This window comes from Pseudomonas sp. CG7, assembly GCF_023701885.1.
In the GTDB taxonomy this organism is placed as follows: Bacteria; Pseudomonadota; Gammaproteobacteria; order Pseudomonadales; family Pseudomonadaceae; genus Aquipseudomonas; species Aquipseudomonas zanjanensis.
Genome location: NZ_JABAEE010000025.1, coordinates 1 through 57,671 on the forward strand (window position 1 = coordinate 1; position 57,671 = coordinate 57,671).

Annotated in this window: 46 protein-coding genes and 3 pseudogenes (1 of these 49 running past the window's edge); 23 read left to right on the forward strand and 26 right to left on the reverse strand. The window is 62.1% G+C overall.

Annotated elements, in window-relative coordinates; translation table 11 throughout:
• A pseudogene (locus HGO40_RS12565) lies at window positions 1-179 on the reverse strand (carbon starvation CstA family protein); the annotation flags it as partial.
• Window positions 180-337: 158 nt separating this feature from the next.
• Here HGO40_RS12565 and HGO40_RS12570 point away from each other — a divergent pair.
• The gene (locus tag HGO40_RS12570) at window positions 338-694 is read left to right on the forward strand and encodes a PilZ domain-containing protein (RefSeq protein ID WP_250963267.1); all 357 of its coding nucleotides are present in this window, start codon (window positions 338-340) and stop codon (window positions 692-694) included.
• Between the two features lie 207 nt (window positions 695-901).
• Here HGO40_RS12570 and radA read toward each other — a convergent pair.
• The 3 genes and pseudogenes from radA to katB all read right to left on the reverse strand — a co-directional run bounded on the left by radA (window position 902) and on the right by katB (window position 4,520).
• A pseudogene (gene radA, locus HGO40_RS12575) lies at window positions 902-2,269 on the reverse strand (DNA repair protein RadA).
• 41 nt (window positions 2,270-2,310) lie between these two features.
• Window positions 2,311-2,838, reverse strand: a complete 528-nt coding sequence (locus HGO40_RS12580; RefSeq protein ID WP_502943280.1) for an ankyrin repeat domain-containing protein — start codon at window positions 2,836-2,838, stop codon at window positions 2,311-2,313.
• A gap of 140 nt (window positions 2,839-2,978) precedes the next feature.
• Window positions 2,979-4,520 carry a catalase KatB gene (gene katB / locus HGO40_RS12585; protein WP_250963268.1) on the reverse strand — a complete coding sequence of 514 codons (1,542 nt, stop codon included), beginning with the start codon at window positions 4,518-4,520 and terminating at the stop codon, window positions 2,979-2,981.
• 281 nt (window positions 4,521-4,801) lie between these two features.
• Between katB and mscL the strand changes: the two genes are divergently transcribed.
• Window positions 4,802-5,215, forward strand: a complete 414-nt coding sequence (gene mscL / locus HGO40_RS12590; protein WP_003205779.1) for a large-conductance mechanosensitive channel protein MscL — start codon at window positions 4,802-4,804, stop codon at window positions 5,213-5,215.
• Window positions 5,216-5,269: 54 nt separating this feature from the next.
• Here mscL and HGO40_RS12595 read toward each other — a convergent pair whose 3' ends face one another.
• Window positions 5,270-6,046, reverse strand: a complete 777-nt coding sequence (locus HGO40_RS12595; protein WP_250963269.1) for a ferredoxin--NADP reductase — start codon at window positions 6,044-6,046, stop codon at window positions 5,270-5,272.
• Window positions 6,047-6,328: 282 nt separating this feature from the next.
• Here HGO40_RS12595 and HGO40_RS12600 point away from each other — a divergent pair, with 282 nt between their 5' ends.
• Both HGO40_RS12600 and HGO40_RS12605 read left to right on the forward strand, forming a co-directional pair.
• Entirely contained in the window at window positions 6,329-7,042 is a 714-nt protein-coding gene (locus tag HGO40_RS12600; protein WP_250963270.1) for an autoinducer binding domain-containing protein, read from the forward strand.
• A gap of 182 nt (window positions 7,043-7,224) precedes the next feature.
• Window positions 7,225-8,364, forward strand: a complete 1,140-nt coding sequence (locus HGO40_RS12605; RefSeq protein ID WP_250963271.1) for a methyltransferase — start codon at window positions 7,225-7,227, stop codon at window positions 8,362-8,364.
• 40 nt (window positions 8,365-8,404) lie between these two features.
• Here the strand turns inward: HGO40_RS12605 and HGO40_RS12610 are convergent, their stop codons facing one another.
• The 3 genes from HGO40_RS12610 to HGO40_RS12620 are packed head-to-tail and all read right to left on the reverse strand — an operon-like array spanning window position 8,405 to window position 11,027.
• Window positions 8,405-8,569 (reverse strand): DUF2474 domain-containing protein, encoded by a 165-nt coding sequence (locus HGO40_RS12610; RefSeq protein ID WP_003205785.1) that lies wholly within the window; start codon window positions 8,567-8,569, stop codon window positions 8,405-8,407.
• Window positions 8,570-8,579: 10 nt separating this feature from the next.
• Complete coding sequence (cydB, locus tag HGO40_RS12615; RefSeq protein WP_053125566.1) at window positions 8,580-9,587, reverse strand: cytochrome d ubiquinol oxidase subunit II; 1,008 nt, start codon at window positions 9,585-9,587, stop codon at window positions 8,580-8,582.
• Between the two features lie 3 nt (window positions 9,588-9,590).
• Window positions 9,591-11,027, reverse strand: coding sequence for a cytochrome ubiquinol oxidase subunit I (locus tag HGO40_RS12620; protein ID WP_250963272.1), 1,437 nt, complete (start codon window positions 11,025-11,027; stop codon window positions 9,591-9,593).
• 517 nt (window positions 11,028-11,544) lie between these two features.
• Here HGO40_RS12620 and HGO40_RS12625 point away from each other — a divergent pair.
• Window positions 11,545-12,783: an MFS transporter gene (locus HGO40_RS12625; protein ID WP_250963273.1), complete on the forward strand. Its 1,239-nt coding sequence runs from the start codon at window positions 11,545-11,547 to the stop codon at window positions 12,781-12,783.
• 156 nt (window positions 12,784-12,939) lie between these two features.
• Here the strand turns inward: HGO40_RS12625 and HGO40_RS12630 are convergent, their stop codons facing one another.
• The 3 genes from HGO40_RS12630 to HGO40_RS12640 are packed head-to-tail and all read right to left on the reverse strand — an operon-like array spanning window position 12,940 to window position 16,666.
• Window positions 12,940-15,141 (reverse strand): xanthine dehydrogenase family protein molybdopterin-binding subunit, encoded by a 2,202-nt coding sequence (locus HGO40_RS12630; protein WP_250963274.1) that lies wholly within the window; start codon window positions 15,139-15,141, stop codon window positions 12,940-12,942.
• On the reverse strand, window positions 15,141-16,142 hold the full coding sequence (locus HGO40_RS12635) for an FAD binding domain-containing protein (RefSeq protein WP_250963275.1): 1,002 nt from the start codon (window positions 16,140-16,142) through the stop codon (window positions 15,141-15,143). Before HGO40_RS12635 ends, HGO40_RS12630 begins: the two co-directional genes overlap by 1 nt.
• Window positions 16,139-16,666, reverse strand: coding sequence for a (2Fe-2S)-binding protein (locus HGO40_RS12640; protein ID WP_250963276.1), 528 nt, complete (start codon window positions 16,664-16,666; stop codon window positions 16,139-16,141). Before HGO40_RS12640 ends, HGO40_RS12635 begins: the two co-directional genes overlap by 4 nt.
• Window positions 16,667-16,858: 192 nt before the next feature.
• On the opposite strand from HGO40_RS12640, the gene HGO40_RS12645 reads away from it, so the two are divergent.
• On the forward strand, window positions 16,859-17,137 hold the full coding sequence (locus HGO40_RS12645) for a type II toxin-antitoxin system RelE/ParE family toxin (RefSeq protein ID WP_250963277.1): 279 nt from the start codon (window positions 16,859-16,861) through the stop codon (window positions 17,135-17,137).
• Between the two features lie 15 nt (window positions 17,138-17,152).
• Complete coding sequence (locus tag HGO40_RS12650; RefSeq protein ID WP_186730615.1) at window positions 17,153-17,440, forward strand: HigA family addiction module antitoxin; 288 nt, start codon at window positions 17,153-17,155, stop codon at window positions 17,438-17,440.
• Between the two features lie 6 nt (window positions 17,441-17,446).
• Here the strand turns inward: HGO40_RS12650 and HGO40_RS12655 are convergent, their stop codons facing one another.
• Window positions 17,447-18,013 (reverse strand): DJ-1 family glyoxalase III, encoded by a 567-nt coding sequence (locus HGO40_RS12655; RefSeq protein WP_250963278.1) that lies wholly within the window; start codon window positions 18,011-18,013, stop codon window positions 17,447-17,449.
• Window positions 18,014-18,174: 161 nt separating this feature from the next.
• Window positions 18,175-18,630, reverse strand: a complete 456-nt coding sequence (locus HGO40_RS12660) for a DUF4879 domain-containing protein (RefSeq protein ID WP_250963279.1) — start codon at window positions 18,628-18,630, stop codon at window positions 18,175-18,177.
• A gap of 204 nt (window positions 18,631-18,834) precedes the next feature.
• On the opposite strand from HGO40_RS12660, the gene HGO40_RS12665 reads away from it, so the two are divergent.
• The 4 genes from HGO40_RS12665 to HGO40_RS12680 all read left to right on the forward strand — a co-directional run bounded on the left by HGO40_RS12665 (window position 18,835) and on the right by HGO40_RS12680 (window position 22,801).
• Window positions 18,835-20,130, forward strand: a complete 1,296-nt coding sequence (locus HGO40_RS12665) for an NCS2 family permease (protein WP_250963280.1) — start codon at window positions 18,835-18,837, stop codon at window positions 20,128-20,130.
• Window positions 20,127-21,206 (forward strand): tRNA (uridine(54)-C5)-methyltransferase TrmA, encoded by a 1,080-nt coding sequence (trmA, locus tag HGO40_RS12670; protein WP_250963281.1) that lies wholly within the window; start codon window positions 20,127-20,129, stop codon window positions 21,204-21,206. The genes HGO40_RS12665 and trmA overlap by 4 nt, the downstream gene beginning before the upstream one ends.
• 297 nt (window positions 21,207-21,503) lie before the next feature.
• On the forward strand, window positions 21,504-21,944 hold the full coding sequence (gene aroQ / locus HGO40_RS12675) for a type II 3-dehydroquinate dehydratase (RefSeq protein ID WP_186706530.1): 441 nt from the start codon (window positions 21,504-21,506) through the stop codon (window positions 21,942-21,944).
• 5 nt (window positions 21,945-21,949) lie between these two features.
• Window positions 21,950-22,801, forward strand: a complete 852-nt coding sequence (locus HGO40_RS12680) for a shikimate dehydrogenase (protein ID WP_250963282.1) — start codon at window positions 21,950-21,952, stop codon at window positions 22,799-22,801.
• A gap of 149 nt (window positions 22,802-22,950) precedes the next feature.
• Here the strand turns inward: HGO40_RS12680 and HGO40_RS12685 are convergent, their stop codons facing one another.
• Together HGO40_RS12685 and quiC are read right to left on the reverse strand one after the other, a co-directional pair.
• Window positions 22,951-23,628: a TetR/AcrR family transcriptional regulator gene (locus tag HGO40_RS12685; protein ID WP_250963283.1), complete on the reverse strand. Its 678-nt coding sequence runs from the start codon at window positions 23,626-23,628 to the stop codon at window positions 22,951-22,953.
• 102 nt (window positions 23,629-23,730) lie between these two features.
• Window positions 23,731-25,632, reverse strand: a complete 1,902-nt coding sequence (gene quiC, locus HGO40_RS12690) for a 3-dehydroshikimate dehydratase QuiC (protein WP_250963284.1) — start codon at window positions 25,630-25,632, stop codon at window positions 23,731-23,733.
• Between the two features lie 269 nt (window positions 25,633-25,901).
• Between quiC and HGO40_RS12695 the strand changes: the two genes are divergently transcribed.
• Complete coding sequence (locus HGO40_RS12695) at window positions 25,902-27,245, forward strand: MFS transporter (RefSeq protein ID WP_250963285.1); 1,344 nt, start codon at window positions 25,902-25,904, stop codon at window positions 27,243-27,245.
• Window positions 27,246-27,455: 210 nt separating this feature from the next.
• Here the strand turns inward: HGO40_RS12695 and HGO40_RS12700 are convergent, their stop codons facing one another.
• Window positions 27,456-28,334, reverse strand: coding sequence for a DMT family transporter (locus HGO40_RS12700; RefSeq protein ID WP_186730609.1), 879 nt, complete (start codon window positions 28,332-28,334; stop codon window positions 27,456-27,458).
• 252 nt (window positions 28,335-28,586) lie between these two features.
• Here HGO40_RS12700 and ypfJ point away from each other — a divergent pair.
• Together ypfJ and HGO40_RS12710 are read left to right on the forward strand one after the other, a co-directional pair.
• A pseudogene (gene ypfJ / locus HGO40_RS12705) lies at window positions 28,587-29,471 on the forward strand (KPN_02809 family neutral zinc metallopeptidase).
• A complete protein-coding gene (locus tag HGO40_RS12710) occupies window positions 29,472-30,419 on the forward strand; it encodes an alpha/beta fold hydrolase (RefSeq protein WP_250963286.1) in 948 nt (315 codons plus the stop codon).
• A gap of 126 nt (window positions 30,420-30,545) precedes the next feature.
• On the opposite strand, the gene HGO40_RS12715 is transcribed toward HGO40_RS12710, so the two are convergent.
• The 3 genes from HGO40_RS12715 to HGO40_RS12725 all read right to left on the reverse strand — a co-directional run bounded on the left by HGO40_RS12715 (window position 30,546) and on the right by HGO40_RS12725 (window position 32,678).
• Window positions 30,546-31,139, reverse strand: coding sequence for an HAD family hydrolase (locus tag HGO40_RS12715; protein ID WP_250963287.1), 594 nt, complete (start codon window positions 31,137-31,139; stop codon window positions 30,546-30,548).
• Complete coding sequence (tesB, locus tag HGO40_RS12720; RefSeq protein WP_250963288.1) at window positions 31,136-32,005, reverse strand: acyl-CoA thioesterase II; 870 nt, start codon at window positions 32,003-32,005, stop codon at window positions 31,136-31,138. Before tesB ends, HGO40_RS12715 begins: the two co-directional genes overlap by 4 nt.
• Before the next feature lie 103 nt (window positions 32,006-32,108).
• Window positions 32,109-32,678, reverse strand: coding sequence for a GNAT family N-acetyltransferase (locus HGO40_RS12725; RefSeq protein ID WP_207967007.1), 570 nt, complete (start codon window positions 32,676-32,678; stop codon window positions 32,109-32,111).
• 73 nt (window positions 32,679-32,751) lie between these two features.
• On the opposite strand from HGO40_RS12725, the gene HGO40_RS12730 reads away from it, so the two are divergent.
• Entirely contained in the window at window positions 32,752-33,672 is a 921-nt protein-coding gene (locus tag HGO40_RS12730; RefSeq protein ID WP_250963289.1) for a histone deacetylase family protein, read from the forward strand.
• Window positions 33,673-33,950: 278 nt separating this feature from the next.
• On the forward strand, window positions 33,951-35,192 hold the full coding sequence (locus HGO40_RS12735; RefSeq protein ID WP_250963290.1) for a TIGR03862 family flavoprotein: 1,242 nt from the start codon (window positions 33,951-33,953) through the stop codon (window positions 35,190-35,192).
• Window positions 35,193-35,327: 135 nt separating this feature from the next.
• Here the strand turns inward: HGO40_RS12735 and rhlE1 are convergent, their stop codons facing one another.
• Both rhlE1 and yedA read right to left on the reverse strand, forming a co-directional pair.
• The gene (rhlE1, locus tag HGO40_RS12740; RefSeq protein WP_250963291.1) at window positions 35,328-36,665 is read right to left on the reverse strand and encodes an RNA helicase RhlE1; all 1,338 of its coding nucleotides are present in this window, start codon (window positions 36,663-36,665) and stop codon (window positions 35,328-35,330) included.
• Window positions 36,666-36,723: 58 nt separating this feature from the next.
• Window positions 36,724-37,626: a drug/metabolite exporter YedA gene (gene yedA, locus HGO40_RS12745; RefSeq protein WP_250963292.1), complete on the reverse strand. Its 903-nt coding sequence runs from the start codon at window positions 37,624-37,626 to the stop codon at window positions 36,724-36,726.
• 161 nt (window positions 37,627-37,787) lie between these two features.
• Here yedA and HGO40_RS12750 point away from each other — a divergent pair, with 161 nt between their 5' ends.
• The gene (locus tag HGO40_RS12750) at window positions 37,788-38,240 is read left to right on the forward strand and encodes an Lrp/AsnC family transcriptional regulator (RefSeq protein ID WP_053125600.1); all 453 of its coding nucleotides are present in this window, start codon (window positions 37,788-37,790) and stop codon (window positions 38,238-38,240) included.
• Between the two features lie 128 nt (window positions 38,241-38,368).
• Here the strand turns inward: HGO40_RS12750 and HGO40_RS12755 are convergent, their stop codons facing one another.
• The 3 genes from HGO40_RS12755 to HGO40_RS12765 all read right to left on the reverse strand — a co-directional run bounded on the left by HGO40_RS12755 (window position 38,369) and on the right by HGO40_RS12765 (window position 40,359).
• Window positions 38,369-38,980 (reverse strand): 3'-5' exonuclease, encoded by a 612-nt coding sequence (locus tag HGO40_RS12755; RefSeq protein WP_250963293.1) that lies wholly within the window; start codon window positions 38,978-38,980, stop codon window positions 38,369-38,371.
• A 21-nt stretch (window positions 38,981-39,001) separates the two neighbouring features.
• Window positions 39,002-39,481 carry a LabA-like NYN domain-containing protein gene (locus tag HGO40_RS12760; RefSeq protein WP_053125603.1) on the reverse strand — a complete coding sequence of 160 codons (480 nt, stop codon included), beginning with the start codon at window positions 39,479-39,481 and terminating at the stop codon, window positions 39,002-39,004.
• Window positions 39,482-39,609: 128 nt separating this feature from the next.
• Entirely contained in the window at window positions 39,610-40,359 is a 750-nt protein-coding gene (locus HGO40_RS12765; protein ID WP_250963294.1) for a DUF2076 domain-containing protein, read from the reverse strand.
• Window positions 40,360-40,535: 176 nt separating this feature from the next.
• On the opposite strand from HGO40_RS12765, the gene HGO40_RS12770 reads away from it, so the two are divergent.
• Window positions 40,536-41,195 (forward strand): YciC family protein, encoded by a 660-nt coding sequence (locus HGO40_RS12770; RefSeq protein WP_250963295.1) that lies wholly within the window; start codon window positions 40,536-40,538, stop codon window positions 41,193-41,195.
• Entirely contained in the window at window positions 41,192-42,271 is a 1,080-nt protein-coding gene (locus tag HGO40_RS12775; protein ID WP_250963296.1) for an endonuclease/exonuclease/phosphatase family protein, read from the forward strand. The genes HGO40_RS12770 and HGO40_RS12775 overlap by 4 nt, the downstream gene beginning before the upstream one ends.
• Before the next feature lie 136 nt (window positions 42,272-42,407).
• On the opposite strand, the gene hrpB is transcribed toward HGO40_RS12775, so the two are convergent.
• Complete coding sequence (gene hrpB / locus HGO40_RS12780) at window positions 42,408-44,924, reverse strand: ATP-dependent helicase HrpB (protein ID WP_250963297.1); 2,517 nt, start codon at window positions 44,922-44,924, stop codon at window positions 42,408-42,410.
• 95 nt (window positions 44,925-45,019) lie between these two features.
• On the opposite strand from hrpB, the gene pmcY reads away from it, so the two are divergent.
• Both pmcY and HGO40_RS12790 read left to right on the forward strand, forming a co-directional pair.
• Window positions 45,020-45,439, forward strand: a complete 420-nt coding sequence (pmcY, locus tag HGO40_RS12785) for a periplasmic Zn2+ metallochaperone PmcY (RefSeq protein ID WP_250963298.1) — start codon at window positions 45,020-45,022, stop codon at window positions 45,437-45,439.
• A gap of 28 nt (window positions 45,440-45,467) precedes the next feature.
• Window positions 45,468-46,361 (forward strand): cation diffusion facilitator family transporter, encoded by an 894-nt coding sequence (locus HGO40_RS12790; RefSeq protein WP_250963299.1) that lies wholly within the window; start codon window positions 45,468-45,470, stop codon window positions 46,359-46,361.
• 187 nt (window positions 46,362-46,548) lie between these two features.
• Here the strand turns inward: HGO40_RS12790 and HGO40_RS12795 are convergent, their stop codons facing one another.
• Window positions 46,549-47,559 (reverse strand): DUF6515 family protein, encoded by a 1,011-nt coding sequence (locus HGO40_RS12795; RefSeq protein WP_250963300.1) that lies wholly within the window; start codon window positions 47,557-47,559, stop codon window positions 46,549-46,551.
• A 341-nt stretch (window positions 47,560-47,900) separates the two neighbouring features.
• Here HGO40_RS12795 and HGO40_RS12800 point away from each other — a divergent pair, with 341 nt between their 5' ends.
• Window positions 47,901-49,592: a ShlB/FhaC/HecB family hemolysin secretion/activation protein gene (locus tag HGO40_RS12800; RefSeq protein ID WP_250963301.1), complete on the forward strand. Its 1,692-nt coding sequence runs from the start codon at window positions 47,901-47,903 to the stop codon at window positions 49,590-49,592.
• Window positions 49,593-49,628: 36 nt separating this feature from the next.
• Window positions 49,629-57,671, forward strand: the 5' portion of a protein-coding gene (locus HGO40_RS12805) for a hemagglutinin repeat-containing protein (protein WP_250963302.1). 1,596 nt of this gene lie beyond the right edge of the window; 8,043 of the gene's 9,639 nt are visible here — the first part of the coding sequence; its start codon is at window positions 49,629-49,631; the stop codon falls past the right edge of the window.

Consider the following 57,671-nt stretch of genomic DNA (forward strand, 5'->3'; position numbering starts at 1 on the left):
GCGATGAAGAGGCTGTAGTAGCGGTAGGCGACCTGGTAGATGGCCACGGCGGCGACGACGATCCAGAGGGCGTTGATCGCCTCGCCTCGACGCAAGGCCACGACGCCCAGGGCGCTCGCACCTATGACGGCCAGCAGTAGCCAGGGCAGATGGCGTAGCAGGCTATTATTGTTTTTCATTTTTATATTCCAGCCAGGGTGGACAAGAAAGATAGCCACTGGAGTTTAGCGCTAACCTGGGCAAAGGCCATACCCGACTTTCGTCTGTCTGTTGCCGAACGGTGACGATGCGCTCCCAGTTCGGTCTATAGTCAGTGAATCTCCAGAGGGAATGCGTAATGAGCGAACGTCGCCGCTTCGTACGAGGTGAATTCCATGCCAGGACCGAACTGAGCCAGGGCCCGTTTATCTGGCCGGTGGAGTTATTGGAGTTATCCCTCAAGGGGCTGCTGATCACCACACCCGAACCCTGGCTTGGCGCCCCCGACCAACCCTTCATGGCGGATATCCATTTGAGCCCTGACGCGGAGATCAAAATGGAAGTTCGGTTGGCCCATGATGACCATGGTCACCTGGGCTTCGTCTGCGAACATATCGACCTGGCTTCCATCGCACACCTACGCCGATTGATAGAGCTGAACCTGGGCGACCCTAAGGAGCTGGAGCGGGAGTTGAAGGCTTTGATCCATATTTGAAAAGCCCCGCCGCAGCCCCCGTGTGCACAGTCCCCGCCCTGGGCACGATCCCCTGTGGCGAGGGAGCTTGCTCCCGCTGGGCTGCGTAGCAGCCCCAAGAGCAGCAACTCCACCAACCTGACACACCGCGATGCATATTTGAGGGGCTGCTGCGCACCCCAGCGGGAGCAAGCTCCCTCGCCACGGAGGCCTGCATCCGCCTCGGCATTATTCGAACAACGCATCCAACGCCTGTTCCAGGCGTGTCACCGCAATGATCTGCAACCCCGCCGGCGCTTCCTTCGGCGCGTTCCCCTTGGGCACGATGGCGCGTTTGAAGCCGTGCTTGGCGGCTTCCTTGAGCCGCTCCTGCCCGCTGGGCACCGGTCGCACCTCCCCCGACAGCCCGACTTCACCAAACACCACCAGATCATGGGGCAGCGGCCGGTTGCGCAGGCTGGACATGACCGCCGCCATCAACGCGAGGTCGGATGCGGTCTCCAGTACCTTGACCCCACCCACGACATTGAGGAACCCGTCCTGGTCATGTGTCGGGATCCCACCGTGGCGATGCAATACCGCCAGCAGCATGGCCAGCCGGTTCTGATCCAGGCCCAGGGTGACCCGTCGTGGGTTCGCCAAGTGACTGTCGTCCACCAGCGCCTGCACCTCGACCAACATCGGCCGGGGCCCTTCCCACGTTGCCATGACCACGCTACCGGGGACTTCTTCCTGGGCACGTGTCAGAAAGATCGCCGACGGGTTCGAGACTTCTTTCAGGCCCCTGTCGGTCATGCCGAACACCCCCAGTTCATTGACCGCGCCAAAGCGATTCTTCACCGCCCGTAGCAAACGCAGGCGCCCATCGGATTCGCCTTCGAAATACAACACGGTGTCGACCATGTGCTCCAACACCCGCGGTCCTGCCACCGCACCTTCCTTGGTGACATGGCCCACCAGGAAAATCGCCGTGCCGCTCTGCTTGGCGTAGCGCACCAGCAACGCCGCGCTTTCACGCACTTGGGACACGCCGCCCGGGGCCGACTGCAGTTGTTCGGTGAAAATGGTCTGGATCGAGTCGATGACCATCACCTTGGGCTTTTCCAGGCGCGCCGTGGCAATGATGGTTTCGATGCAGGTCTCGGTCATGACCCGCAGCTGGTCCTGGGGCAAGCCCAGGCGCCGGGCGCGCATGGCGACCTGTTGCTGGGACTCTTCGCCTGTGACCTACAACGCCGGCATGCGCGTGGCGAGGTTGCACAAGGTTTGCAACAGGATGGTGGATTTACCGATGCCCGGATCGCCACCGATCAGCACCACCGAGCCGTCCACCAAGCCGCCCCCCAGCACCCGATCCAATTCACCGGACGCGGTGGAGAAACGCGGGATTTCTTCGACGCTGACTTCGGCCAGGGTCTTGATCTGCGCCTGTTGGCCGGCCCAGCCCGTGCGCCCGGTAGGGGCCGCCGCGCCGCCGCTTTCCACCATGGTTTCGGTCAGGGTGTTCCAGGCTCCGCATTCACTGCATTGTCCGGCCCACTTGGGGAAGGTCGAGCCGCACTCGGTGCAGCCGTACATGCGCTTTGCCTTGGCCATCTCAACTCCGGGGTAAAAACCGCGATGATAGCAGGCGGGCTTTATTGCGGGGCCGGCAATCTGATTTCACCGTTGGCCAGATTCGTCGCGGTATTGCCCAACGGATCCCTGGCCTCCAGGTCGGCGCCCTTGGCCTTCAAGGCATCGAGCAACTCGCCACGCTTGAACAGGCCGGCATACATCGCGGCGGTCTGCCCCGCGCCATTGCGTTGGTCCGGGCTGCAGTCGGTGGACAATAAACGACGCGCAATCTGCACTTCGCCTTTAAAAATGGCGCCCATCAGTGCGGTGTTGCCACGCTTGTCCTGGGCACAGGCATCGGCCCCCGCGGCCAGCAACCGCTCCACCGCCGGCCCGTGGCCGTGATAGGCCGCCAGAATCAGCGCGGTGTAGCCCTTCTCATCCCGGGTATCCAACGAGTAGCCGGCCTCGATAAACGTATCGAGCATCGGCACGTCGCCCCGACGCGCGGCGTCGAAATAATAACTTTGCAGTTGCTCCTGCACCGCCGCCGGTTCGGTGGCTATTGGTTGATCGGCCAGTGCATTCACTGACCAGGCCACAAGCATCGATAAAAGCAATTTACCCATCATGACGTCTCCTCATTCCTCAAAGACTGTGGGAGCGAGCTTGCTCGCGATGCAGACACTGCGGTGCACAGCCAGACCGAGTTGCCTGCATCGCGAGCAAGCTCGCTCTCACAGATGGATCAGTCGCTCAGTTTTTCCGCCAGCGCCTTGACCCGGGCCAGGTCGCCTTTGGCAACACGGGCCACGCCAGTGCCGTATTCAGGATCGGCCTTGTAGAGGAACGACAGGATGATGTGCTTGCTCTCGTCATCGGTGGTCGCCAGGGAGCCACCAAAGCTTTCGATCAAGTCATCACGCTCTTTCTTGCTGAACGAACGATACAGATCACCGGCCTGCTTGAAGTTCTGCTCGCGCTGGATCTTCGCCTGCTGGGTGCTGCCGCTCAGCGCGGCCTGGCTGTAGCGTGCCGCTTGCGGTTCTTCGCGAGGCATCAGGCGGCTCGGTTGGTAATTCACGCCGGTGCTGGTGCTGCCCGGGTTCATCGCGCCGTCCTGGTTGCCGTTGTTCACCGCCACCTTGGGGGCGTTGATCGGCAACTGCAGGGCATTGGCGCCTATCCGGTACATTTGCGTATCGGCGTAGGAAAACACCCGTCCCTGGAGCAAACGGTCCTCGGAAGGCTCGATGCCCGGCACCAGGTTGGCCGGCGCCATGGCCACCTGCTCGGTTTCTTGGAAGACATTCGCCGGATTACGGTTCAAGACCATTTGCCCGACCTTGCGCTCAGCCACACCCGGCCAGATCTTGGTCGCGTCCAATGGATCGAAATCAAACTTGGCCAGGTCCTGTGGATTCAACACTTGGACGTACAAGTCCCACTTCGGGAAGTCGCCCTTATTGATATGACTGACCAAGTCATTGGTCATATGGCTGTAATCTTGACCCTGAACTTTCACAACTTCTTTCGGATCGAGATTTTTCAAACCCTGCAAACTTTTCCAATGAAACTTCACATAATGAACTTCACCCTTAGCGTTAACCAATTTGTAGGCATGCACACCATTACCGTCCATTTCACGATAACTGGCGGGCGTGCCGGCGTTGGAATACAACTCGGTCAGGGTGCGGGTCGATTCTGGAACATGGGAGAAGAAGTCGAACCGGCGCGAATCATCGTCCAGGTTGGTCCGCGGGTCGGGTTTGAAGGCATGAACCATGTCTGGAAACTTGATGGCATCACGAATGAAAAAGGTCGGGAAGTTGTTGCCCACCAAGTCCCAGTTACCGTCGGCGGTGTAGAACTTCGTGGCGAAGCCTCGGGGGTCGCGCAGGGTTTCCGGTGAATGATTACCGTGCACCACGGCCGAAAACCGCACGAACACCGGGGTCACCTGGCCTGCGGCGAACACCTTGGCCTTGGTCAAGTCGCTGAGGTCGTCGGACACCGTGAAGGTGCCGTGGGCACCGGTACCGCGGGCATGCACCACGCGCTCGGGGATGCGTTCACGGTCGAAGCGTTGGAGCTTCTGGATCAACTGCACGTCTTGCAACAGGGTCGGACCGTTGGGACCTGCCGTTTGCGAATTCTGGTTATCGCCGACCGCCGCACCGTTGTCCCGGGTCAGGGTGGCCGCATTGACAGACAAGGATAGAAGGCTCGCGGTCAGCACAAAAAAAGCGCGGCGATGGGAATAAGCCCCGTGGCCAAGGGAAGTGTTCATAGCATGTTCCTCTGATGTTATAGAGCGCATCCATGTGCGCCATCCAGAGGCTAGTGCCGGAAAAAAGAAAACCTAAATAGAAATGCCATACCGTGCCGATAGAAAAAACGTTATAGGGCCCGGGCCTGAAACCGCGTATCGCGCGCGATTGATGGCACTTTGTAAACTTTTCCTCCCCGCTCAGGTCGATAACGGAAGCTTTGTAAGCAAGCGTTTCGAGCAAGACCCGTTGGGCTGACTTACACTGCCACTCATCTTTCATCTGTCACAAGGAATAACTCATGGGCGTGCTAAGCGAGTTCAAGGCCTTCGCGGTCAAAGGCAATGTCGTCGACATGGCCGTCGGGATCATCATCGGGGCCGCTTTTGGCAAAATCGTTTCGTCATTCGTTGGCGACGTGGTCATGCCGCCAATTGGCCTGTTGATCGGTGGCGTGGACTTCAGTGACCTGGCCATCACCCTCAAGGCCGCCCAGGGTGATGCGCCTGCGGTGGTACTGGCCTACGGTAAATTCATCCAGAGCACCATTGATTTCATCATCGTCGCGTTCGCCATCTTCATGGGCGTCAAGGCCATCAACCGCCTTAAGCGTGAAGAGGCCGTGGCTCCCAGCGCCCCGCCGGTCCCGACCAAGGAAGAGCTGCTGCTGAGTGAGATTCGCGATCTGCTCAAGGCTCAGAACGAGCGGCCCTGAGCCGTTTAATCACTGACACTTCTGTGGCGAGGAGCCAATCCTCCACACCACAACCTACCAGTAGTTTTCCACCGCCACCTGGCCCGGACGACGGGTCAGGCTCAGTTGCAGGCCCCTGGCCTTGAGCAGCTTGCGCGTGTCGTCGATCATTTGCGGGTTGCCGCATAGCATCACCCGCGAATGCTCCGGTGTCAGCGCTACGCCGGCCGCGCGCTCCAACTCGCCATTGTCGATCAGCGTAGTAATCCGCCCGTTGAGCGCTCCCAGATGCTGCTCACGGGTGATGGTCGCAATGAAACGAAACTTGTGAGCGTACTCGGCCAGGTAGTCACGCTGGGGCAGTTCCTTGATGAGCTCCTGATAGGCCAGCTCCCGTGCCTCGCGCACGCTGTAGACCAAGATGATCCGCTCGAATTTTTCCCAGACCTCGAAATCCTGGAGGATCGAAAGAAACGGCGCCACGCCCGTCCCCGTGGACAGCAACCACAGATCCCGACCGTCGACGAAGCGGTCCAGCGTCAGGTAGCCAAAAGCCTGGCGATCCACCAACAGTTCGTCACCCGGCTGCAAGCGGCTGAGTTCGCTGGTGAATTCGCCATCGGGAACCACGATGGAAAAAAATTCGAGGAATTCGTCGAATGGCGACGACACCATGGAGTACGCCCGCCAGACGGTGGCGCCGTCCGCCTTGGCGACGCCCAGCCGGGCAAACTGGCCCGCCCGGAAGCGAAAACCGCGATCCCGGGTCGTGCGCAAGGTAAATAAATGAGGCGTCAACGGCTGGACATCGAGCAGGGTCTGGCGGGTGAACTTCTCTGCGCTGTCGGTCATGGGCCACTCCTATGAGACAAGACGTGCAGTGTCCCGCAAAGTGAACCCTTTCACCACCGACGAGCGAGCAATAGCACTTTAGCTGGACTCATTCCACGCATAACTTTTACCAAAACTGTACAAAGTTATAAACGCTGCAAAAGAAATCAACCTACAGAAAAATTACATTACAGTTTTGTAAGCTAGTTAAAAAATCTCATACAAAGTTAGGAATAGTCCTACACTAAAAAATGCGCATCATGGATTGGATCCATATAGACGGATCAAACTCAGGAGAAAGCGATGGACAGGTGGAAGGATTTACAGCTGAGGAAATTATCCTGTGAAAAAGACCTGCAGACGGCCTATCGTCTGGTACTGAATTTCTTTAACAATCAAGGATTTGAATATTGTGCATTTTCAGCCTATCTCGGAAGCCCCCACAAACACACCAGTAAGGTGGACCTGAACAACTACCCTTATGGATGGGACCGGTTTTATGAACAAAACGGTTATGCAGCGAATGACCCAGTAGTAGCACATTGCAATCAATCAACGCTCCCGATCCTGTGGGAGGAGAGTGTTTTCGCTAAAGCCCCCAAGTTATGGCGGGAACTTAATCGACTGGGACTCAAGTACGGCTGGACCCAGGCCGTTCATGACGAACAAGACGCGCAATGCAGCCTGTTCAGCCTCGCACGGACTCATTGCCCCATCGATATCGAGGAGCACTATGGAAATCTCGGCTACGCCATCTATGCCAGTCAAAAACTGCATGCCCTGGCCAGCAAAAAACTGGCAGACGCCATCACAGCCCAACCCAAATGTCACTTGTCGCCAAGAGAAATCGAAGTGTTGAGGTGGTCAGCCGAAGGCAAGACGGCGTCGGAAGTGGGCAGGATTCTCTGTCTTTCCGAACGAACCGTGAATTTTCATGTGTGCAGTTGCATGCGAAAGCTAAACGTCAGCAATAAGATTTCAGCAGTGGCCAAAGCCGCCCAGATCCATGTGATCTAACCCTTGGCCCGGCGTTGCCGAGCTGAAAAACCCGCGAGTAATGTGCAACAAAAAAACGTACCATTTGCGGTTCCTCTTGAATGATGCCGCTGCTAGCACGCGACGCCGTTCATTCAGGTGGTCCCGCACAGACACCTACCTCCAGGCAGCGGGACATTCGTTGATCTCCAGAGTCCCCAGCCATGCCCCTGCTTGACAGCCCTTTCGCTCAACTTGACCTGATCCGCCAACCCGAACAGCAGAACGAACCGCTGCAAGCCTTCGATGCGGCCGACGAATACCTGCTCGCGTACCTGGCCGAACAACAACCGGTCGCGCAGACTCGGGTCCTGGTGCTCAATGACGGCTTCGGCGCCCTGGCGGCCAGCCTGGCCGGTACCGTCCTGGTGACCAGCAGCGGTGATTCCTTCCTGGCTTTGCAGGCCCTGGAGAAACACCTGGTGCGCAATGGCCGGCCCTTCGATGCGGTGCCCACGTTGCCCGCCAGCGAGCCGTTGACCGGCCCGTTCGATCGCGTCCTGATCAAAGTACCGAAAACCCTGGCCCTGCTGGAGGAACAACTGATTCGCCTGCAAGGCCAACTGGCGCCGGGCGCCCAAGTGATTGCCGGGGCCATGGTCAAGCACTTGCCCCGGGCCGCCGGCGATTTGCTGGAGCGTTACATCGGCCCGGTGCAGGCCTCACTGGCGGTGAAAAAAGCGCGGCTATTGATCGCCACGCCGCCAGCTGCCTCTTCGCCGGGCAATGTGCCGGCCGTATCGCCCTATCCCACGCGCTACTGGCTGGACGAGCCGAAGATCGAACTGCTCAACCACGCCAACGTGTTCTGCCGCGAAGGCCTGGACATCGGTACCCGTGCGTTCCTGCCCCATCTGCCAAAAAATCTCGGGACGGCCCGGGTCGCCGACCTGGGCTGTGGCAATGGCGTGCTGGCCATCGCCAGTGCCCTGCAAAACCCCGAGGCCCACTACACCTTGGTGGACGAGTCGTACATGGCCGTGCAATCGGCTGCCGAGAACTGGCGCGCGGCCTTGGGCGAACGCGAAGTGACCGTCCGGGCCGGTGATGGCCTGGCCGGGCAAGAAGCGCAGTCATTGGATGTGGTGCTGTGCAACCCGCCCTTTCACCAGCAGCAAGTGGTGGGCGATTTCCTCGCCTGGCGGATGTTCCAGCAGGCTCGCGAAGCGTTGGTGGTAGGCGGTGCGCTGTACATCGTCGGCAACCGGCACCTGGGCTACCACAGCAAACTGGCGCGGCTGTTCCGAGGCGTCGAGCAAGTGGCCGCCACGCCGAAATTCGTGATCCTCAAGGCCCGCAAATAATGATTGCCCTGTGGGAGCAAAGCTTGCCCCCACAGAGGAATCAGTGGGTGGTCAGCCCGGCGGCATTCATGAACATCCGCATCAAACTGGCGACGATGAACAACGCCAGCACGCTGCCAGCCCAGATCAGCGCCAGCCAGCCGAGCCGCTGCCAGAGTGGCTTGCGTTCGGCGGCCTCGATGTCTTTCAAGTCAGGTTTGGCCATGCTCACGCCCTCAATGGTAGCCGTCGTCATGGGTCACCTTGCCGCGGAACACGTAGTAGCTCCAGAAGGTGTACACCAGGATCAACGGAATGATGAACAGCGTGCCCACCAGCATGAAGCCTTGGCTCTGGGGCGGTGACGAGGCGTCCCAGATCGAGATGGACGGCGGTACGATGTTCGGCCACAGGCTGATGCCCAGGCCGCTGTAGCCGAGGAAAATCAGCACCAGGGTCAGGATGAAAGGCGTGTAGTTGGCATTGCGGGCCACCGCGCGGAACAACCCGTACATGGTCACCAATACCAGGATCGGCACCGGCAGGAACCAGAACAGGTTCGGCAACGTGAACCAGCGGGCCGCAATGTCGGCGTGGGCCAGCGGCGTCCAAATGCTGACGATACCGATCACGGCCAGCACCACGAACGCCAGCGGCCGGGCCAGGTCATGCATCTGCTCTTGCAGCTTGCCCTCGGTCTTCATGATCAGCCACGTGCAGCCGAGCAACGCGTACGCCGCGATCAACGCCAGGCCACAGAACACCGTGAACGGCGTGAACCAGTCCAGGGAGCCTCCGGCGAACTGGCGATTGACCACCTCGAAACCGTCGATGAACGCCCCCAGCGCCACACCCTGGAAGAAGGTGGCCGTCAGCGAACCGCCAATGAACGCTTTGTCCCAGAGGTGGCGCTTTTCAGCCTTGGCCTTGAAACGGAATTCAAAAGCCACGCCGCGGAAGATCAGGCCGATGAGCATCAAGATCAACGGCAGGTACAGGGCCGAAAGCACCACCGAATAGGCCAGCGGAAACGCCCCGAACAATCCGGCACCACCCAGCACCAGCCAGGTTTCGTTACCGTCCCAGACCGGCGCCACGGTGTTCATCATCACGTCGCGGTCGCGCTCGCCCTTGACGAAGGGGAAGAGGATGCCAATCCCCAGGTCGAAGCCGTCCATGATTACGTACATCATGATGCCGAAGATGATGACCACGGCCCAGATCAGCGGAAGATCAATACCCATGACTCAATTCCCCTTGTTCGAGCGGTCGTTGTGGTCCACGTCGTCGCCTTCGTTGGCGGCCGACAATGGCCGGGCCGGGGTGCGTTTCTGGCCCGGGCCGCCATCGCTCGGTTCGGCTTCGTGGGCCACCGGCCCTTTGCGCACTAGGCGCATCATGTAGCTCAGGCCGGCACCGAACAGCGCGAAATACACCACGACGAACAGCACCAGGGTGATGCTCATCTGGGCGAAGCTGTGGCCGGACGAAGCATCGGCCGTGCGCATCAAGCCGTAGACCACCCAAGGCTGGCGGCCGATCTCCGTGGTAAACCAGCCGGCCAGGATCGCAACCAGCCCGGACGGCCCCATCCACAGCACCATGTAGAGGAACGGTCGGGATTGATAGATCCGATCGTTGCGGCGCAGCCACAGGCTGCACAGGCCGGTAAAAATCATCAGCAACCCAAGGCCGACCATGACCCGGAACGACCAGAACACGATGGTCGAGTTGGGTCGATCTTCAGGCGGAAACTCCTTGAGGGCCGGCACCTGCTCGGTCAACGAATGCGTCAGGATCAGGCTGCCCAGGTAGGGAATTTCCACGGCGTATTTGGTTTTTTCCGCTTGCATGTCGGGCCAGCCGAACAGGATCAGCGGGGTCGGTTCATTGCCGCCGTTTTCCCAGTGGCCCTCGATGGCGGCGATCTTCGCCGGTTGATGCTTGAGGGTGTTCAGGCCATGGAAGTCGCCGATGACCGCTTGTATCGGCGCCACCAGCAACGCCATCCACATCGCCATCGACAGCATCCGGCGGATGGCTGGGTTGTCGCGACCGCGTAGCAAATGCCAAGCCGCCGATGAGCCGACGAAGAACGCCGTGGCCACGAACGCCGCGGTGGACATGTGCAACAAGCGATAAGGAAACGAGGGGTTGAACACCACCGCCAGCCAGTCCACCGGGATCACCCGGCCGTCGATGATTTCGTAGCCCTGGGGGGTCTGCATCCAGCTGTTGGACGACAGGATCCAGAAGGTCGAGATCAGCGTGCCGATCGCCACCATGACCGTGGAAAAGAAATGCAGGCCACGGCCGACGCGGTTCCAGCCAAACAGCATCACGCCGAGGAAACCCGCCTCGAGGAAGAACGCCGTGAGCACCTCGTAGGTCAGCAGGGGCCCGGTCACCGCACCGGCGAAGTCTGAAAAGCGGCTCCAGTTGGTCCCGAACTGATAGCCCATGACCAACCCGGACACCACCCCCCTGCCGAAGTTGACGGAAAAGATCTTCGACCAGAAGGGATACAGGTCACGGTAGGTGTCATCGCGGGTCTTGACCCACAAGCCCTCGAGCACCGCCAGGTAACTCGCCAGGCCGATGGTGATGGCCGGGAACAGGATATGGAACGAGATGGTGAACGCGAATTGGATTCGGGCGAGATCGAGCGCCTCCAAACCGAACATAAGTCTTCCTCTGTCAGGTAAAACCGGCTGCGGGTGGGGCTTGCACCAACCCCCAGGGATATGGAGTGCAGTGCTTTTCAAATCGTTCTTTTTTTAACCGTCACAACGCAGGACGCAGGCCGGATGGCCACCAGTGCAACGCCCCGAAGGGCATTGATCTGGATCAAGCAATGCTCAAAGAGTAGTCGCATTATTGCCGATGGACGGCGTGGTCTTTTGTCGCGTGACAGGTTGTCTCAGTGTCGTAATCCTGCTTCAAGCTGTGATTTCCAAACCCACACGGCCCCCGTGGCGAGGGAGCTTGCTCCCGCTCGGTTGCGCAGCGACCGCAAAATCCAGGGGCCGCTGCGCAGCCCAGCGGGAGCAAGCTCCCTCGCCACAGAGGCCCGCATGTTCCCGGGAACAACCGCTTCTGCCAGTAAAAGTAGATGTTTGGCTAACTATTTTTCCCGCTACCGCAACTTCCTGTTACAGCTCGATGATAATCTCGTAGCCTTCATCACCGGACCCGTCATAGATGCCCAGCCAAGCACCGCTGCTGCTCCGTCACCATCGTCCCTTCATCGCCTTCTGGCTGGCCCGGATCTTCACTGCCAGCGGCTTCCAGATGCTCACCGTGGCCATCGGCTGGAACCTCTATCAACTGACCGGCAACGTTCTCGACTTGGGCCTGGTGGGCCTGGTGGAATTTGCCCCGCGCGTGCTGTTCATGCTCCACACCGGGCATGTGGCGGACCGCTACGATCGGCGCAAGGTCGCAGCCATTTGCCAGTCGTTGCAGGCGATGATTGCCCTGGCGCTGGCGATCGGCAGCGCCACCGACCATGTCACCCGGGAAATGATCTTCATCCTTGCCTTCCTGCTGGGTGCCGCCCGCTCCTTCGAAATGCCGACCACCCAGGCGTTGTTGCCCAGCATCGTGCCGGCCGGCCTGTTTCCCCGCGCCGTGGCCGCCGCGCAATCGGCCCAGCAATCAGCCACCATCGTCGCTCCGGCACTGGGCGGCTTGCTCTACGCCGTCGGTAGCGTCTGGGTCTATGGGCCCACCGTGGTGCTTTACCTCATTGCCTGCTGCCTGATGCTCAACCTGCCCGCCCGGCAGACGCCGCTGAACAAAGGCAAGGCGACCCTGGATTCGTTGCTGGCCGGGGTTCGCTTCATTCGCAGCCGCCCGGACATCCTCGGGGCGATCTCCCTGGACCTGTTCGCCGTGCTGCTCGGCGGCGCGACGGCGCTGCTGCCGGTGTTCGCCAAGGACATCCTGCTCACCGGCCCCTGGGGCCTGGGCCTGCTGCGTTCGGCGCCAGCGGTCGGGGCCTTGCTGATGTCGCTGTGGCTGGCGCGGTTTGCCGTGGAGCGCAAGGTTGGCCGGGTGATGTTCACCGCAGTGGGCGTGTTCGGCGTCGCCACCATTGCCTTCGGCCTTTCCACCTCGTTCTGGTTTTCCTTGGCAGTGCTGGTGGTGCTGGGCGCGGCAGACATGATCAGCATGGTGATCCGCGCCTCGTTCGTGCAACTGGAAACCCCGGATGAATTGCGCGGCCGGGTCAGCGCGGTGAACGGGCTGTTCATCGGCGCTTCGAACCAGTTGGGCGAATTCGAATCCGGCCTCACCGCCCACTGGTTCGGCACGGGGCCGGCGGTGGTCATGGGCGGTGTGGGCACGCTGCTGGTGACCGGGACCTGGATCAAGCTGTTCCCGACCCTGGCCAACCGCGACCGGATGCACGAACCGGTGGACGAAGCGAAGGCCTAGTGGCCTGTACGGTTAATTCGAGTACTCAAATTCGAGTGCCAGGGCTTGCCAGGCAAGGCGCCATGACGAGTCGTAGCCCGCTACGGCGAGGAATGGCAACGCAGCCTGGCAAGTTCTGGCGCCGAAGTTGAGTGCACGAATTAGCCACACAGGCCACTAGATTAATTTGTCGAGGGTGATTGGGAAGTCCCGCACCCGCTTGCCAGTGGCATGGTAGATCGCATTGGCCACCGCCGCGGCCACCCCGACGATGCCGATCTCACCGACGCCCTTGGACCCGAGCGCATTGACGATATCGTCCTGTTCCTCGACGAAAATCACCTCGATGTCACCGATGTCGGCACTGACCGGCACGTGATACTCGGCCAGGTTGTGGTTCATGTGGCGTCCGAGGGCGTGGTCGGTCAGGGTTTCTTCGTGCAGGGCCATGCCGACGCCCCACACCACGCCCCCGAGAATCTGGCTGCGGGCGGTTTTCGGGTTGACGACCCGGCCGGCGGCGATGGCACTGACCACTCGGTTGACCTTCACCGTCCCCAAATCCTCGTCCCCCCACACTTCGACAAACACCGCCGAGTGAGTGGCCGTGGCGTAGGCCTGGCGTTTTTTGTCCGGCTCGGCGGTGACCTGGGCCTGCAGCGGTGTCTCGCCGCTTTTCTGCGCCAGCTCTGCCAATGCCACACTCGCTTCGCCCAGCCGCAGCTGGCCATCGGCAAACGTCACCTGCTCAAGGGTCGCGCCGCTGAAGGCCGGACACGCCTGGCGGGCCACGGCCAGGAGTTTTTCCTTCAGCGCCTCACAGGCCTGCTGCACGGCGGTGCCCACCGACGAGACGGTGAACGAACCGCCCTGCAACGGCGCGGTGGGCAGCGATGAATCGCCCAGGACAAACGTGACGTTCTCAAGGGAAACGCCTGACGCCTCGGCGGCGATCTGGGTCATGACCGTGTAGGTCCCGGTGCCGATGTCCGTGGTGGCGCTGCTGACGGTCAGCTTGCCATTCGTATCCAGCGAGGCCCGGGCACTGGCCTTCTGCTGCATGGCCTCCCACACGCCACCGGCCATGCCCCAGCCGACCAGTTGCCGGCCTTCACGCATGCTGCGCGGTTCCGGATTGCGCTTGTCCCAGCCGAAACGACGGGCACCTTGGGCATAACATTCACGCAGTTCCTTGCTGGAATAGGGCTTGCCTTCGTTCTCGTTGCGTTCGGCGTAGTTGATCAACCGCAGTTGCACCGGATCGATCGCCAGGGCACAGGCCAGTTCATCCATGGCGCATTCCAGGCCGATCAGCCCCAGGGCCGCGCCGGGCGCACGCATGTCCAGGGGCGTGTAGACGTCCAGCGGCACCAACTTATAGGTCAATGTCACGTTGTCGCAGTGATAGAGCATGCCGCTCCACTCCACCACGTGCTCGGTGAAGTCTTCGAAACGCGAGGTCTGGCCGACAGCGGTGTGCGCCACGGCCAGCAAGCGACCATTGGCCGCCGCCCCCAGCTGCACGCGCTGGAACGTGCGCGGCCGATAGCCAAAGGTGAACATCTGCTGGCGCGTCAGGCTGACCCGCACCGAACGCTTGAGGGCCAGTGCCGCCATCACCGCCAACGGCAATTGATATTGCGGACGCAGTCCGGAACCGAAGGCGCCGCCGACAAACGCGGCAAACACGCGCACCTGCTCTTTCTCAAGGCCGAAGACCTTCTGCACATAGGCTTGGCAATTTTGCGTGCCTTGGGTCTTGTCGTGGATGTGTAGGCTGCCGTCAGGCTGATACAGCACGGTGGAGGCGTGTGGTTCCATCGGGTTGTGGTGTTCCACCGGCGTGCTGTAGGACACATCCACGCTGAGCGCGGAACTGGCGTACTCGCCCTGAAAATTCCCACGAGGCTTGGGCAATTCAGCGGGTGCCGGTTGGGCCTCGTTTTGCAGGATTTTCAGATCGGTCTGGTGATCCTCGGCCGCGTATTCGATATCAACCAGTGAGCCGGCATACCGCGCCAGCTCGAGATTTTCCGCCACCACCAGGGCCAGTGGCTGGCCACTGTAGAGTATCTGGTCGTTGTACAACGGCCGGAACGGCGAGCCATCCGCCGCATCGGCATCCTGGTAGGGCTCATCGTAGCTGGCGATTCTCGGCCGGTTGGTGTGGTCGATGACTGCGACTACGCCGGGCAGCGCCAAGGCTCTGGACGCATCGATGCGCAGCACACGGCCACGGGCGACCGTACCGGACACAACGCTGCCGTGCAGCAGGCCGTCCTCGGGATATTCACCGGCGTAACGCGCCTGGCCCGTCACCTTGAGCAAGCCATCGACCCGGTCGAGTGGCTGCCCTATGGATTTGCTCGAAGCGTTCATCAGGCGTGTCCTCCCTGCGGTGCGCTACCCAACGCGGCATTGCTCAAGGCGCGGACGATCGCCCGCCGCGCCAACCTGACCTTGAAGCCGTTGTGCTCCAGCGGCTCGGCGTGTTGCAGCAGCGCATCGGCGGCGGCGGTGAACGTTTCGCGGCTGACAGTCTGCCCGGTCAGCCAGCTCTCCACCGCCCTGTCGCGCCAGGGTTTGTGCGCCACGCCTCCCAGGGCCAGGCGTGCCTGGCGAATCACCGGCCCGTCCAGCTCCAGCGCCGCCGCCACCGAAACCAGGGCAAAGGCGTAGGAGGCACGGTCACGGATCTTCAGATAGTGGCTATGGTCGGCAAAACCGGCGGCAGGCAACTCGATGGCGGTGACCAATTCATCGTCAGCCAACTGGTTATCACGTTCCGGGGCATCGCCGGGCAGACGATGGAAATCGGCGAACTCGATGGTCCGCGCCCCGCCCCGTCCCATGACGTGGACCACCGCTTCCAGGGCCGCCAAGGCCACGCACATGTCGGAGGGATGGGTGGCGACACATTGATCGCTGGCACCGAAAATCGCGTGGATGCGGTTCAAACCGTTCCGGGCCGGGCACCCGCTGCCGGGCCGGCGTTTGTTGCACGGCACGCTCGCGTCATAGAAGTAATAGCAGCGGGTACGTTGCAGCAGATTGCCGCCGGTGCTGGCCATGTTGCGCAGTTGCGGCGAGGCACCCGCCAGGATCGCCTGGGCCAGCAGTGGATAACGGCGTTCGATCCACGGGTGCCAGGCCAGGTCGGCATTGCTCACCAAGGCCCCGATCATCACCCCGCCGGAAGGGGTTTCACTGAGGTCCGCCAGGGGCAAGCCGGTGATGTCGATCAAGTGTTCAGGGCGGGTGAGGTTCTCCTTCATCAGGTCCAGCAGATTGGTGCCGCCGGCGATGAAGCGGGACACCGGGCTCGACAGATCGACGGCCGCCTGCACCGTGTCCGGCTTGCTGTATTGGAAAGGGTTCATCGGTCACCCCCTTGTTCCTGACGGCAACGAGGCAAGGCGTCTTCAATGGCATCGCGAATGTTGTTGTAGGCACCGCACCGGCACAGATTGCCGCTCATCAGCTCACTGATCTGTGCGCGGGTCTGCGCCCTGCCCTCGTTGGCCAGCCCCACCGCCGAACAGATCTGCCCCGGCGTGCAGTAGCCGCACTGGAACGCGTCATGGGTGATGAACGCCTGCTGCATGGGATGCAATGCCCCATCACTGGCCAGGCCTTCGATGGTGGTCAATTCGGCGCCGTCGCACATCACCGCCAGGGTCAGGCAGGCATTGATCCGCTTGCCATCGCGCAGCACAGTGCAGGCCCCACACTGGCCGTGGTCGCAGCCTTTCTTGCTGCCCACCAGGTCCAGTTGCTCACGCAGCAGGTCCAGCAAGGTGGTCCAGGCCAGCACTTGCAACTCTCGCACTTGGCCATTGAGGGTCAGGCGAATCGGATGACGGACGAAGGACGCCGACGTCGCTTCGGACAGGGTCGCGCTCATGGAACACCTCACGGTTGGTCGTACTCGCGGCGTTTTGGGAAACCGCCGTCATAAGGGTTACGACTTCAGGGTGGGGTGATGCGTTCAAGGCAATTGCGATGCTGCGGGCACTGCAAGCAACATGAATTTAACGGGCCTGTGCGGTATATATGTACCGCACCGAGTGTAATGTATCGCCTTACACTCTGTTCCATGATTAAATCCTTCCAGCACAAAGGCCTCAGGCTCTTTTATGAGACGGGGTCGACCCGTGGTATCCGGGCGGACCACGGAAAACGCCTGGCCCGCATGCTCCAGTTCATGGACAGGGCGCAGGCCGCCAACGACTTGGATATCCCGGGATGGCGATTGCATCCGCTCAAGGGTGGGCTGGATGGATACTGGTCGCTGGGGGTTTCGGGACACTGGCGGGTTATTTTTCGTTTCATCGGGTCCGATATCGAACTGGTCGATTATCTGGACTACCACTGATCAGGAGGCTGGAACATGCCCATGCACAATCCGCCACACCCTGGCGAAACCTTGCGGTTGGACGTGTTGCCCGAGCTGGGCATCACGGTCACCGAACTGGCACGACACCTGGGCTTCGCCCGGCCTCATCTCTCCCGGGTATTGCATGGCCATGCGCCCATCAGCCCCGATCTGGCGGTGCGCCTGGAACGTGCCGGGATCGGCAAGGCCAGGGTGTGGTTGGGCGTCCAGGCCGACTATGACTTGTGGCAAGCCGAGCGCCGCGAGCAACCCGCGATCGAACCTTTCCCCCAACACGCTTGACCTCCGTCAGGCCAGCAACTCCGCCGCCACCACGCTCCTCACGCCCTTGCCACTGAGTTGTTCCACCAGCATCAAGGCAAACGCCAGGGCGGCGGCCGAGCCTTGGGCGGTGATGCAGTTGCCGTCTACCACCACGGGCTGATCCACGAAGCTGCAACCGGACAGTTGCTGGCTTACCGCTGGCAGGCAGGTCATGCGGCGCTGGCGCAGGACGCCGAAGGCCTGTAGCGCCAGGGCCGGGGCTTCGGCGATGGCGGCAAAGAAACGCCCGGCGGCGGCCTGGTCCTTGATCAATTGTTGCAGCGGCTGATGGGCCGCCAAGTGCTGAGCGCCGATGATGCCGCCCGGCAGGACGACCAGGTCGAAATCCTGCACGAGCACGTCCACCAGCATGCCATCGGCCGTCAGGCGCGTGCCGCGGGCGCAAGTGAGCATGCGCCGTCCTTCGATGCTCGCCACCACGGTTTCGATCTGCGCGCGCCGCAGCACATCGATCAAGGTGACCGTCTGCAAGTCGTCGACGCCCTCGGCAACGGCGATCAGGGCTCGGGGGATCTTGGTTCCAGGAATCATGGGCGCTCTCTCCACTGGGTGATGCCTGTAGTGTAGGAGCTGCCGAAGGCTGCGATCTTTTTACAGGCGCTTGAGACTCAAGCGTCTGGGGAAAGATCGCAGCCTCGCTTCGCTCGGCAGCTCCTACACAGCGGTTATGCAGTTCCCACGCGGGAGCCGGGCTATTTGATGTACAACTGGGTCGACATCCGGTTGCCCGGGGCGTTGATCGACTGGTTGCTGAAGCTGAAGGTGCCCTCTTGCTTGCCCTTCAGGTCGAAAATGTACACATAGCCAACGACTTTGGTCCGCACCGAGCAGTCGTTGAGATTGCCATTGCCGTAGGCACATACCGGCGAGCGGGTGCCGTCGACTTCAAAGCCGTCCAGGGTGACATGGGGCTGATGGCCATAGCCGACCTCCAGCACGTAGACCTTGATGTTCGGCCCGCTGTGATCGCAACGCGTCTGCGCCTGCCCGGGGACGATGTCCTCGAAACCACAGGCCGGCGACTCGACCTTGAGCACCTTGACCTCACTCAAGGGCGGTGCCGACGCGGCATTGACGGCCTGGCCGGGCATCCACAGGCCCAGCGCGCAGCCCACGGCCACCAGCCGCTTTTTATTCATGTGAAGCATAGAGACCTCCCGGAACCGCGGGCAGTATGGCCCACTTGGCGCGTTGGCAAAACATCGACGACGATCGCAGCCACAACGCTACGCTGCTGGTATGATGCGCGGCTTTTTCCGACCCGCAGAAAATTCCCGGGCGCCGCTGGCGACCTGTGCTTTGCTGTTGAGGTCGATACATTCACGGCGCCGGGCGCGCCACGGGGAGCAGACATGCTGGAAAGGCTGTTTCAACTCAAGGCACACAACACCAACGTGCGGACCGAGATCCTGGCGGGCGGCACGACCTTCCTGGCCATGGCCTACATCCTGTTCGTCAACCCGAGCATCCTCGGCGAAACCGGCATGGACAAGGGCGCGGTGTTCGTCGCCACCTGCCTGGCGGCGGCCATTGGCTCCACGGTCATGGGCCTGATCGCCAACTACCCGATCGCCCTCGCGCCGGGCATGGGCCTGAACGCCTTCTTCACCTACACCGTGGTCCTGCACATGGGCCACACCTGGCAAGTGGCCCTAGGCGCGGTATTCGTCTCCGCCGTGCTGTTTTTCCTGCTGTCGATCTTCCGCATCCGCGAGTGGATCATCAACAGCATCCCGCTGCCGCTGCGCTCGGCCATTGCCGCCGGTATCGGCCTGTTCCTGGCGCTGATCGCCCTGAACAATGCCGGCATCGTGGTGAAAAACCCGGCGACCATGGTGGGCCTCGGCGACTTGAAGCAACCGGCGCCGATCCTCGCGACCCTCGGCTTTGTCCTGATCGTCGCCCTCGAAGCCTTGAAAGTACGCGGCGCGGTGCTGATCGGTATCCTCGCGGTCACCATCGTTTCGATCCTGATGGGCTTCACCCCGTTCAACGGCGTCATCTCCGCGCCACCGTCCCTGGCCCCGACCTTCCTGCAACTGGACATCAAGGGCGCCCTGGACATCGGCCTGGTGAGCGTGATCTTTGCCTTCCTGTTCGTCGACCTGTTCGACAACTCCGGCACCCTGATTGGCGTGGCCAAGCGCGCCGGACTCATGGGCAAGGACGGCCACATGCCGAAGATGGGCCGTGCGCTGATCGCCGACAGCACCGCCGCCATGGCCGGTTCGCTGCTGGGCACCTCCACCACCACCAGCTACATCGAATCGGCGGCGGGCGTCAGCGCCGGCGGCCGCACCGGTTTGACCGCCATCGTGGTGGCGATCCTATTCCTGCTGGCGCTGTTCTTCTCGCCACTGGCCGCCAGCGTCCCGGCCTTCGCCACCGCGCCAGCCCTGTTGTTCGTCGCCGTGCTGATGACCTCGGGCCTGGCGGAAATCGACTGGGATGACATCACCGTCGCCGCGCCCGTGGTGGTGACCGCCCTGGCGATGCCATTCACCTATTCCATCGCCAACGGCATCGCTTTCGGTTTCATCGCCTGGACCGCCATCAAACTGGTGTCTGGCCGTGGCCGTGAGCTGAACCCGGCGCTGGTTATTCTGTCGATCCTGTTCGTGATCAAGTTGGGTTGGTTCAACGCATGACTTTTGACTCCCAGGCCTACGCCGCCCAGTTACAGGACAAGGTCGCCCGCTTGCGTGACCTGTTGGCGCCGTTCGACGCACCGGAACCTGCGGTGTTCGATTCGCTCCTGAAAAACTTTCGCCTGCGGGCCGAATTCCGCCTCTGGCGCGAGGCCGGCGAACGGCATTACGCAATGTTCTCCCAGGACGACAAACGCACACCGATCCTCATTGAGGAATTTCCCATTGCCAGCCTGCGCATCAACCAATTGATGCCGCAGCTCAAGGCCGTCTGGCAAGCCAGTGCGCCCCTGAGCCATAAGCTGTTCCAAGTGGAATTCCTGACCACCCTCGCGGGCGATGCGATGATCACCCTGTGTTATCACCGCCCGCTGGACGAGCACTGGCACGCGGCCGCGTCAAAATTGGCGGCCGACCTGGGCGTCAGCATCATTGGCCGCTCCAAGGGCAAGCGGGAAGTGATCGGCCACGATTACGTGGTGGAGAAACTTGAAGTGGGCGGCCGCACCTTCAGCTATCGCCAACCCGAGGGTGCCTTCACCCAGCCCAACGGCACGGTGAATCAGAAGATGCTCAACTGGGCCTATGAAGCGCTGGGCGATCGCAGCGACGATCTGCTGGAGTTGTACTGCGGCAACGGCAACTTCACCCTGCCCCTGGCCACCCGCGTGCGCAAAGTCCTGGCCACCGAAATCAGCAAGACCTCGGTGAACGCCGCGCTGAGCAACCTCAGCGAAAACGCTGTGGATAACGTCTCCCTGGTGCGCCTGTCCGCCGAAGAACTGACCGAAGCCTTGAACGAAGTCCGACCGTTCCGTCGCCTGCAGGGCATCGACCTGAAAAGCTACGAATTCGGCAGCGTATTCGTCGACCCGCCACGTGCCGGCATGGACCCGGACACCTGCGAGTTGACTCGGCGGTTCGACAACATCCTCTACATCTCCTGCAACCCGGAGACCCTCGCCGCGAACATCGCGCAACTGAACGACACCCACCGCATCACGCGTTGTGCGTTGTTCGATCAATTTCCTTGGACCCATCACATGGAATCCGGGGTGTTGTTGACTCGGCGCTGAGTCCTCCCTTTCGGGGTGAAGGATTACCCTGTGGCGAGGGGATTTATCCCCGCTGGGCTGCGAAGCGGCCCTCTGCTCTGTCTTGTCTGGCCTCTTGCGAGTGCTGCGCACTCGAGCGGGGATAAATCCCCTCGCCACAATTGCTCTCCCTCACCTTTCGGCCGGCAATGTTCGATCATCGAACACTTATTGCCCAACGACCGCGGCTTTATTTGACCAAATTAACCATCTAGTACAATTTATCTCCACCGGCTGAAACCCCGCCGACACCAACAATAAAAATGTGGAGAAACTGCGATGCCTCCGATCGTTCTGGTGCTCAACGGCCCGAACCTGAACCTGCTCGGCACCCGCGAGCCGGCCACCTACGGCCATGAAACCCTGGCCGATATCTCTGCACTGTGCGGGCGCGCCGCCGACGAATTCGGCCTGGCGGTAGAGTTCCGCCAGACCAACCAGGAAAGCGAATTGCTGGACTGGATTCACGGTGCCCGGGGCCGGTGCGCCGGTATCGTCATCAACCCGGCGGCCTGGACCCACACTTCCGTGGCGATCCGTGACGCCCTGGTGGCCAGCGAAGTGCCGGTCATCGAAGTCCACCTGTCCAACGTTCATGCCCGTGAAACCTTCCGCCACCACTCCTTTGTCTCATCCGTCGCCATTGGCGTGATGTGCGGGTTTGGCAGCCATGGTTATCGCCTGGCCCTTGAACATTTCAGTCAGCGGTTGAAGGGTTGATGGGCATGTCGAATATCACTGTGCTGGCCGGCCTGATCGGCGCGGGTATCCCGGCGTCCCGCACGCCGGCGCTGCATGAGCGCGAAGGCGATGCCCAAGGCATGCGTTATCTCTATCGACTGATCGACCTGGACGCGTTGAAGCTCGACAGCGGTGCCCTGGCCGATTTGCTGATGGCCGCCGAACGCATGGACTTCACCGGCCTGAACATCACCTTCCCCTGCAAGCAGGCGATCATCCCGCTGCTGGACGAGCTGTCGCCCGAGGCCCGAGGCATCGGCGCGGTCAATACGGTGGTGCTCAAGGACGGCAAGCGCATCGGCCACAACACCGACGGCCTGGGGTGCGCCGAAGGTTTTCGCCGTGGCCTGGGGGAAGTGGCGCGCACGCGCGTGGTCCAGATGGGCGCGGGGGGCGCTGGCGCGGCGGTGGCCCATGCGCTGTTGCTAGAGGGCGGGGAAACCCTGAGCATCTTTGACGTCGAAGTCAGCCGCGCCGAGGCACTGGCCAACAACTTGAATCAACACTTCGGCACCGGCCGCGCTCGCGCCGGGCATGACCTGCCAACGGCCATGGCCGAGGCCGACGGTCTGGTGAACACCACGCCCATGGGCATGGCGAAACTGCCGGGCATGCCAGTGCCGGTCGAGTTGTTGCGGAGCGCTTTGTGGGTCGCGGAAATCGTTTACTTCCCATTGGAAACCGAGCTGCTGCGCAACGCCCGCGCCATCGGCTGCCGCACGCTGGATGGCGGCAACATGGCGGTGTTCCAGGCGGTGAAGGCGTTCGAACTGTTCAGTGGCGTGGCGCCGGACGGGCAGCGGATGCTGGCGCATTTTCAGAGCATGAATCACTGAAGCCGGTGATGAATCCCCTGTGGAAATGACCTGTGGGAGCGCGCTTGCTCGCGATGGCGGTGTGTCAGTCGCAACTGATGTTGGCTGATCGACCGCTATCGCGAGCAAGCTCGCTCCCACATAAGCCCGCACACACATCAGGTTCGGTGTCAGGCCTGCAAGTACCGCAACACCGATTCACACACCATCTGCCGATGCCGCTGCTTCACCGCTTCATCCGACAGGTCGATCTGAAAGATCTCACCGAACGTCTGGCGGTTGGACACCCGGTAGAAACAGAACGAGCTGATCAGCAGATGCACATGCAGCGGTTCGAGGCCGGCACGGAACACGCCCTCTTCGGCGCCGCGCCGCAGGATCACCCCCAGGGAATCGAGGATGGTATTGGTCATCGCCTTGATCGCGCCTGACTGCTTCACGTACTCGGCGTTGTGAATGTTCTCGATGCAGACGATGCGCACGAAATCCACATTGCGATCGTGGTGGTCGAAGGTGAATTCCACCAGGCGCCGGATCGCGTCCACCGGGGCCAGTTCCGCCAGGTGCAGGCGGCTCTCGGTGGTGCGGATATCGCCGTAGAGTTTTTCCAGCACCTCGACGTACAACTGCTCCTTGCTGCCGAAGTAGTAGTAGATCATGCGCTTGGAGGTGTGGATGCGCTCGGCGATGGCGTCGACCCGGGCACCCGCCAGGCCCTGCTGGACGAATTCGACGATGGCTTCCTGAAGAATGTTTTCCCGGGTCTTCTCCGGGTTGTTCTTGCGACTCTTGCGCGGCTGGGCGACAGGTTCGTCGAGCGCTGCGGAAAGCTCTGGATTCATAGTCATTGCGGGCTCACGGCCATCACTGCACAGGCTGGCGATTATGGGCCGCACCGTGCACTGAAGGAAGCCACGGCACCGCCCATTACCGCCACGTTTACGATTTCCCTACAACTTGGCGTGCCGCAAGCCACCGCTGCGGGACTTGGCCATGGCCGCCAGGCGCACCGCGACGTTGGCGGCGCCATAACCGGCGTAACCGTTCTTGCGCTGGATGATCTCAAAGAAAAACCGCCCCTCGAACGGCTCGGTGTAGACGTGGAACAGCTCGCCACCCTGGGCATCACGGTCGTACAGCACGTTGAAGTAAGCCAGTTCGCTGAGGAACTCGTCATCGAAATCGAAACGCGCCGCCAGGTCGTCGTAGTAGTTGAGCGGGATGTCGAGCAACGGTACGCCCGCCTCCTTGGCCCGACTGACCTGGGCGAAGATGTCGTCGCAGTCGAAGGCGATGTGATGCACGCCGGAGCCGCGATAACTCGACAGCGCATGTGAGATCGCGGTGTTGCGGTTCTCGGAAATGTTCAGCGGCAAGCGGATCGAACTGCAGCGGCTGCGCAGCGCCCGGCTTTTTACCAGGCCATAGGGGTCGGGCAAGACCACTTCGTCGTCGGCCTCGAACTCCAGCAGGCTCTTGTAGAACAGCACCCAACTGTCGAGGCTGTCGGCCGGCAGCGCCATCGCCATGTGGTCGATGCGCTTGAGCCCGGCCCCGATGACCGCCCCCGGTTGCAGGTTGAAATCGGTGCCATAGACGTCGGCGTCCTGGTCTACCAGGTAAATCAGGCTGCCGTCCGGAGCACGCACCGCCGCCAGCTCCAGCTCATTGGGCCCCACCAATCCGCGATAGGGCTGACCCTTGTAGGCAACCGCCCGCTGCAGGGCACTGGCGCTGTTTTTCACCCGCACGGCGGTGGCGCACAACGACGGCCCGTGGGCTTCGAAAAAGCTGTGGGCGAAGGAATACGGTTCACTGTTGAGGATCAGGTTGATGTCGCCCTGGCGCAGCAGGCTGACATTCTTCGAGCGATGCTGGCCCGCCTTGACGAACCCCAACCGTTCCAACCAATGGGAGAGCTTGGCACCGAGGTTATCGTCCACGGCAAACTCGAGGAATTCGATGCCGTCGTATTCGCTGGCCGGTGGTGTGGCGAACAGGATGTCGGCATTGCCAACGGCGCTCGCTTCTTCGGCCAGGCGCTGGCGGGTCTTTTCTTCCAGGTACAGCAGCGAACGCAGGCCGTCGGCAGCATTGGCCCGTGGCGGCGCGGCACGAAATCCGTCGTTGAAGATTTCCAGCGACAGCGGCCCCGTATAACCACTCTTGATGATCGGCGCCAGGAACCCCGGCAAGGAGAATTCGGCCTGGCCTGGGAAACAACGGAAATGCCGGCTCCACTCCAGGACGTCCATGGCCAGGATCGGTGCATCGGCCATTTGCACAAAAAAGATCTTGTCGCCTGGGATCTGAGCAATGGCGCTCGGGTCGCCCTTGAGGGACAAGGTGTGGAAGCTATCGAGCAACACGCCGAGGTTGGGGTGATCGGCCTGGCGCACGATGTTCCAGACCTGTTGATAAGTATTCACATGGCGGCCCCAGGCCAGCGCCTCGTAACCGATGCGCAAGCCGCGGGCACCGGCCCGTTCGGCCAGCAGGCGCAAGTCATCGATCAGGATCTGTTCATCGCCGACGCTGTCGGCCGAGGCATTGCTGCACACCAACACCAGGTCGGTGCCCAGCTCCTGCATCAAGTCGAACTTGCGCTCGGCCCGCTCCAGGTTGCGCGGCAGACGATCGCGGCGGCAGCCTTCGAAATCACGAAACGGTTGGAACAAGGTGATGGCGATGCCCAGGTCAGCGCACATCTGCCTGATTTCCCGAGGGCTGCCATCGTAATAAAGAACGTCGTTCTCGAAAATTTCCACCCCATCAAAACCGGCGGCGGCAATGGCGTCGAGTTTCTCCGGCAAAGTACCGATCAAGGACACGGTGGCAATGGAACGCTGCATGACTTCGGCTCCCGGGACAGGCATCGGCTACAAAGGTGCGCCGCTTTTTAAAGAGTCAGCCGATTATTGAGCTGCCGGTTTCTTTCAGCAATTCAATATGTACCATCCGGTTAGTTTTTTGGGCGATTATCGAACACAATGCCCATGGCTGAATTGACGATTTTTTGCTCACTGCGCACCATCGCTTCCACATTGACACCGGCTCTGATCGCCAATCTCGATGGACAGACCCAGACCAACCATAAGAATTTCAAAAACGGGTACACGCTATGATTCCCTCCCAAAGCTCCCGCCTGGCCCCTGGCCTGGGTGCCTCCACCGGCAGCGTCGGTGACAAGTTCCGCGGCGCCATGGCCGTGGGCAAGACCCGTTGGGGCATGCTCGCCCTGGTGTTTTTCGCCACCACCCTGAACTACATCGACCGTGCCGCCCTGGGCGTCATGCAGCCGATCCTGGCCAAGGAATTGAGCTGGACGGCGATGGATTACGCCAACATCAACTTCTGGTTCCAGGTCGGGTATGCCATTGGCTTCGTGTTGCAGGGGCGACTGATCGACCGGATCGGCGTCAAGCGCGTGTTCTTCTGCGCCGTGCTGCTCTGGAGCCTGGCGACCGGCGCCCACGGCCTGGCCACGTCGGCAGTGGGCTTCATGGTTTGCCGTATCATTCTCGGCCTTACCGAAGCCGCCAACTACCCGGCCTGCGTGAAGACCACCCGGCTGTGGTTCCCGGCGGGCGAACGGGCTGTCGCCACCGGTATCTTCAACGCCGGAACCAACGTCGGTGCGATGTTCACGCCGATGCTGCTGCCACTGGTCCTGCACGTATGGGGCTGGCAGGCGGCGGTCCTGTGCATGGCCGCGCTGGGCGGGAGCTGGCTGCTGTTCTGGGGCCTGAAGTACTTCACCCCTGAAGACCATCCCACCGTCAAACAGTCGGAGCTGGACTACCTCCAGGCCCAGGACGAACCGGACCCGGTCCGCGTACCGTTCTCGCGCATCCTGCGCATGCGCGGCACTTGGGCGTTCGCCCTGGCCTACTCGATCACCGCGCCGGTATTCTGGTTCTACCTCTACTGGTTGCCGCCGTTCCTGAACCAGCAATACAACCTGGGCATCAACGTGACCCAGATGGGCATCCCGCTGATCATCATCTACCTCACCGCCGACTTCGGCAGCGTCGGCGGCGGGATCCTGTCGTCGTTCCTGATCGGCCGCGGCCTCGACCCGATCAAGGCGCGCCTGGTGTCCATGCTGCTGTTCGCCTGCTGCATCATCGGCGTGATCATGGCCGCGGGTTCCAGCAGCCTGTGGATGGCGGTGTTCGCCATTTCCCTGGCCATTGGCGCGCACCAGGCCTGGACCGCCAACATCTGGAGCCTGGTGATGGACTACACGCCCAAGCACATGATGAGCACGGTGTTCGGCTTCGGCGGCATGTGCGCGGCCATCGGCGGGATGTTCATGACCCAACTGGTGGGCCACATTCTCACGATCACCCACAATAACTACACCGTGCTGTTCACCCTGATCCCGGCGATGTACTTCATTGCCCTGACCTGGCTGTACTTCATGGCGCCGCGCAAGGTGCCTACGCTGGAAAACCGATACTAGGGCCAGCTCCGGGCAATCAAGCCGAGCACATTTGTGGCGAGGGGATTTATCCCCGCTGGGCTGCGCAGCAGCCCCAAAACCAGAGGAATGCGGTGAGCCAGATACACCGCAATCTCAGTTCTTAGGGCTGCTGCGCAGCCCAGCGGGGATAAATCCCCTCGCCACAGGTGTTAACCATGTCCCCGGTCCAAACAGGAGCCTATGGAACGGTTACGCCCGCCGCTGTTGCCACGCCGCCGCCAACCCACTCAAGCAGATCAAGACGATGCCCACCACGGTGGTCAGCGTCGGCGTGTGGTTGAACAACAACCAGCCCAGCAGGCCGGCAAACACGATCTGGCAATACCCGAACGGCGCGAGCAGCGCCGGGGCGGCAAAGCGGAAGGCCTGGGTCAGCATCAGGTGCGCCGTCATCCCGCAGGCCCCCAGCGCCAACATCATCGCCCCGTGCATCAGGCTCGGCACTTGCCAGAAGAACGGCACCAGCGCGCTCATCACCAACGTGTTGCACAGGCCGGCGAAGAAATTGCTGGTGGTCGGGCTGTCGATCTCGCTGAGCTTGCGCGTGAGCAGTTGGTAGAAGCAGAAAAACAGTGCCGAACAGAACGGTAACAGCACCGCCGGGGTGAACAGATCGCCGCCGGGATGGACGATGATCAACACCCCGATGAAACCGAAGATCACCGCGATCCATTGACCGCGCGTCACCCGTTCGCCCAGCAATGGCACCGACAGCGCCGTCACCAGTACGGGCGCGAGGAAGTTGACCGCCGTCGCCTCCGCCAGAGGTATGAACATCAACGCGGTGGTGAAAAACAGACTGGTGCCCAGCAGGCACAACGCCCGGGCCAACTGCCACAACGGGCGCTTGGTACGCAGTACCCGCAGCCCCGAGCGTGGCAGGAAAATACCCGCCATCAACAACGTGTGCACCACGTAACGCGCCCAGACCACCATGACGATCGGATAAAAACCGGACAGGTATTTGGACAACGCGTCATGACTGGAGAACAGGAACGTTGCGGCCAGGATTAGCACGATGCCCTTGAAAGCCTGATTGACGCCGGAGAGCGGTGTGCTGACGGTCATGAGGGAAACCTGCGTTGCTTGATGTAAGGGCCGTGACGCACGATGCAGTTGTTGGGCCAGCGAGCATGCCGATAAGTTCTGAATCGGCAGTGTAATGAAAATTCCGGCGCCAGGCAGGATCGGCACTTCGATGAACCAAAACCCGTGTCCGTTGCCTGACAGCACAAGCGCGGCGCGCACCTTGGGCGCCTGAAAGCTAGACTCACCGCCACAGCAGTCATTTCTCGCAGCGTCATTTAGAGGATCTCCCACATGTTATGGAAAAACGGTCGCCGCAGTGACAACGTGGTGGACGCCCGTGGTGATGGTGGGGGCGGTGGCGGAATGCGTTTTGGCGGCGGCAAGGGATTGAGCCTGACGGCCATTCTCCTGATCGTCGGCATCGGCTGGATCACCGGCCAGGACCCGATGCAGATTCTCGGGCAACTGGCCGGGCAGATGGACCAGTCCGCACCCGCCACGTCACAAACCCGCCAGGCGCCACCGGCCACCGACGAACAGGCCGAGTTCGTGCGCTCGATCCTCGGCGATACCGAAGACACCTGGGGCCAAGTCTTCCAGCAGGCCGGACGCCAATACCAGCAGCCCAAACTGGTGCTGTTCAGTGGTCGGGTCAATTCGGCTTGCGGCCTGGCCTCCTCGGCGACCGGGCCGTTCTATTGCCCGGCGGACCGGCAGGTCTACCTGGACATGAGTTTCTTCAAGGAAATGTCCCAACGCTTTGCCGCCGCCGGCGACTTTGCCCAGGCCTACGTCATTGCCCACGAAGTCGGCCACCATGTGCAGACGCTGCTCGGCGTGTCGGCAAAAATCCAGGAAGCACGCCAGCAAGGCCGGCAGATGGAAGGCGACGGCGGCTAGTTGGTGCGCCAGGAGTTGCAGGCCGATTGCCTGGCCGGGGTCTGGGCCAACCATGCGCAGAAACGCCTGAACTGGCTGGAGCCGGGAGACATCGAAGAGGCCTTGACCGCCGCCAATGCCATCGGTGACGACCGCTTGCAGCAGCAAGGCCAGGGCCGCGTGGTGCCGGACTCCTTCACCCACGGTACGTCGGCGCAGCGGGTGCGTTGGTTCAAGACCGGCTTCGCCCAGGGCCAGGTCAGTCAGTGCGACACGTTCGCGGCGAAAACCCTGTAGATGAAGGGGTGGGCGTTGATCGGGCTGGTGCTGTGCTGCGCCGCAGCCCAGGCCGATGAACACGGCGTCAACGTGGTCGCCCAGGGGCGCCTGCAACTCAAGGGCGGTGCCATGGCCGTCGCCGTCAGCCCGCCCCCGGCGTCCATTCAACGCGTGCTGATCATCCTTCATGGTCGGCGGCGCAACGCCGACACCTACCTGCACAGCGCCGAAAAAGCTGCCGGGCAGGCCGGGCAACAGGGCACAACGCTGGTCATCGCCCCGCAATTCCTCAACGAGCAGGACGTGGCTCGCCACACGTTGCCTAATGATCTACTGCGCTGGCAGGGCAATGATTGGATGGCCGCAGGCCTGTCCACGGGGCCCAACCCGGTCAGCTCCTTCCAAGTCCTCGACGACATCGTCGCGCGGGTCAGTGACCGGCAGCAATTTCCCGAAGTAAAGGACATCGTCATCGCCGGTCATTCCGGCGGCGCCCAGGTCGTGCAGCGCTATGCCCTGCTCGCCCAAGGCCAATACCGGATCAACCCGCGTTTCGTCATCGCCAACCCGTCGTCCTATGCCTACTTCGATGCGCAACGGCCCATGGCCTTCGACGCCGCCAGTTGCCCGGGCTTCAACCGCTGGAAATACGGCCTGCAGGACCTGCCCGCCTATGCCGCTGGGCGAACGCCCGCCCAGCTGGAGGTACACTACGTCAAGCGCGATATCGTTTATCTGCTCGGGCAGCAGGACATCGATCCGGAGCATCCGGCGTTGGACAAGGGTTGTGAAGCACAGACCCAGGGGGCGTATCGGTTACTGCGTGGGCATTTCTTTTTCGACTACCTGACCCGGCGCCATCCCGAGGGGCTGAACCAGCGGCTGATCGAGGTGCCTGGGGTCGGGCACGATGGGGATGGGATGTTCAATTCGCCGGAGGGGCTGAGGGTGTTGTGTGGGCAATGAGTTTTGTGTCGACTGATAGGGCCTCATCGCGAGCAAGCTCGCTCCCACAGGGTTTTCTGTGTTCGCCACACATCCCCTGTGGGAGCGAGCTTGCTCGCGATGGCGGCTAGCCAGCCAATATCAATCTCAAGCCGACAACATCCGCCGCAACTCAAGGCAATCCCGCGCATGCCAATCCGTCAGCTCCGGCCATGGATTGTCCGGCAAATTCACCAGCACCGTTCGCGCCCCCGCCGCACGTCCGCAATCCAGGTCGAAGCGGTAGTCGCCCACCATCACCATCGTGTCGGGCGCCACGCTCCAGGCCTCGGCCAGTTTCAACAGGCCACCGGGATGCGGCTTGGGCGGTGCTTCATCGCGGCCCAGCACATCGTCCACCGCGAAACAGTCCGCCAGGCCAATGGCCTCCAGGGTCACGTGGGCCAGCTCACGGGCGTTGCGGGTCAGGATCCCCAGGCGATAGCCGCGCCCGGCCAGCTCGCGCACCAATTCGACCGCGCCCGGCGCAGGCTTGGAGCCCAGCGCCAGGTCCCGCTCGTGTTCCAGCAACCAGGCATGCTTGGCCGCGGCCTCCTCAGCGGGCAACCCTGCCAGGTGAGTGAGAATGTCATCTTCGGCCGGAATCGCCAGGGCCACGCGGATCGCCGCGAAATCATGCACGGCGATGGTCAGCGTGCCATCCATGTCGAACACCCAGTGACGAACCTCGGCCAGGCTCATGCCCAGTCCTTGCGGAGGCGAATCAGGCCTTCCTGGGTGACCGACGCCACCAGTTGCCCAGCGCGATTGAACACGCTGCCACGGGAGAAACCACGGGAATTGCCGGCCCACGGGCTGTCCATGGCGTAGAGCAACCAGTCATCGGCGCGCAGGTCAGCGTGGAACCACAACGCGTGATCGAGGCTGGCGACCTGCATGTCCTTCTGCCACACCGATTTGCCGTGGGGCAGCATCGAGGTGGTCAGCAGGCCGAAGTCCGACGCGTAGGCCAGCAGGTATTTGTGCAGGGCCGGGATGTCCGCCAAGGCGCCATCGGCACGGAACCACACGTATTTCACCGGGTCGGCCGGTTGCGGGGTGTACGGGTCCGTTTCGGTGACCGGGCGGACTTCGATCGGCTTGGGGCACAGCAGTTTTTCACGCATGTGCTCGGGCAGCAGGTGCGCGCGCTGCTGGGGCAGCGCCAGCTCGGACGGCAGGTTCTCCGGGCCGACGACTTGCGGCATGGTGCTCTGGTGCTCGAAACCCTGCTCGTCATACTGGAACGAGGCGCTGCAGGTGAAGATCGGGTTGCCCTTCTGGATCGCCGTCACCCGGCGGGTGCTGAAACTGCCACCGTCACGCACCCGGTCCACCTGGTAGACCACCGGCAGCGCGGCATCGCCTGGACGCAGGAAATAACCGTGCATCGAATGCACATGGCGCGCCTCTTCCACGGTCTGGCTGGCCGCCGACAACGACTGGCCCAGTACCTGGCCGCCGAACAGCTGGCGAAACCCCAGGTCCTGGCTGCGACCGCGAAACAGGTTCTCTTCGATCGGTTCCAGGGTCAGCAGGTCGACCAGATCTTCCAACACGTGGCTCATTCAGACTTTCCTCACACAGCGCAATTGCCGCAGTCTACGCCGCGGCGATGGATCGATTGTTGGCCCAGGCCATTCTGGCGGGCATTGTAAACGTCCGTGTCGGCTAACCGTGAAGGGTCTGCAACCATTGCTCACGATTGATGCGATAAAGCACATGGTGACGCAATGGATGATCGACCGCGAGTTTTGGGTGCTCGAAATCGTCGGCAGGATCATGCTGCATGCCGATGGCCTGCATGACTTTCTGCGACGGCAGGTTATCCACAGCGGTAAACGCCACCACTTCATCCAACCCCAGGCGGTCGAAGGCACAGCGCAGCGCGGTCCACGCCGCTTCGCTGGCATAACCGAGCCCCCAATGCTCGCGCGCCAGGCGCCAGCCGATCTCCACCGCTGGCGTGAAAGGCGCGTCGAACCCGACCACGCCCAGCCCGGTAAAGCCAATGAAAGCCCCGGTGTCCTTGCGTTCCAACGCCCACAAACCAAAACCATGCTCGGCAAAATGCCCGCGCACACGGCCGATCAACGCAGCGCTTTCCAGGCGACTCAAGGGCGCCGGAAAATAACGCATCACTTGCGGATCGGCAGACATGGCCGCAAACGCCGGCAAATCATCGTCGCGCCACTGCCGCAATATCAGCCGTGCGCTTTCCAGCTCCAGTATCGGCTCCATCTTCACTCCCCTCCATGCCCTCAGAGTCTACATCGCTGGTAGGATTCGTGGCTCAATCACCACTGAAAACACCATGCCGCTACCGCTGATCTATCACGAAGACTACAGCCCCGAATTCCCGGCGGAACACCGCTTCCCCATGGACAAATTTCGCCTGTTGCGCGACCACCTGGTGGAGAGCGGCCTGACCCGCGATGCCGACCTGTTGCGCCCCTCACTGTGTCCGCCGGACATTCTCGCCCTGGCTCACGACCGCGCGTATATCGAGCGCTACATGGGCGGCGAGTTGTCCCGTGAAGACCAACGGCGACTGGGCCTGCCCTGGAGCGAGGCCCTGGCCCGCCGGACGGTGCGCGCCGTCGGCGGTTCGCTCCTGGCCGCCGAGCAAGCCCTCGCACACGGCTTGGCCTGTCACTTGGCCGGCGGTACCCACCACGCCCACTACGACCACCCGGCCGGGTTCTGCATTTTCAACGACCTGGCGGTGATCAGCCGTTATTTCCTGGCCAGCGGCCGGGTGTCCCGGGTGCTGATCTTCGATTGCGATGTGCATCAGGGCGACGGCACCGCTCGAATACTCCATGACACCCCGGACGCCGTGACAGTTTCCTTGCACTGCGAAAAGAATTTTCCCGCACGCAAGGCGCAAAGCGACTGGGACATCCCGCTGCCGATGGGCATGGGCGACGCCGCTTACCTGAAGGTGGTGGACGATGCGCTCAACTACCTGCTGCCGCTCTATCAACCGGACCTGGTGTTGTATGACGCCGGCGTCGACGTGCACAAGGATGACGCCCTCGGTTACCTGAAGCTGACGGACGAAGGCCTCGCCGCCCGGGACGAGAGCGTCATGCGTCATTGCCTGGGGCGCGACATCCCGGTGGTTGGAGTGATCGGCGGTGGCTACAGCAAGGATCGCCAGGCCCTGGCCCGCCGCCACGGGATCCTGCACCACAGCGCACAAAGGGTCTGGACGTCATCAGGTTGTCACTGAAACCTGGGCTTTACCCACAATGCCTGTGGAGCGGCTTGTGGATAACCTGAGCGAAACGGCCTACAGGCTATGCCGCCTGAAGCGTACAGAGGCTTGGCTGTTTTTTGATCAGAGTTCTCAAAAACAGCGGCATTCCCTGTGGGAGCGAGCTTGCTCGCGATAGCGGTGGACCCGTTACATCAATGCCACTGACACACCGCCATCGCGAGCAAGCTCGCTCCCACAGGGATTTGTGCTGATAGAATGCCTCGCCTAGCCCAGCCCCCACAGTTCACATCATGACCTCCACCGTCCAGCCTTCTACCCCAAACATCGCCATCATCGGCGGCGGCCCCGCCGGCCTGATGGCGGCCGAGGTGCTGAGCCAGGCCGGCTTGCAGGTCGACCTGTACGACGGCATGCCATCGGTGGGCCGCAAATTCCTGCTGGCCGGCGTGGGCGGCATGAACATCACCCGCTCCGAAGCCTTCCCGGCCTTCCTGTCCCGCTACGCCGAACGCGCGCCCAACCTCGCGCCACTGCTGCGAACATTCGGGGCGGACGCGTTGTGCACCTGGATCCGCGGGCTGGGCATCGACACCTTTGTCGGCAGCTCCGGGCGGGTATTTCCCACCGACATGAAGGCCGCGCCGCTATTGCGCGCCTGGCTCAAGCGCCTGCGTGATGCCGGTGTGGCGATTCCCACCCGTCACCGCTGGCTCGGCTGGAACCCCGACGGCAGCTTGCGCATCGCCTCGCCGGAAGGCGAAAAAACCTTGCGCCCCCAGGCGACCTTGCTGGCGTTGGGCGGCGGCAGTTGGTCGCGCCGGGGCTCCGATGGCGCCTGGATGCTACCGCTGGAACAACGCGGCGTAGCGCTGGCGCCGTTGCAACCGAGCAACTGCGGGTTCGAGGTCGAGGCCTGGAGCGACCTGATGATCAGCAAATTCGCCGGCGCCCCGCTGAAGAACATCGCCATGGGCCTGAACGACGATGTGCCACGCCTCGGCGAATGCGTGATCACCGTCACCGGCCTCGAAGGTAGCCTGGTCTATGCCCTGTCGGCGCCCATTCGTGAAGCCATCAACCAGCATGGCCATGCGACCGTTCATCTGGACCTGTTGCCGGGCCGGCCTGTGGATAAAATCCTCCAGGCCTTGAACAAACCGCGCGGCTCACGCTCGATGGCCAAGCACTTGCACAGCCAGCTGGGGATCGATGGCGTCAAGGCGGCGCTGCTGCGCGAGCTCACGCCGGCCGAGTGCTTCACTGACCCGGCGCAACTGGCCCAGGCGATCAAGGCCCTGCCGGTCACCCTGGTGAAGCCTCGTCCCCTGGACGAAGCCATCAGCAGCGCCGGTGGCGTGACCTTCGAGGCCTTGGATGAACGCCTGATGCTCAAGCACCTGCCCGGCGTGTTCTGCGCCGGGGAAATGCTCGACTGGGAAGCGCCGCCCGGCGGCTACCTGCTCACCGCCTGCTTTGCCAGCGGCCGGGCGGCGGGGTTGGGGGTGGTGGAGTGGTTACAGCGCCTGGATTGAAGACCGAGGCGCGGCCATCGCGCGCAAGCTCGCTCCCACAGAAGATCTGTGGTGCATACAGGATCTGTGAGCACCTGAGCACCACTGTGGGAGCGAGCTTGCTCGCGATAGCGGTATCTCAGGCACAGCAAATCATCAAGGCTTACGCTTACGCGGCCCGGTATTGAACACTGGCACTTTTCGCACAGGCTTGACCGAAGGTTCCACAGGCGCAGCGTCGCCACTGTCCACCCACTTGCCCAGGTTGCGCTTGCCGCCACCACCGGAAGTTTTCGGTTTCTTCGGTTTTTTCGGCTTCTTGATCACCTGGCCGCTGGCATCGGTGTCCGGCACCCGGTGCTCGGGTTCGAAGTCCTGTTCCATCTGCCGAGTCAACGTCTGGCGGGTCAGCATCTCGATGGCCGAGAGCAGATTCACCTCGTCGGCACAGACCAGGGAAATCGCCTGCCCGGTGGCGCCCGCCCGACCGGTACGGCCGATACGGTGGATGTAATCTTCGGCGACGATCGGCAGGTCGAAGTTCACCACCAACGGCAAATCCTCGATGTCCAAGCCACGAGCAGCGACGTCAGTGGCGACCAGAATCTGCACTTCGCTGGCCTTGAAGCGGTCAAGCGCCCGCTGGCGAGTGGCCTGGGGCTTGTCCCCGTGGATGCCGTCGGCGTTGACGCCCAGGCCCTGGAGTTTTTCCACCAGCGCATCGACACCGTTGCGGGTCTTGGCGAAGACCAGCACCTGCTTCCACTTGTTCTTGCGCATCAGGTGCACGAACAACTCCGCCTTGCGCTTCTTGTCCACCGTCACCACCCATTGCTTGACGGTGTTGGCGGCGACGTTGCGCGGGCTCACTTCGATGCTCAGCGGATCGTTGAGCATCTGCCCGGCCAACAGGCGGATCGCATCGGAAAAGGTCGCCGAGAACAACAGAGTCTGGCGATTCTTCGGCAGCGCCTTGTAGATATTCGCCAGTTCCTCGGAGAAGCCCAGGTCGAGCATGCGGTCGGCTTCGTCCAGCACCAGGGTCTGCAACTGGTTGAACTTCAGTGCGTTCTGGCGGAACAGATCGAGCAAGCGACCCGGCGTGGCAACCAGCAGGTCGACACCCTTGCGCAACTTCATCATCTGCGGATTGATGCTGACGCCGCCGTAGACCGCGTAGGTGCTCAGTGGCAGGTTCTGCGCGTACTGCCGCACGCTTTCATGGACCTGCTCAGCCAGTTCACGGGTCGGCACCAGGATCAGCGCCCGCACCGAGTTGGCCGCGACCTTCGGCCCTTCAGTGGTCAGCAACTGCAACAGCGGCACCGCAAAACCGGCGGTCTTGCCGGTGCCAGTCTGGGCCGCGGCCATCAGGTCGCGACCGGCGAGCACCGCCGGCATGGCTTGGGCCTGAACCGGGGTCGGAGTCTGGTAGCCGAGCGTCTCGAGGGCGCGCAACAAGGGTTCGATCAGGCCAAGGGTGGCGAAAGTCATGGAAGTACCGTAGGAAAAATCAGCGCAAGGTGTGCAATGCGCGGCAGTTTACCCTAAATCAGGCGGCGGCCGGCGCAGGCTTGGGCTTGCGCCACTGCGGCAAGCCGATCAACACCACGGCACTGATGATCACCATCATCGCCAGGGCCTCCTCGATGCCGATGGTTTCACCGGCAAACACGATGCCCAACAGCACCGCCACGGCCGGGTTGACGTAGGCATAACTGGTGGCCGCCGCCGGGCGCACATGCTTGAGCAGGTACATGTAGGCGTTGAAGGCGATGATCGAACCGAAGCCGATCAGGTAGAACAAGGCCAACCAACCTTCCAGCGGCGGCATGCTGTCCAAGTGTTCGCCGCTGGCGAAACTGCCGATCAACAGCACCACACCGCCCACCAGCATTTCCACGGCACTGGCCATCGCCCCGGCCGGTAACGGCAAATGCTTGCTCAGCACCGAGCCAAAGGCCCAGGACGCCGCCGCGAACACCAGCAAGGTCGCGCCCAACGGGCTGGACTGCAGGTTGGAACCGAGGTTGAGCATGGCGATGCCGATCAACCCCAGCACAATGCCCGCCCATTCCAGACGCGTATTACGCGCGCCCCAGAAATAGCCGCACAACAGGGTAAACAAAGGCACCGTCGCCACCGCCAATGCCGCGACCCCGGACGCCACGCCCGTGTGCTCGGCGCCACTCACCGCGCCATTGCCAAAACTGAGCAGCAGCACGCCAATGATCGCCCCGGCCTTCCACTGCGCCCAGGTCGGTGCCGGCGCCCCACGCCAGCGCAGGAAGCCGTACATCAGCGAACCGGCCAGCACAAAACGAATCCCGGCCAGCAGCAACGGCGGCCAATGCTCTACACCGATACGAATCACCAGGTAGGTCGAACCCCAGATGACGTACAAGGCAAAGAAGGCAGCGATCAAGGGCAGGGGAAAACGGCGTGTGCCAGGCATGTTCAACTCGAAGTCAGGACAATGAGAGACGTTATTCTAGAAAGGCGACAGACGGAATTTAAGTTACAAAACCTGTTTATCCAAGCCATACACTTTTCAAAACACGGCGTTCGGCGCTATAAATCGCGCTTTCGAAAGTCACGTCATTTGGAAGCCTACCTGTGGATAAATACGACCGCATGCTGCTCAGTGCCTTGTTGGAAAACGGTCGTGCGTCCTACGCTGAACTGGCCCGCAAAGTGAACCTGTCAGCCCCGGCCGTGGCCGAGCGGGTCAGCAAACTGGAAACCAGCGGCGTCATTACCGGCTATCAAGCCAAGGTCGACATGGCCAAGATCGGCCTGCCGGTGCAGTGCGTCATCGAACTGCGCATGAACCAGCACGGCAACCAAAAGACCTACGATGAACTGTGCAAGATCCCACAACTGACCGAATGCCATCGGGTCACCGGGGACCCGTGCGTGATCATGCAAGCGGCTGTCGGCTCGATGCCCGAGCTGGAAGAGCTGATCAACCGCATCGCCAAGTTCGGTTTCAGCAAGACCTCGATCGTGCTGTCCAGTGCCATTGAAAAGCGCGTGCCGTTGGGGCAGTTGGAAGGGAATGGCAAATAGACGGTCCAACACAAATCAAAACTGTGGGAGCGGGCTTGCTCGCGAACGCGGTGTGTCAGTACGTAAACATGCGACTGACACACCGCATTCGCGAGCAAGCCCGCTCCCACAAGGGTTCTGTGGTGTGTCTAGAACCCGCGATGCCGCTTGAGGTGCTCGTTGATCTTCGCCGCCGGCACCTTCTGCAAACTGCACAGCAGATCATGGGACAGCTCCCGTAGCCCGTGCTTCTGCCGCAGTTCCGCAGCCAGGTGCGCGGTGAGGTTGGCGGCCATTTCGGCGTCGGCCATGGCCCGGTGAGCCTGGCCGGTGTGGGGCAAGCCGGCGAACGTGTTGAGTGTGCCTAGCTTGTGGTTCGGCGCCGCCGGCATCAAGCGCCGGGCCAGCAACAGTGAGCAGGCAAAATTCTGCAGGCGGGTGCGCTTGATGCGTCCCAGCTCGAAATCCCAGAACTTCTGGTCGAACGCAGCGTTGTGGGCCAGCAGCGGCGTGGTGCCGACGAACTCGTTGACCTCGTTCATGACCTTTTCCGCCGACGGTGCGCTGCGCAACATGGCGTTGCTGATGCCGGTCAGTTGTTCGATGAAGGCTGGGACGCGTACACCGGCATTCATCAGGCTCTGGTAGCGGTCGACGATCCGGCCTTGTTCGAGCATCACCACTGCGATCTCAGTGGCCCGGCAGCTGCTGCTCGGGGTGATGCCGGTGGTTTCAAAGTCGATGACTGCGATGCGTTCCAAACCTTTTGAACTCCGTGAAAATCAATTCTTGAGCAACAACGCGCCTTCGATGGGCACATAGCGACTGGCGGCGCGGATCAGCGAGTTGGCGGTCAACCCCGGCACGCCATAGGCCACGGCCTGGATGCCGTGCTTGTTGATGATGCGTTCGAGCAGCATGTCGAAATCGCCATCGCCGGAGGCCAGCACCACTTCATCGACGTGATCGGCAGCGTCCATGATGTCCAGCGTGATGCCCACGTCCCAGTCGCCCTTGGCCGAGCCGTCGCTGCGCTGGATGTAGGGCTTGAGCTTCACGATGAAACCCAGGTTGCGCAGGATCTGCTGGAACTGCTGCTGCTTGCTGTCACCGCGATCGATCGCATAGGCGTAGGCCTCGACGATCTGGCCTTGTTTGCTGACATCTGCCCACAGCGCGGCATAGTTGAAATGGCAACCATAAGCCTGGCGCACGGTGTAGTAGAGGTTCTGGACATCGGCGAACACTGCAATTTTTTTCACCGCGTTTCCTCTTGGATGCACACGCAGGCAGACCACCAGGGCCGAAAAGTCGCCCAGTATGCCAGCCAGAGGGATTGTTCCGCGAATAATCGGCCCGAGGCGCCAGGGCGCCCCGGACGAATGGCAGCTCAGACGAAGGAGTCGTCGTCGCCGAAGGAAGATGAATCGTCGCTGTAGTCCGCGTCGCTGAAGCCGCCCGGGTCGTTTCCGTAGGCGTCGTTATCGGCCATACGCCGGTCATCGCCCCAACTGCTGTCAGTGGTGTCGTTGACCGGTTGCGCCGGGTCTTCCTTGAGGATCTCGACGATTTCCTGCGGTTGCTGGTTGCTGTGGAACAGGCTGCTGATGCCCTGGGCCAGCATCACGCCACCGGCCACGCCCGCCGCGGTTTTCAGCGCGCCGCCGAGGAAGCTGCCCGCTGCCGGGGCCTGCTGCTGCGGCGCGCCATAATTGCCGGGCGGCGCGCCGAAACCCTGTTGCGCCGGGGCATTGAAGGACGACGGTGTCGGTTCGCGCCAACCACCTCCGCTGGAGGCCGGTGCGCTCGCCGGGCGCGAGTCCCGTGGGCTTCCGCCGAAAATACTCGAGAGGAAACCACCGCCACCGCTGGACGCCGGCGCTTGCTTGCGAGCCTGTTGCAACTCGGCCTGCAACTGCTCGACCTGCTGGGAGAGCTGCCTGTTCTGCTCATCGAGGCGCTTGATCGCAGCCTCCTGCACCAGGATCGCCTGGGCCATGAAATAGCCCGCCGCTGGCTGGCTCGCCAGGTGCTCCTTGATCCGCACCTCGGCCTGGGCATCGCGCGGGGCTGAATCCTTTTCGGCCTGTTGCAGCCGTGAAAACAGTCCATCGATCAGGGTTTGTTCTTCGCTGTTCATGGCGACCTCATTCGATTGCCGGGTAGAAACCATTCCGATCCCGAAGACCGGTGCCCATCAGTAATGGGGCGCGTCGAAAAGCTTTCAATGGTCTTTACCTGATGTTTACGTTTGTTTCTGCAGTCACCTGATGGGTAAAGTGTCGGACCGCTTTTTTTGAACTGCGATACCGACCCATGAATCCGTTAGAAGTACTGCGTGACTCCTTGTATTTTTTCAAGCGCCATCTGGGCCGGATCGCCCAGTTGTGCCTGCCGCTGGTGATACTTGAAGCCGTGCTGCAACAAGGGGTGGACAACGCCCTGGGGGCCGACGGTTTTTCCGGCTACAGCGTCATCGTTGGGTTATTGGTCTATCCGCTGTACACCGCGGCGCTGATTCTGTTTCTCGATGCCCGCAGCCGTGGTGAAGCGCCACGCACGCGAGACCTGCTTGCCGCCGCCCTGCTCCAGTGGCCGCGCTTCGCCTTGCTGACCGCTCTCAACACGTTGCTGATCCTGATCGGCATCTCCTTGTACTTCCTGCCTGGGCTGTGGCTGATGGTCGTCCTGGCCTTCGGCGAATACCTGTTGGTGTTGAGGGGCATGGCGCCACTGGCCGCCATGAAGGAAAGCGCGCGCCTGAGTCGAGGCCATTTCTGGCGAATCCTGCTTTGCATCCTGGCCGTCATGGTCCCGCTGTGGTTGCTCAAGGGTGCCAGCGTCTCGGTGTATCCGCCGCCGCAGAATCCGTTGATCAGCTTGTTGGTCGACAGCCTCCACAGCTTCCTGCAATTGTTCACCACCGTGGTGTTGTTCCGAATGTTCATGCTGATTGCAGAAAAACCCAAGCCATGACCCGTCTACTACGCCACGCCTTGCTGGGCCTGCTGTTGATTGTCGGCATCGGTGCCTTTGCAACCTATGGCCTGACCTGGCGCCCCCAGGCCCGGGAAGCACTGCCCGTCAGTTGCACTGCCAACGCAGCAGCGCTGGTGCCCGGCCAGGCCTTGAAGGTGATGACCTGGAACGTCCAGTTCCTCGCCGGCAAGCGCTACGTGTTCTGGCACGACCTGGCCCAGGGCGACGATGAAAGCCCGACCTTGGAGGACATGGCCTTCAGCCTCGACGAAGTGGCCCGGGTCATTCGCGACGAACAACCGGACATCGTGTTGCTCCAGGAACTGGACAAGGGCGCCAAGGCCAGCGATTACCAGGACCAGCTCAAGCTGCTACAGGAACGCCTGGCCGACCTCTATCCGTGCGGCACCAGCGCCTTCGACTGGAAGGCCGACTTCATCCCCAACCCGCGTATCTTCGGCAGTGTCGGCCGGCAACTGGCGACCCTGAGTCGCTACCGCATCGACCATGCCGAACGGGTGCAACTGCCGGTGGCCGACGCCAACTTCATCAGCCGTCAGTTCCAGCCAAAAAACGCTTTGTTGGTGAGTTATCTGGCGCTGAGCGACGGCGGCCAACTGGCGGTGCTCAACACCCATCTGGAACGGGCCACCGAGCCGGACGACACCCTGCCCAAGCAAATCGCCGCCGTCACCAAGGCAGTGGATAAACTCGAATCCGCGGGCACGCCCTGGCTGATCGGTGGCGACTTCAACCTGCTGCCCCTGGGCCAGTACCGGCGCCTGCCATCCGAGCAGCGCACGCCTTACGCCGCCGACAGCCCGCTGCACCTGCTGTGGGACAAATACCCGATGATTCCCACCAACAACGAAGCCAGCGGCATCGACCGCGAACATTGGCTGACCCACTACCCGAACGACCCCGGCCTCAACGGCCCCGACCGCACCGTCGACTACCTGTTCTACAGCCCGCGCATCAAACGGGTCCAGGCCCAGGTAAGGCAGGACGATACCTTGCGCATCTCCGATCACTTGCCGGTGATTGCCCGGTTCCTGTTGCCGGCCGCGCCTTAGCGGACTCACCGAAGCCCCCTGTGGGAGCGCGCTTGCTCGCGATAGCGGTGTGTCAGTCGATAATAATGCTGCTGATCCACCGCAATCGCGAGCAAGCTCGCTCCCACAGTGGATCTGTGTTGGATCTTGAATCAGCTCACTTACGCGGCTTGACCCGCGCCGTCGCCTCCGCCACCAGCGGATCGTCCGGCCAGTAATGCTTGGGGTAACGCCCCTTGAGATCCTTCTTCACCTCGGCATAAGTGCTGCGCCAGAAGTTCGCCAAATCCTGGGTCACCTGCACCGGCCGCCGCGCTGGCGACCGCAGGTGCAACTTGACCACCTGCCGGCCGCTGGCAATGCGCGGGGTGTCGGCAAGGCCGAAGAGTTCCTGCAGGCGCACCGCGAGGATCGGTGGATGCTCGCTGTAGTCCAGGCGGATCGACGAACCCGAGGGCACGTGCAAATGGTGCGGCGCCAGTTCATCCACGCGTTGCGGCAGGGGCCAGGGCAACAGGTTGTGAACGAAGCTCGACACGTCCAGGTTGGCGAAATGGCTGAGGCGCGAGACGCGGCCCAGATACGGCATCAACCAATGCTCGAGGCTGTCCAGCAAGGCGCCGTCGCTGACGTCTGGCCATTCGCTCTCGCCCTTGGCGTCCAGGTCCAGGCGCCGCAGCAGCGCCACCCGCGCCTGCCATTGCCGCAGTTCCGGGGTCCAGGGCAATAATTCCAGGCCCTTGCGCCGCACCAGGTTCACCAAGGCCTGGCTACGGGCTGACTCATCCAGGCCGGTCAGCGGTTCGCGGCTGAGCACCAGTTCGCCGACCTTGCGCTGGCGCTCGGCCCGCAGCACGCCTTCGCGCTCGTCCCAATCCAGTTGGTCCACAGTGCTCACTTGCTCGGCCAGCACCGAATCGAACAGCGTCGGGTCGAAATCCGTCGCCAGATAGATTCGCTCTTCGCGCTGGCCCTGGCGACTGCCCAAATCGGCGATCACCAACCACGCCTGTTTCATCAGGCTGTCGGCCTCGGCAAACAGCGCCGCACGACCATTGGCCAAACGATATTCCGCGCCGCCGGGCCGGCGCTGCTGGGCGACACGGTCCGGATAGGCCAACGCCAGCAAGGCGCCGAGCCAGCGCGGATGATCGGGATCGGCCACGGCTTCTTCGGCCTTGCCCCGCAGGTAGCCGCGATACTGCCGAGCCAATTGCCGGGCCCGTTGCACCCCACCTTGGGCGCCCCGCGCGGCGCGTTCTTCGCCGGACAGCAAGGCCAGGCGACTGTGCAGGTCCGCGCCGGCACCGCGGAGAATGTCGCGCTCGCCCAACAGTGCGGCGACATTGCAGGCCATGTCTGCCAGGCCCAGCGCCTGGCCGCGCAACAGCAAATGGGCGATACGCGGGTGGGCCGGCAGTTCCGCCATGGCCTGGCCGTGGCGGGTCAGTTGCTCGCCCTCCAACGCACCCAGGCGTTGCAGCAGGTCTTGGGCCTGGGCATACGCAGCGGCGGGCGGAACGTCGAGCCAGACCAGTTGCTGCGGCGTCACGCCCCAGCGCCCCAGTTGCAGGGCCAACCCGGCCAGGTCCGCCGACAGAATCTCCGCGCTGCCGTAAGCGGCCAATTGCTCATGCTGGTCTTCGGACCACAACCGGTAACACACCCCCGGTTCCAGGCGCCCAGCACGACCGGCTCGCTGGGTGGCGCTGGCCCGGGAAATGCGCTGGGTGTCGAGACGGGTCATGCCGCTGCCCGGATCGAAACGCGGCACCCGGGCCAGTCCGGCGTCGATCACCACCCGCACGCCGTTGATGGTCAAGCTGGTCTCGGCGATGTTGGTGGCCAACACCACCTTGCGCTGGCCGGGGGGCGCCGGGTCGATGGCGGCGCGTTGGGCGGCGAGGTCCAGTTCGCCGTGCAACGGACAGAGCAATACATTGCCGCCCTCACCCAAGGCCTCGGCCAGTTGCTGATGCACCCGGCGAATCTCCGCCTGCCCGGGCAAGAACACCAGGACGCTGCCGGTTTCATCGTGCAGGGCTTCCAGCACCGTCTGCACCAAGCGCGGCTCGATGAACTCGCCGGGCTGGAACGGCCGGCCCCAGCGCACCGTCACCGGAAACATGCGGCCTTCGCTGCGCAGGATCGGCGCGTCGCCCAGCAACCCGGCCAGGCGCTCGCCTTCCAGGGTGGCGGACATCAACAGGATCTTCAGCGGCTGCTCGTCGCGAAACAACTCCCGACCGTTGAGGCTCAGGGCCAGGGCCAGGTCGGCGTCGAGGCTGCGTTCATGGAATTCATCGAAAATCAGCAGCCCCACGCCTTCCAGCGCCGGGTCATCCTGCAAGCGGCGGGTGAGGATGCCTTCGGTGACCACTTCGATACGGGTCTTGGGCCCGACCTTGCTGTCGAGGCGAATCCGGTAGCCGACCGTCTCGCCGACCTTTTCCCCCAGTTCGCTGGCCAGCCGTTCGGCCGCCGCCCGTGCCGCCAGGCGCCGGGGTTCGAGCATCAGGATGGTCTGTCCGGCCAGCCACGGCTCGTTCAGCAAGGCCAGGGGACCACGGGTGGTTTTACCGGCACCGGGCGGCGCTTCGAGCACGGCTTCGTGGCGCGAGGCCAAGGCTTGGCGCAGGGCGGGTAAAACTTCATCAATCGGCAAAGAAATCATGCTGGCTCCAAAACAGAGGGCCGAGTATAACGGCGAACTGTTTAGCGTGGTCTGGACTCCAACCAGCAACGCCTCTACCTGTTCAGGAGATTGCTATGCGTATTCCCTTTCGCGTGATCGGTGGCGTGCTGGTCGCCACCCTGCTGACCCAGATCAGCGCCTGCGGCTCGATCTTCTACCCGGACCGTCGCGGCCAGATCGACGGCAAGATCGACCCGGCCATCGCCGCCCTCGATGCCGTCGGCCTGCTGTTCTACATCATCCCCGGCCTGATCGCGTTCGCCGTGGACTTTGCCACCGGGGCCATTTATTTCGAACCGGGCCGCAGCGTCCAGATCGAGCCCGAGAAACTCAAGCCGGCCATCAACCCCGATGGCACCGTCAATAACCAGAAATTGCAGGCGAGCCTGGAACGCGAACTGGGCCGCAGCTTCCCGCTGGACGATCCGCGCCTGATCCAGCACAAGGGCAGCGCACAACAACTGGCTGCCCTCGGTCTCAAACCGGCCGCATGACCGACGCGACGGAAGGAACGACCGCGCCATGACCACCAGCACCGAACACGCTCGCCTGTTGCGCCTTGCCACCCGGGCGTCGGTGGCCGTGGCACTTGTCCTGATCGTCGCCAAGGCCCTGGCCTGGTGGCTCAGCGGTTCGGTGAGCATGCTCGCCGGCCTGACCGACTCGACACTGGACGGCGTCACCTCGCTGCTCAATCTGCTGGCGGTGCATTACGCCTTGCGTCCCGCCGACGATGACCATCGCTACGGTCACGGCAAGGCCGAATCCCTGGCTGGCATGGCCCAGGCGCTGTTTATCGGCGGCAGTGCGGTACTGATCGCCTTGCAGGCCTTCGAACGCCTGAAGGAGCCGGTGCCGGTGGACGCGCCCTGGCTCAGCGTCGGTGTGATCGTGTTTTCCCTGGTGCTGACCTTGGCGCTGCTGGCGTTACAGCATCGGGTCATCCGCGCCACCGGCTCCAACGCAGTGCGCGCCGACTCGCTGCACTACCGCTCGGACCTGTTGCTCAACGGCAGCATCCTGGTGGCGCTGGTACTGGCAGGGTTGGGCTGGTATCAACTCGACGCCTGGTTCGGCCTGGGGATCGCGGTATATATCCTGTGGAGCGCCATCCAGATCGCCCGGGAAAGCTTCGCCGTGCTGATGGATGAAGAACTGCCGCCCGACGTCAGCCAACGCATGCTGGAACTGGCCTGCGCGGTGCCCGGCGTACTCGGCGCCCATGACCTGCGTACGCGGGTCTCCGGCAACCACTGGTTCGTGCAACTGCACCTGGAGCTGCCGGGGGAACTGACCCTGTCAGTCGCCCACGGCATCAGCGACCAGGCCGCCGATGCGATCCATCGCGCTTATCCCAAGGCCGAAGTGCTGGTGCATGCCGATCCGTCGGAAGTGGTGAAGCGCGCCACCGCCTGATACTCAAGATTTGAACACACAACCTGTGGCGAGGGGATTTATCCCCGCTGGGCTGCAAAGCTGCCCCAAAGCAGCCGACTCAATCTGTCTGGCACACCGAGGCGGCGGATTTCAGGGCCGCTTCGCGCCCCAGCGGGGATAAATCCCCTCGCCACAAAAAGCAGCGTCCGCACGATCTTACCAAGCCTCAGTACATCACCTGATACCCACGACTGCTCAAGCAACTGCCTTGGGCCTGGCGATAGGTCTGAACCACTTCCGGTGCCGGTGGGTAGGTGTAGTTGCGCGGGTCGAAACCACTCTGCTGCACTGCCCAGCGATAACAGTCGTAGCCATCCTGATTGACCTGTTCGGGCGGCTGGCCATTGGCGGGATAGGCCACCACATCGAAACTATTGCCCTGGGGTTGCGGCTGCGGGTTGGCGACCGGAGCATCGACCACGACGTAATCCTGGGTGTTGGCTTCATAGATGTAATAGGCGCCAGCAGCGAGGAAGCACAGCGAACTGCCGATCCACACTTCCCGGGCGTAATCAGGCAGGTAACGGGTGCGGATGCCCCGCGGCGGCTCGACCACGACATAACGCGGCCCTTGCGGACGATACCAGTAGCCGCCCGAGTAGAAATAATCCTGGCCGCGATAGGGCACGCGGTAGTTGCGATCCGGGAAACGGTCGATCACATAACCCGGACGGTATTGCGGCCCTGGCCCCCAACCGTTGCCATGCCCACCCGGCCGACCGGACCAATGCTGATCGGGACGACCGTCATGGTCGGGTCGCGGACCTGCGTTCGGATAGCCATCGTTGCGCCGAGGAATATCGCGGTAATACCCCGGTTGCGGTTCACGGGTCTGGGTCACGCTGTCGGGCCGGCCCTGGATGGGCAAGTTGTTGCCAGGCTGCGGCTGCGGGCGACCCTGGCCGTTGGGGTCTTGGGGCCCACGCTCATAGTGCTGGCCACCCTGGTATTGCGGCTGCGGCTTGACCTCGAACTGACGACTGTTGTCGCCCCGAATGATCTCGTTGCTTTGCGGCCGTGGCTGGCCCGAATGACCCTGGCCATTGCCGCCCCGACCGTCCTGCCCGCGACCGCCGTCCGGGCCGCCACGGTTTTGCTGATCGTCGGCCATTCCCTGCGCACTGACACTTGCCCACAACAGACCAACACCTGCCAAACGCCAGATGCGCGACTTCATGAAATTCCTCACAACGGTTCAAGGCCTGATGATAAGACTGAGGAAGCCCAGGCCGGTTCTGCGACAGATTATCAGCCATCCACTTTATTTAGCTGACATTTACTGAGCCGCCCTCTCCGCCCGGCGAATACCGTAACGTGCGCCATGCCTTGATTAACATTAAAACGCCACCATCCAAAAAAAACATAGCAACTACCGTTCGTCTGATTTAAAGATAAATTTTCATGACAAGAAGTGATACCACTTAAGATGCCCAGCGTTTAGCTAGGCGACAGGGACTTCCATTTGCCTGAAACGATCGCCGGCATTGGCCGCAGTTAGCCATTCAAGGGAATGAAGGCATGTCACATTTTGGCGTTACGCACGTTTTGGCTTGTTGTGCGATATTCACATCCCTGGCCCAGGCTGCCCCCATCCAGACACCTGGCGATCGTGACCTGATTCGTGATCGTCAGCAGCAATTGCTGCAAGAACAACAGAAACGCCTCGACGAACTTCAGCAATTGCCAGGCAAGACCTTGCCCCCCCCTGCGCCCGCCAACCCCGACGACAAGCGTTGCTTCGACATCAAGACCATTGAGCTGGAGGGCGCGGCCCACCTTGACGCCGGCGTGCGCGAGCAGTTGATCAGGCCCTATCAGAACCAATGCTTGTCGGTCGGACAGATCAATACCTTGCTCAAGGCCTTGACCCATCATTATCTTGAGCGCGGTTTCGTCACCACCCGAACCTATCTGCCACAGCAGGACCTGTCGGGCGGTGTGTTAAAAATCGTGGTAGTCGAAGGACGACTTGAGAGCATCGACAGTTCCGCCCTGGCCAGCCCCCGTGAATTGGCAATGACGTTTCCCGGCCAGACCGGCGAGCCGCTGAACCTGCGGGAACTGGAGCAACTGGTGGATCAGCTCAGTCGCTTGCCATCTCGTCAGGCCCAGCTTGAGCTGACGCCTGGCGAGCAAGTCGGCGGCAGCCGCATAGGCCTCAAGGGCGAGCGTGAAAAACCCTGGCGCGTATCGGCCACGCGTAACAACGACGGTGACCGCAGCACGGGTCAACAACAAGTGGGCTTGGGTCTGGACTGGGATAGCCCGCTAGGCCTGGCCGACCAATTAAGCCTGCGCGCCAATCAGGACGCTGTCAGCGACCACTGGCGTCATTCCGACAATCAGAGCCTGTATTACAGCGTGCCCTATGGCTGGTGGACGTTCAATTACGCGTACAGCCAGAGTTTCTACCGCGCCAGCGGCAACGCACAAGGCTACAAATTCGGTTATGACGGTACCAGCAAGAACCACGCGGTGCGCGCCGAGCGCGTGCTACATCGCGACAACGTGAGCAAGACCGGCATCAGTTTCGGCCTCAGCCAACTGCGCACACGCAACTACGTGGACGATAACTTCATCGACACCTCGAGCGTGACCATCACCGAGACCCAATTGAATCTTAACCATGGTCGGCGCATCGGCTCGGCGTTCATCAACCTCGATGCCGGCTGGCAACAAGGGATTGGCATGCTGGATGCCCAACGGGACAGCTCCCACCAAGGGCCGCAATCGCGCTACAACAAATACAGCCTGACCCTGAGCTATCTGCAGCCGTTCCGTTTATGGGGCGAAAACTTCAGCTTCGACAGCCTCGCAACAGGCCAGCGCAGCGAAGATGAACTCTACAGCCCGCAACGAATCAGCTTGGGCGGTGTCAGTTCAGTACGAGGCCTGCAAGACCAGACCTTGACGGGTGACAGCGGCGGTTACTGGCGCAACCAGTTGCGTTGGCGACGGGCCGTGACCTGGCAACCTCTGCAGCCGATGTTGCAAGAATACGGCGTGGCATTTGCCTACGACGTCGGGGTCATCGAGGGCAGGTCCTCGAACCCTGAGGAAAGCGGCCGTGTCACCGGCAACGCCCTGGAGTTCAACGCCAGGGGCAAGAACCTCGCAACTTCCGTGAGTTTCGCTCGCTCACTGGAACGCCCGGGGATTATCGAAAAACGTGAACGCCCGGTGTATTTCCGCGTCGATCTGTTTTTCTGACACCCCGAATCGCTCTTGTAAATGGAAGACTTTCACATGGACGTGCGCAGCCCCCTGTCTCAAAGTATTGCCCTGGCTTTGGCCTCGATTGTGTTCCTCAATCCCATCGTCGCCGCAGCGGCCGGTCTTGCCGTCGATGCGGCAGCAGGGGGCAAAACGACCATTGGCGCGGCGGGCAATGGCGTGCCGGTGATCAACATCAACGGTACCAACGGCAGCGGGCTGTCCCATAACAAGTTCACCGACTACAACGTCGGCAAGAACGGCGTGATCCTCAACAACGCCACCGGCAAGACGCAGAATACCCAACAAGGGGGAATCATCCTCGGCAACGACAACCTCAAGCGTCAGGCCGCGCAAGTCATCCTCAACGAAATCACCAGCGGCAATCGCAGCCACATGGCCGGCTACACCGAAGTGGCCGGGCAAGCGGCACGCGTCATCGTCGCCAACCCCAATGGCATCACCTGCAGCGGTTGCGGCTTTATCAACACGCCGCGCGCCACCCTGACTACCGGCAAGCCCATCATGGACGGCCAGCGCCTGGACCACTTCCAGGTCGACGGTGGCGACATCAGCATTGAGGGTGCAGGCCTGGACGCCAGTGACGTCGACCAATTCGATCTGATCACCCGCAGCACCAAGCTCAATGCCAATATCTATGCGAAAAACCTCAATGTGGTAACCGGCCGCAACGACGTCTACGCCGACAACCTGAGCGCCACTGCTCGCGCCGACGACGGCAGCGAAAAACCGGATCTGGCCATCGACAGTTCGGCCTTGGGCGGCATGTACGCCGGGGCAATTCGTCTGGTGGGCACCGAGAAGGGCGTGGGTGTGCGCCTGGCGGGCGACATGGCCGCCAGCGTGGGCGACATCCAGATCGACGCCAGCGGCAAGGTCCGCATGGCCAACGCCAGCGCCAACCAGGCTGTCACCGTCAATGGACAAAGCCTGGATGTGCAAGGCAAGGTCTACGCGGGCACCCAAGTCAACGTGAACACAAGCGGTAATGTGATAGTCGGCAAGAGCCTGGCCGCTCGCGACAAAGTCACCGTCACCAGCACCGGCAAGGTCATCAACAACGGCATCGTCGAAGCCGGGGTGAATCCGAACAATACCCGTAACCAGGGTGGTGATGTGGCCATCACCGCCGGACAACTGAGCAACACCGGTAACGTCGTGGCTAGCCGCAACCTCAAGGTGGGTGCCAACGAGCTGATCGACAACCAGAACGGCATCATCCAGGGCCACAACGTTGGCCTGACCAGCGCTCGCCTGGTCAACCAAGGCACAACGGCACGGGTGCTGGGGATCGATACGCTGTCTCTGTCGACGCCGGCCATCGTCAACCTGGGCGGCTTGATCCGCTTCGGCGATGGCCAGTCCGCCACCCTTGATCTCGACACCCTGGACAACACCGACGGCCACCTCGAACTGGCCGGCGGCAGCCTCGGCCTCAACGCCAAGCAACTGACCAACCTGCGCGGCTCAGTGATCGCCGATCAACTGCAAGTGACTGCCGAGCGCCTGGGCAACCAAGGCGGCCTGATCGCGTCCAGCGTCGGCCAGTCCATTCTCGACATCAGCGGCCAGCTCGACAACACCGGCGGCGTGCTGCAAGCCCAAAGCCTGTTGGATGTCAGCGCCGCCGAGGTACTGAACCAAGGCGGAAAACTCGTCGCCGATCACCTCAAGCTCACTGCCGAGCGTCTGAACAACAGCGCCAACGGCTTGATCAGTGCCGAGCTTGGCAACAACGTATTGACCGTTACGCAAGACATGACCAATCAGGGCGGCCGGATCCAGGCAGCTTCCGCATTGAGCATCAAGGCCGCAAGCCTGGACAATGTGGGCGGCACTCTGCTGGGCCGACAGTTGACCTTGGTCAGCCAAGGTAACCTGGACAACCGGCAAGGCAAGATCAGTGCCGACCAACTGGCCGTCACCGCCCTGGACGTGGACAACACCGAAGGCTTGCTGCAAGGCACCAGCAGCGCCTCCCTGACCGCCCGGGACCTGAACAACCTCAAGGGCAACGTCAACGGCGGCCAGCTCAGCACGGGCCTGGACAGCCTCAGCCAGAACGCCCAAGGCGTGCTCAGCGCCGAAACCGGCAAGCTGACAATGGTCGTGACCCAACAACTGAACAACAGCGCTGGTCACCTCCAATCCAAAGTCGGTGATCTCGACGTCACCGCAGCAGCGTTGAACAACCAGCAAGGTGTGATCGTCGGCAAGCAACTGCTGTTGACTCAAAGCGGTTTGCTGGATAACCGCGGCGGTCGCGTGGTGGGCGATCAACTGACTGTTGGCGCCGGGCGCATCGACAACAGCGCCAACGGCTTGCTGCTCGCCGGGACCGGTGGTGCGCTGTTGACGCTCAAGGACCAGGGCCTGACGCGCGGGCAGTTGCTCAACAACCAGGGGCGCGTGCAGAGCGACGGCCATTTGCAGATCAATGGCAGCGACATCGACAACCACGGCGGTGTGCTGCTGGGCAGCAGCGTCGGGGTCAATGTCTCCACCCTGGACAACAGCGCCCAAGGCGCGGCGATTGCCACCGCTGGTGCCATTGAACTGGCGGTCGCAGGCGTATTGAACAACACCCTGGGCCTGATCGATGGCAGCGCGTCAACGGTTCGCGTGACCCAGGCCACCCAGCTCGCCAATCAGGGCGGCACCCTCATCGGCAAGCGCCTGGACGTACAGGCTACGGTGGTGGACAACCGCAAGGGCCAGCTCCTTTCCGGTACCGAGGGATTAAAAATCACTGCAACCTCCGTGGATAACAGCGAAGGTCTTGTGTTGGCACGCGGTGGTCACGCCAATCTACAGCTTGATCAAGGCACGTTGAACAACCAGGGCGGTGCGTTGCAAGGCGATAGTGTCGAAGTGCAGGCCGCCGCTGTAAACAACAGCGCACTGGCCGACAAGGCCGGGATCATCAATGCCCAAGCCGGCGATTTGAAACTGGTGGTCGACAACCTGACCAACCAGGCGGGCCGCCTTTTTGCCCAAGGCCTGCTCAGCAGCCAGGGCCAGACCCTGGACAACCGCGTGGGCGGTGAAATAAGCGCCAGGAACCTGAGCCTCAACGCGCTGAACACGTATAACCAGAGCGGCCTGATCGAATCGGGCGGTAACCTGCTGCTGACCGGCAGCAATCTGAATAACAGTACTGGCCGCATCCGCGCCATTGGCGGCGACCTGAGCCAGATTCTGCTCACGGGCGTCCTGGACAACCAGAACGGTTCCATCGGTGTCACGAGCCAGGCGTTCAACCTCAAGGCTGGCGCGCTGGATAACCTTGCCGGCAGCGTCGAACACACCGGAGCGGGTTTGCTCAAGATCGACCTTGCCAGCCTGACTGGCAACCAGGGCAGCATCACCGGCCTGGGCAGCGCCGCCGTGGACATTGGCGCGATCAATGGCACCGGGCGCCTGCAATTCAATGGTGCACTGGATGTGGCCGTGAACGACAACCTCAACCTGCTGGCCGGCGACCGCATCGCCAGCGCCAGCGGCCTGGCGCTAAGCGCCACGACCCTGAACAACGGCGGCGAAGTGCTCAGCGACGGTGACCTGGACCTGACGCTCACCGGCGACCTGAATAATAACGGCCTGCTGTCAGCGGCCAAGGCCGTCAGCATCTCGGCGGGCAACCTCACCCAGAATGGCGGACGCATCGCCAGCGCCGGCGATACCACCCTCGACCTGCGCGGCAACCTGGACAATCTCGGACGCCTGATCGCCAGCCAGAATCTCAAGATCCATGCCGCACAAGTCAGCAACCGAGGAACCCTCGGTGCCATGGGCCAGGTGGACATCTTCGCGGGCAACGGCATCAGCACCTCAGCCAATACCCTGATCTACAGCGGTGCCGACATGAACCTGCGCGGCGCCACCCTGAGCAACCTCTACGGCGATATCTACAGCCGGGGCAACCTGAGCTTCGCCGCCCTGGACAATGGCCAGGCACAAAGCCTGAGCAACCGCTCGGCGAACATCGAAAGCGAAGGAGACATGAACCTCAATGTCGCCAGCCTGGAAAATACCAAGGACACATTCGAGATCGGCGAATCCCTTGTCAGCCGCCGCATCGACATCAACTGCACCGACTGTTCCGGCAAGCATCACACCGCGACGTTTATCGTCAACAGCACCTACCTGGGTAAAGTTATCCAGGACTCCCCCGCAGCGCGCCTGATTGCCGGGCGCGACCTGCTGATCAATGCCGGTACCGTGGAAAACAAACAAAGCCTGCTCGCCGCCAACCGCGACGCATTCGTCAATGCGACAAACTTCTACAACCGAGGGGCCACCCTCGACCAGCGTGTTGAAAGCACCACTTACTTCCTGCACGGGGTGAAGCAAGGCGACTTCCGTTGGGCAGAATCAAACGCCCATGCCTGGAACGCGGCCAATGCCGGCAGCGCTCCCGACCAGCAGCAACCCATTCCGGCGGCGATCACCCAATACCCACTCATCGGCCAGAGCAGCGTTGTACACAACGGCACCCAGGTGGGTTACGCGTCCACCTTGCAGTCCGGTCGCCAGTTGAACCTTGTCGTCACAGGCGACCTTGAAAACGGCACGTTGACTCAGCAGGCCAGCGCCCAGTTATCAGGCCAGAGTCTGACCAATACCGTTGACCTGGTCGGCGGCCAGACCATCACCGTCAACGCCTTGGGCAGCGGCGGCAGCACCCAGGTCGCGGCGGATGTCCGGCGCGTCGAACGCGTCACTGCCGACGGCAGCACCCAGGTCAGCTTCGTGCCGGTGGACTTTGCCGGCGTGCCTTTTGTCACGGTCGATCCCACCGCGCTCGCCACCTATCGCTTGCCGGAAGGTGACTATGGCCTATTCGTGCGCAGCCAGAATCCGGATAGCCGCTACCTGATCGAGACCAACCCGAACCTGACCAACCTCTCGCGGTTCATGAGTTCCGATTACATGTTCGGTCTGTTGGGCTACAACGACGACCGTAGCTGGCGTCGCCTGGGTGATGGCCTATACGAAACCCGCCTGATCCGCGAAGCGGTGCTGGCCCAGACCGGGCAGCGCTTCCTCGCCGCCAGCCTGACCAGCGACTACGAGCAATACCAATACTTGATGGATAACGCCATCGCTTCCAAGGACTCATTGCGCCTGAGCGTCGGCGTAGCCTTGACCGCCCAGCAAGTGGCGGCGTTGACCCACGATATCGTCTGGATGGAAGCGCGTCAGGTGCAAGGCCAGCAAGTGCTGGTGCCGGTGCTCTACCTGGCCCAGGCCGAATCGCGCAACCTGCGCGGCGGCAGCCTGGTGCAGGCACGTGACATTAACCTGATGGCCGGCAACGACCTCACCAACGTCGGTACCCTGCGGGCCAGCAGCAACCTGTCGGCCGAGGCGGGGAACAACCTTTATCAGGGCGGCCTGACACAAGCCAGCGAGCGCGTGAGCTTGATGGCCAACAACAGTATTCGCAACGCCCTGGGCGGTGAAGTACGCGGCAATCAGGTCGACCTCACCGCCGTCAAAGGCGACATCGTCAACGAGCGCGCTGCCATGGAGGTGCTCTATGGTTCCGGCTCGCGGACCAACCTGGATCAAGGCAGCCTGATCAGCGCCCGCCAGCAATTGAATGTCAGCGCCGGACGTGACCTGACCAACAAAGGCCAGATCAATAGCGACGGTAATGCCACGCTCAATGCCGGGCGCGATGTGGAAATGCTCGCAGTGCAGGATCACACCTTCACCCAGAATGCGATCCGCCGTGGCCTGGTGACCAACAACACCGTCAAGACCCTCGGCTCCAGCGTGACCACGGGCGGCAACCTGGAAGTGAACGCCGGACGCGATATGGCGATCGTGGCAAGCCAGGCCAAGGCCGGACATGACCTGGCCCTCAATGCCGGCAATGACATGGCGATTATCTCGGCCCAGGACGAACAGTCCTCGACCTTCTACCAGAAGAAAAAAGGGTCCTGGGGCAAAAGCAAAACCACCCAGAGCGCGGACTCGGCAACTCACAACGTGGCTTCGCAGATCGAGGCCGGACATGACCTCACCGTCAACGTCACCCAGGACAAGGACGGGCGCATCGGCCTGAACGGCGGCCGCGACGTGAGCGTGCTCGGCAGCCAGCTCATGGCCGGCACTGCCGTGTTGGTCGGTGGTGCCGGCGACGTCAACCTGATGTCGGCGCAAGAGCAGACCGACAGCAGCTATAGCATGAAGAAAAAAGGCAGTTTCGGCCTGAGCAAAAGCGGCAATAGCCGCAGCTCCAGCAGCATCACCCAAGTGGGCAGCGAGCTGGACGCCGGTAACGATGCCGTGGTGGGCGCTGGCGGTAACGTCAACCTGTCCGCCAGCCGTATCGATGCCAAGCGCGATGCGCAATTGCGCGCCGGGATGATCGACAAGAACGGCGACGTCAACCTGATGGACGCCGCCAACGAGTCCACCAGCCAGAGCGAGAAGTACAAAAGCAAAGTGGGTTTCAGCACCTCCGGCAATTTCATTTCCATCGCCTCGGCGAAGAAGTCCGGGCAGGAAAACCTGCAAACCCGAAGCGTTGGCAGCCAGGTCAACGCTGGCCGTGATGTCACCCTGCAAAGCATCCGTGACGTGAACATGATCGGCAGCACCGCCGAGGCAGGGCGCAACCTGCAAGTGGGGGCTGGGCGCGACGTCAACGTGTTGGCCGGTAGCAACAGCCAGGACCAGAGCAACTGGAAATCCACGAAGCAGGCCGGCCTCTCCCTGGAAAGCGACCGCAACGGTTTCACTGCGTTTGCCGGGCGCGAAGCGACCAAGCAAAAGTCCCGCGACGCCCAGCAGACCGCTGCCGGCAGCCAACTGGTGGCTGGCCAGGACTTGACCGTCCAGGCCGGACGCGACCTGACCCTCGAAGGTGCAGGCCTCGACGCCGGACGCGACATCAGTCTCCAAGCCACGCGCGACATCAATGTCGATGCCGCCGATGAAACCTTCATCCAGGAGCGCAGCAAGACCCGCGACCGTAACGGCCTGACCGTCAACATCAGCCACAACTATGGCAACACCATGGATGCCATCAACGGCACTGGCAAAGGTGAAGACAACGTCAGCAAAGCCTCCAGCGTGCTCAGCACCGTGGACGCCATCAACTCCTTCACCTCCGGGCCGACCAGCGCCACCCACTTTGGCTCGGCCAGCCAGGGCACCAGCTCGCGTTCGGAAATTCGTGACAACGTCCCCTCCACCTTGAGCGCCGGACGAGACATCAACGCCGTGGCCGGCAACAACCTCAATGTGCGCGGCAGTCAGTTCGAGGCCGGGCGCGACATCACCCTGGTGGGCAAGAACGTCAACCTCGACGTGGCCCGTGGCGAGATCACCGAGGAGAGCCAGCCCACTCGCAGCCAGGGCGGCATCAACGGCCAGAGCGGCGGTGGCAGTGGCCGCGCCGGGATTGGCGGCAGCAACGGCGTGGCCAGCGAAGAAATGACCCAGGGCACCAACAACCCGAGCGTCCTGCTTTCCGGGCGGGACACCAACATCGAGGCCTCCGAGAACCTGACCATGATCGGGACCCAGGTGATTGCCGGCAAGGATATCGATTTGCGTGCCGGAAAGGACCTGACCATCCGCGCCGCACAGAACGATTCCGACAGCGAATCCACCCGTCGCAGCGGTGGTGGAGAAGTCGGCATCGCCCTGGGCGGCAAGGACTTCATCGCGGTCTACGCCAGCGTCGACATGGGCAAGGGCAAGCTGGAGCGCGAGACCGAGAAACAGCAGACTGCCTACCTCTATGCAGGAAACCAGTTGCGCTTCAACAGCGGCAACGACACCACCATCGCCGGCGCCAACCTGCGCGCCAACGAAGTAGTCGGCCGCGTTGGCGGCGACCTGCTGGTGTCGTCGGTGCCGGACACTGGCAAAGTCAGCGGCAAACAGTTCGACGCCAGTGTCACCGTCAGTATCGGTGTGGCCGGTGGTGGTGGCGTCAGCGGCTCGGTGGGCGTAGGCAAGACCACCGGCAAGACCCATTGGGTTGAACAGCAAACCAGCATCACCGGTAAAAACGGTGTGGATATCCGGACCGAG

Coding starts and splice junctions, on each gene's coding strand:
- HGO40_RS12640 (WP_250963276.1), bottom strand. CDS start 16,666: ATGAGCGCGACCCTGTCCGAAGCGACGTCGGCGTCCTTCGTCCGTCAT.
- tesB (WP_250963288.1), bottom strand. CDS start 32,005: ATGAGCCACGTGTTGGAAGATCTGGTCGACCTGCTGACCCTGGAACCG.
- katB (WP_250963268.1), bottom strand. CDS start 4,520: ATGAACACTTCCCTTGGCCACGGGGCTTATTCCCATCGCCGCGCTTTT.
- HGO40_RS12795 (WP_250963300.1), bottom strand. CDS start 47,559: ATGAAGTCGCGCATCTGGCGTTTGGCAGGTGTTGGTCTGTTGTGGGCA.
- aroQ (WP_186706530.1), top strand. CDS start 21,504: ATGCCTCCGATCGTTCTGGTGCTCAACGGCCCGAACCTGAACCTGCTC.
- HGO40_RS12770 (WP_250963295.1), top strand. CDS start 40,536: ATGAATCCGTTAGAAGTACTGCGTGACTCCTTGTATTTTTTCAAGCGC.
- HGO40_RS12630 (WP_250963274.1), bottom strand. CDS start 15,141: ATGAACGCTTCGAGCAAATCCATAGGGCAGCCACTCGACCGGGTCGAT.
- HGO40_RS12665 (WP_250963280.1), top strand. CDS start 18,835: ATGCTGGAAAGGCTGTTTCAACTCAAGGCACACAACACCAACGTGCGG.
- mscL (WP_003205779.1), top strand. CDS start 4,802: ATGGGCGTGCTAAGCGAGTTCAAGGCCTTCGCGGTCAAAGGCAATGTC.
- HGO40_RS12635 (WP_250963275.1), bottom strand. CDS start 16,142: ATGAACCCTTTCCAATACAGCAAGCCGGACACGGTGCAGGCGGCCGTC.
- HGO40_RS12645 (WP_250963277.1), top strand. CDS start 16,859: ATGATTAAATCCTTCCAGCACAAAGGCCTCAGGCTCTTTTATGAGACG.
- HGO40_RS12790 (WP_250963299.1), top strand. CDS start 45,468: ATGACCACCAGCACCGAACACGCTCGCCTGTTGCGCCTTGCCACCCGG.
- HGO40_RS12655 (WP_250963278.1), bottom strand. CDS start 18,013: ATGATTCCTGGAACCAAGATCCCCCGAGCCCTGATCGCCGTTGCCGAG.
- HGO40_RS12605 (WP_250963271.1), top strand. CDS start 7,225: ATGCCCCTGCTTGACAGCCCTTTCGCTCAACTTGACCTGATCCGCCAA.
- HGO40_RS12620 (WP_250963272.1), bottom strand. CDS start 11,027: ATGTTCGGTTTGGAGGCGCTCGATCTCGCCCGAATCCAATTCGCGTTC.
- HGO40_RS12650 (WP_186730615.1), top strand. CDS start 17,153: ATGCCCATGCACAATCCGCCACACCCTGGCGAAACCTTGCGGTTGGAC.
- HGO40_RS12710 (WP_250963286.1), top strand. CDS start 29,472: ATGAAGGGGTGGGCGTTGATCGGGCTGGTGCTGTGCTGCGCCGCAGCC.
- HGO40_RS12680 (WP_250963282.1), top strand. CDS start 21,950: ATGTCGAATATCACTGTGCTGGCCGGCCTGATCGGCGCGGGTATCCCG.
- HGO40_RS12775 (WP_250963296.1), top strand. CDS start 41,192: ATGACCCGTCTACTACGCCACGCCTTGCTGGGCCTGCTGTTGATTGTC.
- HGO40_RS12765 (WP_250963294.1), bottom strand. CDS start 40,359: ATGAACAGCGAAGAACAAACCCTGATCGATGGACTGTTTTCACGGCTG.
- HGO40_RS12595 (WP_250963269.1), bottom strand. CDS start 6,046: ATGACCGACAGCGCAGAGAAGTTCACCCGCCAGACCCTGCTCGATGTC.
- HGO40_RS12580 (WP_502943280.1), bottom strand. CDS start 2,838: ATGCTTGTGGCCTGGTCAGTGAATGCACTGGCCGATCAACCAATAGCC.
- pmcY (WP_250963298.1), top strand. CDS start 45,020: ATGCGTATTCCCTTTCGCGTGATCGGTGGCGTGCTGGTCGCCACCCTG.
- yedA (WP_250963292.1), bottom strand. CDS start 37,626: ATGCCTGGCACACGCCGTTTTCCCCTGCCCTTGATCGCTGCCTTCTTT.
- HGO40_RS12625 (WP_250963273.1), top strand. CDS start 11,545: ATGCCCAGCCAAGCACCGCTGCTGCTCCGTCACCATCGTCCCTTCATC.
- trmA (WP_250963281.1), top strand. CDS start 20,127: ATGACTTTTGACTCCCAGGCCTACGCCGCCCAGTTACAGGACAAGGTC.
- cydB (WP_053125566.1), bottom strand. CDS start 9,587: ATGGGTATTGATCTTCCGCTGATCTGGGCCGTGGTCATCATCTTCGGC.
- HGO40_RS12715 (WP_250963287.1), bottom strand. CDS start 31,139: ATGAGCCTGGCCGAGGTTCGTCACTGGGTGTTCGACATGGATGGCACG.
- HGO40_RS12695 (WP_250963285.1), top strand. CDS start 25,902: ATGATTCCCTCCCAAAGCTCCCGCCTGGCCCCTGGCCTGGGTGCCTCC.
- HGO40_RS12685 (WP_250963283.1), bottom strand. CDS start 23,628: ATGACTATGAATCCAGAGCTTTCCGCAGCGCTCGACGAACCTGTCGCC.
- HGO40_RS12730 (WP_250963289.1), top strand. CDS start 32,752: ATGCCGCTACCGCTGATCTATCACGAAGACTACAGCCCCGAATTCCCG.
- HGO40_RS12700 (WP_186730609.1), bottom strand. CDS start 28,334: ATGACCGTCAGCACACCGCTCTCCGGCGTCAATCAGGCTTTCAAGGGC.
- HGO40_RS12600 (WP_250963270.1), top strand. CDS start 6,329: ATGGACAGGTGGAAGGATTTACAGCTGAGGAAATTATCCTGTGAAAAA.
- HGO40_RS12800 (WP_250963301.1), top strand. CDS start 47,901: ATGTCACATTTTGGCGTTACGCACGTTTTGGCTTGTTGTGCGATATTC.
- HGO40_RS12660 (WP_250963279.1), bottom strand. CDS start 18,630: ATGCTTCACATGAATAAAAAGCGGCTGGTGGCCGTGGGCTGCGCGCTG.
- quiC (WP_250963284.1), bottom strand. CDS start 25,632: ATGCAGCGTTCCATTGCCACCGTGTCCTTGATCGGTACTTTGCCGGAG.
- hrpB (WP_250963297.1), bottom strand. CDS start 44,924: ATGATTTCTTTGCCGATTGATGAAGTTTTACCCGCCCTGCGCCAAGCC.
- HGO40_RS12610 (WP_003205785.1), bottom strand. CDS start 8,569: ATGGCCAAACCTGACTTGAAAGACATCGAGGCCGCCGAACGCAAGCCA.
- HGO40_RS12570 (WP_250963267.1), top strand. CDS start 338: ATGAGCGAACGTCGCCGCTTCGTACGAGGTGAATTCCATGCCAGGACC.
- HGO40_RS12735 (WP_250963290.1), top strand. CDS start 33,951: ATGACCTCCACCGTCCAGCCTTCTACCCCAAACATCGCCATCATCGGC.
- HGO40_RS12725 (WP_207967007.1), bottom strand. CDS start 32,678: ATGGAGCCGATACTGGAGCTGGAAAGCGCACGGCTGATATTGCGGCAG.
- rhlE1 (WP_250963291.1), bottom strand. CDS start 36,665: ATGACTTTCGCCACCCTTGGCCTGATCGAACCCTTGTTGCGCGCCCTC.